The sequence below is a fragment of the Pseudoalteromonas sp. APC 3694 genome, from assembly GCF_030407565.1.
Taxonomy (GTDB): Bacteria; Pseudomonadota; Gammaproteobacteria; order Enterobacterales; family Alteromonadaceae; genus Pseudoalteromonas; species Pseudoalteromonas tetraodonis.
Genome location: NZ_JASDDE010000002.1, coordinates 115,343 through 172,204 on the forward strand (window position 1 = coordinate 115,343; position 56,862 = coordinate 172,204).

General features: G+C 40.6%; 46 protein-coding genes, 1 pseudogene and 1 other annotated feature. Of the genes and pseudogenes, 28 read left to right on the forward strand and 19 right to left on the reverse strand.

Annotated features, from left to right (window positions below):
• Positions 1–28 precede the first annotated feature (28 nt).
• The 3 genes from rluD to clpB all read left to right on the forward strand — a co-directional run bounded on the left by rluD (position 29) and on the right by clpB (position 4,413).
• Positions 29–1,006 carry a 23S rRNA pseudouridine(1911/1915/1917) synthase RluD gene (gene rluD, locus QMA00_RS01560; protein WP_013464485.1) on the forward strand — a complete coding sequence of 326 codons (978 nt, stop codon included), beginning with the start codon at positions 29–31 and terminating at the stop codon, positions 1,004–1,006.
• A gap of 2 nt (positions 1,007–1,008) precedes the next feature.
• A complete protein-coding gene (gene pgeF / locus QMA00_RS01565; protein WP_076921515.1) occupies positions 1,009–1,740 on the forward strand; it encodes a peptidoglycan editing factor PgeF in 732 nt (243 codons plus the stop codon).
• A gap of 96 nt (positions 1,741–1,836) precedes the next feature.
• Positions 1,837–4,413, forward strand: coding sequence for an ATP-dependent chaperone ClpB (gene clpB / locus QMA00_RS01570; RefSeq protein WP_076921517.1), 2,577 nt, complete (start codon positions 1,837–1,839; stop codon positions 4,411–4,413).
• 62 nt (positions 4,414–4,475) lie between these two features.
• Here clpB and QMA00_RS01575 read toward each other — a convergent pair whose 3' ends face one another.
• The gene (locus QMA00_RS01575) at positions 4,476–6,023 is read right to left on the reverse strand and encodes a PAS domain-containing methyl-accepting chemotaxis protein (RefSeq protein WP_076921519.1); all 1,548 of its coding nucleotides are present in this window, start codon (positions 6,021–6,023) and stop codon (positions 4,476–4,478) included.
• A gap of 427 nt (positions 6,024–6,450) precedes the next feature.
• Between QMA00_RS01575 and gshA the strand changes: the two genes are divergently transcribed.
• Positions 6,451–8,028, forward strand: a complete 1,578-nt coding sequence (gene gshA, locus QMA00_RS01580; protein WP_076921521.1) for a glutamate--cysteine ligase — start codon at positions 6,451–6,453, stop codon at positions 8,026–8,028.
• 435 nt (positions 8,029–8,463) lie between these two features.
• Positions 8,464–9,072: a transglycosylase SLT domain-containing protein gene (locus tag QMA00_RS01585; protein ID WP_076921523.1), complete on the forward strand. Its 609-nt coding sequence runs from the start codon at positions 8,464–8,466 to the stop codon at positions 9,070–9,072.
• Between the two features lie 41 nt (positions 9,073–9,113).
• Here QMA00_RS01585 and QMA00_RS01590 read toward each other — a convergent pair whose 3' ends face one another.
• Together QMA00_RS01590 and ccsA are read right to left on the reverse strand one after the other, a co-directional pair.
• A complete protein-coding gene (locus tag QMA00_RS01590) occupies positions 9,114–10,382 on the reverse strand; it encodes a CNNM domain-containing protein (protein WP_139336462.1) in 1,269 nt (422 codons plus the stop codon).
• 61 nt (positions 10,383–10,443) lie between these two features.
• Positions 10,444–11,250 carry a cytochrome c biogenesis protein CcsA gene (gene ccsA / locus QMA00_RS01595; protein WP_076921524.1) on the reverse strand — a complete coding sequence of 269 codons (807 nt, stop codon included), beginning with the start codon at positions 11,248–11,250 and terminating at the stop codon, positions 10,444–10,446.
• 223 nt (positions 11,251–11,473) lie between these two features.
• Between ccsA and ffh the strand changes: the two genes are divergently transcribed.
• The 7 genes from ffh (at position 11,474) to tyrA (ending at position 17,587) form a co-directional block, all read left to right on the forward strand.
• The gene (gene ffh, locus QMA00_RS01600; RefSeq protein WP_010391303.1) at positions 11,474–12,853 is read left to right on the forward strand and encodes a signal recognition particle protein; all 1,380 of its coding nucleotides are present in this window, start codon (positions 11,474–11,476) and stop codon (positions 12,851–12,853) included.
• A 261-nt stretch (positions 12,854–13,114) separates the two neighbouring features.
• Positions 13,115–13,363, forward strand: coding sequence for a 30S ribosomal protein S16 (rpsP, locus tag QMA00_RS01605; RefSeq protein WP_008114468.1), 249 nt, complete (start codon positions 13,115–13,117; stop codon positions 13,361–13,363).
• Between the two features lie 17 nt (positions 13,364–13,380).
• Positions 13,381–13,917: a ribosome maturation factor RimM gene (gene rimM / locus QMA00_RS01610; RefSeq protein ID WP_008114470.1), complete on the forward strand. Its 537-nt coding sequence runs from the start codon at positions 13,381–13,383 to the stop codon at positions 13,915–13,917.
• Positions 13,917–14,684 carry a tRNA (guanosine(37)-N1)-methyltransferase TrmD gene (gene trmD / locus QMA00_RS01615; RefSeq protein ID WP_075170595.1) on the forward strand — a complete coding sequence of 256 codons (768 nt, stop codon included), beginning with the start codon at positions 13,917–13,919 and terminating at the stop codon, positions 14,682–14,684. Before rimM ends, trmD begins: the two co-directional genes overlap by 1 nt.
• A gap of 33 nt (positions 14,685–14,717) precedes the next feature.
• Positions 14,718–15,077 (forward strand): 50S ribosomal protein L19, encoded by a 360-nt coding sequence (gene rplS / locus QMA00_RS01620; RefSeq protein WP_008114473.1) that lies wholly within the window; start codon positions 14,718–14,720, stop codon positions 15,075–15,077.
• Positions 15,078–15,268: 191 nt separating this feature from the next.
• Positions 15,269–16,138 (forward strand): MYG1 family protein, encoded by an 870-nt coding sequence (locus tag QMA00_RS01625; protein WP_076921526.1) that lies wholly within the window; start codon positions 15,269–15,271, stop codon positions 16,136–16,138.
• 315 nt (positions 16,139–16,453) lie between these two features.
• Positions 16,454–17,587 carry a bifunctional chorismate mutase/prephenate dehydrogenase gene (tyrA, locus tag QMA00_RS01630; RefSeq protein ID WP_076921528.1) on the forward strand — a complete coding sequence of 378 codons (1,134 nt, stop codon included), beginning with the start codon at positions 16,454–16,456 and terminating at the stop codon, positions 17,585–17,587.
• A 54-nt stretch (positions 17,588–17,641) separates the two neighbouring features.
• Here tyrA and QMA00_RS01635 read toward each other — a convergent pair whose 3' ends face one another.
• Positions 17,642–18,799 (reverse strand): chorismate mutase, encoded by a 1,158-nt coding sequence (locus QMA00_RS01635; RefSeq protein WP_076921530.1) that lies wholly within the window; start codon positions 18,797–18,799, stop codon positions 17,642–17,644.
• A gap of 43 nt (positions 18,800–18,842) precedes the next feature.
• Positions 18,843–18,958: a sequence feature (Phe leader region), on the reverse strand.
• A 195-nt stretch (positions 18,959–19,153) separates the two neighbouring features.
• Here QMA00_RS01635 and QMA00_RS01640 point away from each other — a divergent pair.
• Positions 19,154–22,156: an EAL domain-containing protein gene (locus tag QMA00_RS01640; RefSeq protein WP_010391318.1), complete on the forward strand. Its 3,003-nt coding sequence runs from the start codon at positions 19,154–19,156 to the stop codon at positions 22,154–22,156.
• Positions 22,157–22,170: 14 nt separating this feature from the next.
• On the opposite strand, the gene QMA00_RS01645 is transcribed toward QMA00_RS01640, so the two are convergent.
• Positions 22,171–22,500, reverse strand: coding sequence for a translation initiation factor (locus tag QMA00_RS01645; protein ID WP_008114484.1), 330 nt, complete (start codon positions 22,498–22,500; stop codon positions 22,171–22,173).
• A gap of 248 nt (positions 22,501–22,748) precedes the next feature.
• Here QMA00_RS01645 and QMA00_RS01650 point away from each other — a divergent pair, with 248 nt between their 5' ends.
• On the forward strand, positions 22,749–23,408 hold the full coding sequence (locus QMA00_RS01650) for a GAF domain-containing protein (RefSeq protein WP_076921532.1): 660 nt from the start codon (positions 22,749–22,751) through the stop codon (positions 23,406–23,408).
• Between the two features lie 78 nt (positions 23,409–23,486).
• Positions 23,487–24,677 carry an amino acid aminotransferase gene (locus QMA00_RS01655; RefSeq protein ID WP_036983216.1) on the forward strand — a complete coding sequence of 397 codons (1,191 nt, stop codon included), beginning with the start codon at positions 23,487–23,489 and terminating at the stop codon, positions 24,675–24,677.
• A gap of 151 nt (positions 24,678–24,828) precedes the next feature.
• On the opposite strand, the gene QMA00_RS01660 is transcribed toward QMA00_RS01655, so the two are convergent.
• The 8 genes from QMA00_RS01660 to QMA00_RS01695 are packed head-to-tail and all read right to left on the reverse strand — an operon-like array spanning position 24,829 to position 33,046.
• Positions 24,829–25,581: a DUF3379 family protein gene (locus QMA00_RS01660; protein ID WP_290155632.1), complete on the reverse strand. Its 753-nt coding sequence runs from the start codon at positions 25,579–25,581 to the stop codon at positions 24,829–24,831.
• A complete protein-coding gene (locus QMA00_RS01665) occupies positions 25,581–26,138 on the reverse strand; it encodes a sigma-70 family RNA polymerase sigma factor (protein WP_013464502.1) in 558 nt (185 codons plus the stop codon). The genes QMA00_RS01660 and QMA00_RS01665 overlap by 1 nt, the downstream gene beginning before the upstream one ends.
• 54 nt (positions 26,139–26,192) lie before the next feature.
• The gene (locus tag QMA00_RS01670) at positions 26,193–27,839 is read right to left on the reverse strand and encodes a BatD family protein (RefSeq protein WP_290155636.1); all 1,647 of its coding nucleotides are present in this window, start codon (positions 27,837–27,839) and stop codon (positions 26,193–26,195) included.
• Entirely contained in the window at positions 27,833–29,728 is a 1,896-nt protein-coding gene (locus QMA00_RS01675) for a VWA domain-containing protein (protein ID WP_290155638.1), read from the reverse strand. Before QMA00_RS01675 ends, QMA00_RS01670 begins: the two co-directional genes overlap by 7 nt.
• Positions 29,728–30,711 carry a VWA domain-containing protein gene (locus QMA00_RS01680; protein WP_028835374.1) on the reverse strand — a complete coding sequence of 328 codons (984 nt, stop codon included), beginning with the start codon at positions 30,709–30,711 and terminating at the stop codon, positions 29,728–29,730. Before QMA00_RS01680 ends, QMA00_RS01675 begins: the two co-directional genes overlap by 1 nt.
• Positions 30,704–31,138, reverse strand: coding sequence for a DUF4381 domain-containing protein (locus QMA00_RS01685; RefSeq protein WP_013464506.1), 435 nt, complete (start codon positions 31,136–31,138; stop codon positions 30,704–30,706). The genes QMA00_RS01680 and QMA00_RS01685 overlap by 8 nt, the downstream gene beginning before the upstream one ends.
• Positions 31,139–31,141: 3 nt before the next feature.
• On the reverse strand, positions 31,142–32,086 hold the full coding sequence (locus tag QMA00_RS01690; protein WP_290155643.1) for a DUF58 domain-containing protein: 945 nt from the start codon (positions 32,084–32,086) through the stop codon (positions 31,142–31,144).
• A gap of 3 nt (positions 32,087–32,089) precedes the next feature.
• Complete coding sequence (locus QMA00_RS01695; RefSeq protein WP_248474299.1) at positions 32,090–33,046, reverse strand: MoxR family ATPase; 957 nt, start codon at positions 33,044–33,046, stop codon at positions 32,090–32,092.
• A 330-nt stretch (positions 33,047–33,376) separates the two neighbouring features.
• Between QMA00_RS01695 and fadI the strand changes: the two genes are divergently transcribed.
• Together fadI and fadJ are read left to right on the forward strand one after the other, a co-directional pair.
• On the forward strand, positions 33,377–34,687 hold the full coding sequence (gene fadI / locus QMA00_RS01700; RefSeq protein ID WP_013464510.1) for an acetyl-CoA C-acyltransferase FadI: 1,311 nt from the start codon (positions 33,377–33,379) through the stop codon (positions 34,685–34,687).
• Complete coding sequence (gene fadJ, locus QMA00_RS01705) at positions 34,687–36,879, forward strand: fatty acid oxidation complex subunit alpha FadJ (RefSeq protein ID WP_248474300.1); 2,193 nt, start codon at positions 34,687–34,689, stop codon at positions 36,877–36,879. Before fadI ends, fadJ begins: the two co-directional genes overlap by 1 nt.
• A 110-nt stretch (positions 36,880–36,989) precedes the next feature.
• Here the strand turns inward: fadJ and QMA00_RS01710 are convergent, their stop codons facing one another.
• Complete coding sequence (locus QMA00_RS01710; protein ID WP_013464512.1) at positions 36,990–37,376, reverse strand: MmcQ/YjbR family DNA-binding protein; 387 nt, start codon at positions 37,374–37,376, stop codon at positions 36,990–36,992.
• A 193-nt stretch (positions 37,377–37,569) separates the two neighbouring features.
• Between QMA00_RS01710 and yeiP the strand changes: the two genes are divergently transcribed.
• Both yeiP and QMA00_RS01720 read left to right on the forward strand, forming a co-directional pair.
• Positions 37,570–38,142 carry an elongation factor P-like protein YeiP gene (gene yeiP, locus QMA00_RS01715; protein WP_024602810.1) on the forward strand — a complete coding sequence of 191 codons (573 nt, stop codon included), beginning with the start codon at positions 37,570–37,572 and terminating at the stop codon, positions 38,140–38,142.
• Between the two features lie 174 nt (positions 38,143–38,316).
• A complete protein-coding gene (locus QMA00_RS01720) occupies positions 38,317–38,511 on the forward strand; it encodes a hypothetical protein (RefSeq protein ID WP_024602809.1) in 195 nt (64 codons plus the stop codon).
• On the opposite strand, the gene QMA00_RS01725 is transcribed toward QMA00_RS01720, so the two are convergent.
• Both QMA00_RS01725 and QMA00_RS01730 read right to left on the reverse strand, forming a co-directional pair.
• Complete coding sequence (locus QMA00_RS01725; protein ID WP_036956874.1) at positions 38,508–40,748, reverse strand: EAL domain-containing protein; 2,241 nt, start codon at positions 40,746–40,748, stop codon at positions 38,508–38,510. The two genes, QMA00_RS01720 and QMA00_RS01725, sit on opposite strands and share 4 nt — an antisense overlap.
• A gap of 51 nt (positions 40,749–40,799) precedes the next feature.
• The gene (locus QMA00_RS01730) at positions 40,800–43,523 is read right to left on the reverse strand and encodes an insulinase family protein (protein ID WP_290155652.1); all 2,724 of its coding nucleotides are present in this window, start codon (positions 43,521–43,523) and stop codon (positions 40,800–40,802) included.
• A 184-nt stretch (positions 43,524–43,707) separates the two neighbouring features.
• On the opposite strand from QMA00_RS01730, the gene sixA reads away from it, so the two are divergent.
• The gene (gene sixA, locus QMA00_RS01735) at positions 43,708–44,184 is read left to right on the forward strand and encodes a phosphohistidine phosphatase SixA (RefSeq protein ID WP_171034749.1); all 477 of its coding nucleotides are present in this window, start codon (positions 43,708–43,710) and stop codon (positions 44,182–44,184) included.
• A gap of 66 nt (positions 44,185–44,250) precedes the next feature.
• Here the strand turns inward: sixA and QMA00_RS01740 are convergent, their stop codons facing one another.
• Positions 44,251–45,174: an AEC family transporter gene (locus QMA00_RS01740; protein ID WP_076921552.1), complete on the reverse strand. Its 924-nt coding sequence runs from the start codon at positions 45,172–45,174 to the stop codon at positions 44,251–44,253.
• A 17-nt stretch (positions 45,175–45,191) separates the two neighbouring features.
• Positions 45,192–45,749: an endonuclease SmrB gene (smrB, locus tag QMA00_RS01745; RefSeq protein WP_076921554.1), complete on the reverse strand. Its 558-nt coding sequence runs from the start codon at positions 45,747–45,749 to the stop codon at positions 45,192–45,194.
• 297 nt (positions 45,750–46,046) lie between these two features.
• Here smrB and prmB point away from each other — a divergent pair, with 297 nt between their 5' ends.
• From prmB to QMA00_RS01760, 3 genes are all read left to right on the forward strand, one after another.
• Entirely contained in the window at positions 46,047–46,982 is a 936-nt protein-coding gene (gene prmB / locus QMA00_RS01750) for a 50S ribosomal protein L3 N(5)-glutamine methyltransferase (protein ID WP_008466678.1), read from the forward strand.
• A 91-nt stretch (positions 46,983–47,073) separates the two neighbouring features.
• Positions 47,074–48,171: a chorismate synthase gene (aroC, locus tag QMA00_RS01755; RefSeq protein ID WP_076921556.1), complete on the forward strand. Its 1,098-nt coding sequence runs from the start codon at positions 47,074–47,076 to the stop codon at positions 48,169–48,171.
• Positions 48,172–48,297: 126 nt separating this feature from the next.
• On the forward strand, positions 48,298–48,684 hold the full coding sequence (locus QMA00_RS01760) for a DUF4112 domain-containing protein (protein WP_010391373.1): 387 nt from the start codon (positions 48,298–48,300) through the stop codon (positions 48,682–48,684).
• 46 nt (positions 48,685–48,730) lie between these two features.
• Here the strand turns inward: QMA00_RS01760 and QMA00_RS01765 are convergent, their stop codons facing one another.
• Positions 48,731–49,429, reverse strand: coding sequence for a 2'-5' RNA ligase family protein (locus QMA00_RS01765; RefSeq protein ID WP_076921558.1), 699 nt, complete (start codon positions 49,427–49,429; stop codon positions 48,731–48,733).
• A gap of 196 nt (positions 49,430–49,625) precedes the next feature.
• On the opposite strand from QMA00_RS01765, the gene QMA00_RS01770 reads away from it, so the two are divergent.
• The 5 genes and pseudogenes from QMA00_RS01770 (at position 49,626) to QMA00_RS01790 (ending at position 56,652) form a co-directional block, all read left to right on the forward strand.
• Complete coding sequence (locus QMA00_RS01770) at positions 49,626–52,814, forward strand: HD domain-containing phosphohydrolase (RefSeq protein WP_076921560.1); 3,189 nt, start codon at positions 49,626–49,628, stop codon at positions 52,812–52,814.
• Positions 52,815–52,979: 165 nt separating this feature from the next.
• The gene (locus tag QMA00_RS01775; protein ID WP_076921562.1) at positions 52,980–53,534 is read left to right on the forward strand and encodes an elongation factor P hydroxylase; all 555 of its coding nucleotides are present in this window, start codon (positions 52,980–52,982) and stop codon (positions 53,532–53,534) included.
• Positions 53,524–54,666 (forward strand): ATP-NAD kinase family protein, encoded by a 1,143-nt coding sequence (locus QMA00_RS01780; RefSeq protein ID WP_076921564.1) that lies wholly within the window; start codon positions 53,524–53,526, stop codon positions 54,664–54,666. Before QMA00_RS01775 ends, QMA00_RS01780 begins: the two co-directional genes overlap by 11 nt.
• Before the next feature lie 3 nt (positions 54,667–54,669).
• A complete protein-coding gene (locus QMA00_RS01785) occupies positions 54,670–54,945 on the forward strand; it encodes a YfcL family protein (protein ID WP_010391380.1) in 276 nt (91 codons plus the stop codon).
• A 166-nt stretch (positions 54,946–55,111) separates the two neighbouring features.
• Positions 55,112–56,652 (forward strand): annotated as a pseudogene (locus QMA00_RS01790) (AbgT family transporter).
• Positions 56,653–56,862: the final 210 nt, after the last annotated feature.

Genomic DNA, 56,862 nt, shown 5'->3' on the forward strand with positions numbered 1-56,862 from the left:
TGCACTGGTAAATTGGGTAAAGTTACTAATGTCAGAGCAAATATCTCTCCAAGCCGAGGTCCCAACAGACTTAGGTGGTAAACGTCTAGACCAAGTATTAGCACAATTGTTCCCTGATTATTCACGATCACGGATAAAAACGTGGATTTTAGATGATAAAATCACCGTTGATGGTGAAATTTTCAACACCCCGCGTGAAAAACTACTCGGTGGTGAAGTTGTAGCTGTTGAAACAACAATAGAAGCACCTCGTGAATACGAAGCACAAGATATCAAATTAAACATCGTTTATGAAGACGATGATATTTTAGTGATCAACAAACCAATGGGATTAGTGGTTCATCCTGGCGCAGGTAACCCTGACGGTACGGTGTTAAATGCTTTATTACACTACTACCCAGAAATTATTAATGTGCCACGAGCGGGTATTGTGCATCGTTTAGACAAAGATACAACAGGTTTAATGGTTGTCGCTAAAACGATTCAGGCACAAACACATTTAGTTAAAGCACTGCAAAAGCGCGAAAACTTCACACGTGAATATGAAGCGTTATGTAATGGCACTATGACAGCCGGTGGTATGGTTGAAAAACCAATTGGTCGTCATGCTACACAACGTACGCATATGGCAGTTCATGAAATGGGTAAACCAGCTATTACGCATTACCGTGTTGCCGAAAAATTCCGCGCCCATACACGTTTGCGTTTACGTCTTGAAACAGGGCGTACACACCAAATTCGTGTGCATATGGCGTACTTAAACCATCCATTAATTGGCGATCAATCTTATGGCGGTCGTCCTCGTCCACCAAAAGGGGCAACGCCTGAGTTATTTGAGTTACTGCGTAGCTTTAAACGCCAAGCGCTTCATGCCGTTAAATTAAGTATTGCGCATCCAATCACCGGTGAAATGATGACCTGGCAAGCGCCTATCCCTGATGATATGGTCCAAATGACTCAAGCATTGCGCGAAGACACAAAAGCAAACCCTGATATAGCGAGTTAACAATGTTTGGCTTATCAGCTACATGGCAATCTCTTCATGGTGTAGATACATTGAGTACTACACGTGAAGGGGGCGTATCTCAGCCTCCATTCGGTAGTTTGAATTTAGGGTTGCATGTAGGTGATAACAGCCAAGATGTATTAAATAACAGAGCACGTGTAAATGCTCATTTGCCTAAACCGGCAATTTGGTTAAATCAGGTTCATAGCGCTGATGTAGTTACAGTGGACGAGCGATTTGACCCCAATCAAATACTCACAGGCGATGCGTTATATACGCAATTACGCAATCAACCTTTAGCCATAATGACCGCTGATTGTTTACCTATTTTACTCTCATCGAGTGACGGGCAAGAAGTAGCCGCAATTCATGCCGGTTGGCGAGGGTTAGAGCAAGGGGTGATAAACAATGCGCTGGCATGTTTTAAAAATGCCTCGGCGAATATACATGCTTGGTTAGGTCCTGCAATAGGGGCTAATCAATTTCATGTCGGTCAAGAGGTAGTCGAGTTATTTACAGCAAATAACCCCCTAATGCACAGCGCGTTCAAAGCTCAAAATAATGAAAAGTATTTAGCTGATATTTATCTAATAGCAACTATTTTACTTAATCAACAGGGCGTTATAAACATTAGCGGGGGTGAGCATTGCACGGTTTCTCAAGCGAACTTGTTTTTTTCTTATCGGCGCGATGGCCAAACCGGTCGTATGGCAAGTTTGATCTGGCGCAAGTAAATAATCATTAGGTGATTATTTTTCCCTTAATACCTTGATCAAACCCGCTAATATACCCATCTATTAAGTAATTCTTTTTTTTATAGGTAAACCCCCATGCGTTTAGATAGATTTACAAGTAAATTTCAGTCTGCGCTTTCAGATGCGCAATCATTAGCCCTAGGTCGCGATCATCAATTTATTGAACCTGTGCATCTAATGTACGCTTTGTTAAAACAAAGCGGCTCAAGTGTGCGTGCACTATTTGCACAAATGAGCATCAGCGTTGATGAACTCAACACTAAGTTATCACAAGAGATAGAAAAGTTATTTAAAGTGGAAGGTGTTGGTGGCGATGTACAGTTGTCAAATAACATGGTTTCACTGATAAACTTATGTGATAAGTACGCCCAAAAACGTAAAGATAAATACATTTCAAGTGAGTTGTTTGTATTAGTTGCGTGTGAAGATAAAGGCCCGCTTGGCAGTGTTTTTAAAGCACTTAACATTACTGCGAGTAAGGTTGAAACGGCAATTGAAGCGATTCGTGGTGGTCAAAAAGTTGACGATCCTAATGCGGAAGAAACACGTCAAGCACTTGAAAAGTACACCATCGATTTAACTGAGCGTGCAGAGCAAGGTAAGCTTGACCCTGTAATCGGTCGTGATGATGAAATTCGCCGCACTATACAAGTATTACAACGCCGTTCCAAAAATAACCCTGTGTTAATTGGTGAGCCAGGGGTGGGTAAAACAGCCATAGCTGAAGGGCTTGCACAGCGTATTATTAATGGTGAAGTGCCTGAGGGCTTAAAAAACAAGCGCGTATTATCACTTGATTTAGGCGCATTAGTTGCTGGTGCAAAATACCGAGGTGAATTTGAAGAGCGTTTAAAATCAGTACTTAATGAGTTGGCTAAAGAAGAAGGCCAAGTTATTTTATTTATTGATGAAATTCATACCATTGTTGGTGCTGGTAAAAGTGATGGCGCTATGGATGCGGGTAACATGTTAAAACCTGCTTTAGCACGCGGTGAACTTCATTGCGTAGGCGCAACCACTTTAGATGAATACCGTAAATACATTGAAAAAGATGCTGCGCTTGAGCGCCGGTTCCAAAAGGTATTAATAGAAGAACCTTCAGTAGAAGACACCATTGCTATTCTGCGTGGCTTGAAAGAGCGTTACGAGTTACACCATTCAGTGGAGATCACCGACCCTGCAATCGTTGCCGCAGCGCAGTTATCGCATCGTTATATTAGTGATCGCCAATTACCCGATAAAGCAATCGATTTAATTGACGAAGCGGGCTCTTCTATTCGCTTGCAAATTGATTCAAAGCCAGAAGCTTTAGATAAATTAGAGCGTCGCATTATCCAATTAAAAATTGAAGATAACGCATTGGCCAAAGAGAAAGATGAAGCAAGTCAAAAGCGCCGTACAGAAATGCTCGAGCTGATCACTGAGCTTGAAGGGCAATACCGTGAACTAGATGAAGTATGGAATGCAGAAAAAGCGTCTTTACAAGGCACGCAGGTTATTAAAGCTGAGCTAGAGCAGGCACGACTTGATTTAGAAGTGGCTCGCAGAGCAAGTGACTTGCAGCGTATGTCTGAACTGCAATATGGACGTATACCTGAGCTTGAGCGCAAACTCGATTTAGCATCACAAGCAGAAATGCAAGAAATGAGCTTGCTTAAAAATCAGGTGGGCGAAGATGAAATTGCAGAAATTTTATCACGTTGGACCGGGATCCCAGTGGCGCGTATGCTCCAAGGTGAACGTGAAAAACTATTACAAATGGAAGAGCAGTTACATAACAAAGTCATTGGTCAAGATGAGGCCGTCGTTGCGGTGGCTAATGCCATTCGTCGTTCGCGTGCAGGGCTTGCTGATCCCAATCGTCCAATTGGCTCGTTCTTATTTTTAGGGCCTACAGGGGTTGGTAAAACAGAACTTACCAAGGCACTAGCAGGCTATATGTTTGATACCGAAAGTGCCATGGTGCGTATAGATATGTCTGAGTTTATGGAAAAACACTCAGTCGCACGTCTAGTCGGTGCGCCTCCAGGGTACGTCGGTTACGAAGAAGGAGGTTATTTAACCGAAGCTGTTCGTCGTAAACCTTATTCGGTTATTTTGCTTGATGAAATAGAAAAAGCGCATCCAGATGTGTTTAATATTTTATTACAAGTCCTTGATGACGGTCGTTTAACGGATGGCCAAGGGCGTACGGTTGATTTTAAAAACACGGTTATCATTATGACCTCCAACTTGGGCTCAGATATCATTCAAGAGCAAGCGGGAAGTAATGATTATGACGAGCTTAAAGCAAAAGTTATGGGTGTTTTACATAATGAATTTAGACCCGAGTTCATTAACCGTATTGATGAAACTGTGGTATTTCACCCACTTTCACATAGTCATATTAAAGAAATTGCAGATATTCAGTTAAGCAAATTACGTCAACGATTGACAGAGATGGGGTATTTACTTGAGTTGACAGATGCTGCTCTTGAGCGAATTGCTGCCAGTGGCTTTGATCCTGTCTATGGCGCTCGTCCACTTAAACGGGCAATACAGCAAACCATTGAAAATCCATTAGCACAACAACTGCTTAATAATGAATTTCAACCAGGTTGTATCATTGTCATTGATGCTAACGAAGACGGCTTAGTGTTTACGAGTCGATAATCTGAGCACAGCAAAAAGCCGCTGTTCACAGCGGCTTTTTTGTTTCTATTTTAGGGCGTTTGTTAAACTTTAAAAGTCAGTAATAAATCATTCACTTTTCTTGAGCCTTCCACTAGTTCAGCCGCACCACGTGCTACGCTAAAACTCAATTGTAAATTGTCATCCCCTAAGCCTTTAATCTTTTCAACATTGCTACCAATGTCTTTACTTACAACCTGTTGCTGTTCTGCTGCGGCTGAAATATCCGTGGCGAGCTGTGAAATTTCACTAATTTGAATAAAAATACTATCAAGCTCTTGTTGTGTTTGTCCTGTTGTATTAACACAGTCATCGGCTTGTTGTTTTGTGCTCTGCATGATTTTAGACCAGCTAAACAAGGTATCTTGAATTTCTTTAATTGAGCTATGAATTTGTGCCGTGGCGTTTTGAGTTCGTGACGACAGCGCTCTTACTTCATCGGCAACGACTGCAAAACCTCGCCCATGCTCACCGGCGCGTGCCGCTTCAATAGCCGCATTGAGTGCCAATAAGTTAGTTTGTTCAGCAATCCCTTCTATTTCACTCATGACTTGGCCAATTTTATCCGCTTCAGAGGCAAGCCCCGTTGCTGTGGCGGCCGCTTGCTCAACTTGTACAGCTAAGTCAGACACCATTTTACTGTTATCTGCAATATGATTCTTGATATCAGAGCAGCTTTGATAAGTAATGCCCACTTTATCAGCCGTGTTATTGGTATTATTAGAGATTTCACCAATCGTGGTACTCATTTGTGACATGGCTGAAGCAATTTGTTCTAGCTGAGTGCCTTGAGAAGAAATACCTTGCTCGGTCAACGTCGATTGTTGATCTAACCCTTGGGCAATCGTATTAAAACTCATGGTTGAATCTTTTACCCGCCCTAGTACCGTTCTTAATTTAGCACTGAGCATCTGCTCTCTATAATCACTAATGCTGTGTGGGTGCGAGCCACTATACACATAACGAGATACAGAGTCTGCTTGGTTTTTTTGTTGTTTGAGGGTTGCAGGTGTGATTACCAGCTCATCATAATTTAAAACTAAAATAACAATACATACTAATAAGTTAATCGCGGCAAGCGAAAGAGAGCCCCACATTGCGACACTGGCTAACCAAATTAAAATACCCGCAATGCTCAAACCTTGTCTTAATGATGTGCGTTCGCGCCAGCTGAATAATGATTTATTAGCGTTAATTTTGGCATAGAGCTTTTGCGCTCTGCGTTTTGCGCGTTGCTCTAATTTTATTCGTACAGACTGATAACCAATAAGTTGGCCATGCTCAAAAATAGGCGTTACAAATGCATCAACCCAATAATAGCGGCCGTCCTTACATAAGTTTTTTACCGCGCCACGCCACGAATGGCCTTGTTTTAAAGTGTCCCACATTTCTTTAAATGCAGCTTTTGGCATATCAGGGTGGCGAACGATATTGTGATTTTTATTTATCAGTTCATCCATCTCGTAGCCTGCGATACTACAAAACTCATGATTGGCATAAGTAATAACACCGCGTAAGTCAGTGGTTGAAACCAACTCTTGGTGTTCTTCGAAGTTAACTTCTTCATCTATTAAGCTTTGATTACGACGCATAGTGACTCTTTATCATTCTTTATTATGGCGGCTATTGTAATTACTAAAACTAATGTACGTTAGTGATATGTGTAAAATAGCAGGAATAAGACATTTTTTTTGATATTTATATGATCTTTATCAATATTAAGCTTAATTGAATTTTTCAGTTATGACAAATTTTTAGGGTTTAACTCTATCTTATCAAAGTGTTTTAAAACGCCATGTTGTCAGCGGGGGGGTATGGCAAATAATATGTAAAAGAAATTGTATATTCGTGGTGGCAATGGCAAGATTGTCTTTTCTAGCGTGAAACAAAGCGTGTTTAAAATCCAGCAAAAACTATATCTAATAAATTCATATAGTTTTTTCATTGTTTAATCTTGAGTAAAGGTAAAAAGACCCCATAACCTCATGATTAAGCCACTTGGCTCGAGGAAACTTTTTTTTGACAACTTATAATTTAAAGAACACGCTCAACGCGCTATCTAATGCAGATAATCAACAGGCTATTAAAGGCATTATGCGCGGAATTGAGAGAGAATCATTAAGAATTAATCACGATGGTTCCATTTCAAAACAGGCTCATCCTCAAGGTGTGGGCTGTGCGCTCACCAATGGGCATATTACCACTGATTTTTCTGAGTCTTTACTTGAGTTCATTACACCGGTTAGCGAGTCATCAACGCAAACCTTACAGCAGCTAAAAGATTTACAAAAGTTCACCCTAGAACATATGGGCGATGAATTGTTGTGGCCAATTAGTATGCCGTGCTTTATAAATCATCAAGACGATATTGTATTGGCACAATTTGGCGACTCTAATGTCGGTAAAATGAAAACCCTATATCGCGAAGGCTTGAAGAATCGTTACGGCAGTATGATGCAAGCGATTGCAGGCGTGCATTTCAATATTTCTTTTCCACAAACGCTATGGCAGTCACTGCACTCATTAAAGCAAAGTAATGCGAAACTTGAAGATTTTATATCGGATAGTTATTTGGCGTTAATTCGTAACTTTAAACGCGAACTGTGGTTAATTAGCTACATGTTTGGCGCATCACCGGCATTATGTAGCTCTTTTTTACAAGGGCGTAAAAGCGACTTACCGTTTAAAAAACTCGGTAAAGGCACTTTATATTTGGAAGTGGGTACCGCATTGCGTTTAGGCAACTTAGGCTATACCAATAGCGCACAATCGTCGTTACGGGTAATGTATAACTCATTAGATGAATATGTTGCAGGACTTAAAAAAGCCATAAATACACCTTCAGATATTTACGGCAGTATTGACGATTACACCAGTGCTACGCCAAAGCAATTAAATAAAAACATTTTGCAAATAGAGAACGAGTTTTACTCGCCAATTCGTCCTAAACGTAATGCAAAAAATGGTGAAACGCCCACCGATGCATTGCTAAGAGCGGGTATAGAATATATTGAAATTCGTGCATTGGATGTTAACCCGTTTAGTGAAGTTGGCATTGACTTAGAGCAAATACACTTTTTAGATGTGTTTTTAACTTATTGTTTATTAAAAGATTCAGCGCCTATGGATTGGCAAGAGCAAACTCGTAGCACTGAAAATCTTGATACGGTGGTTAACCAAGGTAGAGAACAAGGCTTGATGCTTAATTTTAATAATGAGCAGCGCAGCCTAGAATCTTGGGGTGATGAAATATTTAGTCAGTTGAGTGATGTTGCTCAGTGGATGGATATTGCTTACGATGTTGACTACTACTCAAACACCATTAAGCGCATGGCGACTTGGATTCATGATCCGGCATTAACGTATTCTGGTCGTTATGTTGAGCAGTTAAAAGCATCAGGGTTAGATAATGGCCACTTTGCACTGTCACTTGCTCAGAAGTACAAACAAAGCCATGAAACAGCAAGTTATACTGAATTTTCAAAATCGTGGCTAGAGCAACAAGCTGCAGAGTCGTACCAAGCCCAAAAGGCAATTGAACAAGCTGATAAACAATCATTTACCGCGTTCTTAGATACGTATTTCAGGGTCTGTTGACCTTTGCGGATTACAATTTGTTCAAACTAGGAGCGGTTTAATCGCGGCGCGAGGTTTGTAACCTAGTGGGCTAAGTAAAAACCGAGCAAAGCTTCCGCGTCCTGCTCACGCTCCTTACCTACATCCATGTAGGCAACAAAGAGTAAATCGCTCCTAGGCAGAACTCGAAGGGCAGCACCTGTTTGGCATTGATGCTGCGTTATCGCCTATTTATGGGGAAAAACCACACCACATAGGCTTTGCCTTGCCTAAATACCAAACAAACTGCTGCAAATGCAACCTTGAAAGGTCAACAGACCCAAGTAAGTAGCAGGCAAAAAAAACGCAGCTCATAGTAGCTGCGTAAATATTCTTTAGGGATGAAACAATGCTGTACTGCTGCATTCATAGATTCAGACCCACACTTTTTTAAAAAGTTCAGTGAGATCTTAAAAAATGAAAAAAAATATTATTACCTTATCTTTGCTGCTCACTATAGCTGGGTGTGCAACAGCTCCCCCAAAGCAACCAGAAGATATTTGTAAAATTTTCGAAGAGAAATCTGACTGGTATTTTGATGCCAAAGACGCGCAGGAAAAGTGGGGCTCCCCAAAACATGTGTTAATGAGCATGATGTATCAAGAAAGTTCTTTTCGCCACGATGCAGCACCGCCTATGGAATACTTCTTATGGATAATCCCTACTGGTCGTGCAAGCGATGCCTATGGCTATTCTCAAGCTAAAACGCCTACTTGGTCTGATTATATTCGTGAAACAGGTAACAGTGGCGCCGACAGAGACGAATTTGAAGATGCGATTGATTTTATGGCGTGGTTTGTTTATAAAACCCATAAAGTTAATGGTGTGTCTAAGTGGGACGCTTACGCACAGTATTTAAATTATCATGAGGGATGGGGCGGTTATAAACGAGGCACCTATCGTAAGAAAAAATGGCTAATGAGCGTTGCCAATAAAGTAAAATATCGGGCAAGCCGTTATGGCGCACAGCTAAGACGCTGCGAAGATGATTTAGATAAAGGTTGGTTAGAGCGATTGTTCTTTTAGATTAGATTAAAAAGGAGCCAGCAGGCTCCTTTTTTATTGGTTTATTTTTTACGTTTTTTTGGTTGAATTTTAACTTGTTTAATCATGTTTTCTTTTATTTCAAGCACTTCAACTGGGTAACCCGCAATACGAATACTTAAGTTAGCATCAGGAATATCTTCCAAATATTCAACAATCAGGCCACTTAAAGTTTTAGGGCCATCTAATGGGAATTCCCAGCCCATCTCTTTATTTAAGTCGCGAACGTTAGCACCACCATCAACAATGTAAGAGCCATCGTTCTGTGTGGTTACTTCTTCACTTGGTGTGCGGGTTTGAGTAGTAGTGAAATCGCCCACAACCTCTTCAAGAATATCTTCTAGGGTAACTAAGCCTTGGATATCGCCATATTCATCAACAACAATACCAATTCGTTCTTTTGATAACTGAAACTTCAGTAGTTGGGTATTAAGCGACGTTCCCTCAGGAATAAAGTAAATTTCACGTACAGCGCGCAGTAGCGAAGGTTTATCGAATTGCTCTTTAGTAAGAAGACGCAATGCATCACGAGAGTGAATAAAGCCTACTGCATCATCTATATTGTCGCGGTATAAAAGCACGCGAGTATGTTGAGCATGAGTAAGCTGCTTACTAATTATTTTCCAGTCATCGTTGATATCAATCGCCACAATTTCATTGCGGGGTATCATAATATCTTCAACGGTAACCTGTTCTAAATCTAAAATTGAGGTCAGCATACTTTGGTGGCGCGCGGGGATCAGCGCTCCAGATTCGTTAAGCACGGTTTTTAATTCTTCCTTACTCATGCTGTGCTCATCTATTTGTGCAGCGCTAATACCAAATAAGCGCAATATACCATTGGTCATCCAGTTAACAACGACAACAAATGGGAAGAGAATTTTTAGTAACCCTTTGAGTATCACCGAACTTGGAAAAGCGACTCGCTCAGGATAGAGGGCGGCCAGTGTTTTTGGCGTTACTTCAGCGAAAATCAGCACCACAAGTGTTAATGCACCTGTTGCTATAGCAATACCTAAATCACCATACAAACGAATACCAATAATGGTGGCAACTTGGGCAGCCGCAATATTGACAAGGTTATTACCAATAAGGATAAGACCTATCAACCTGTCTGGTCGACTGAGTAATTTACTAACGCGTTTCGCAGCACGATGATTCTCTTTAGCGAGGTGTCGTAAACGAATACGGTTGATTGACATGATTCCGGTTTCTGACCCGGAGAAGTAAGCAGAAAAAAGTACCAATAAACCTAAAATGATAAACAGCGTACTTGTCGATATGTCGTCCAACGATGGATCCTTTTTTTATAAACCAATGTGTATTAAGCTAGAGTGAGCTTTCAGAGTCAAGTTAAAACTTATTTAGAACCACTTCTTGTATAAAACGGCTGCCAAAATAAGCGAGTGTGAGTGTAAATGCGGCAATCATAATACTCACTACCACCATTTTCCCCCGCCAACCTCGTTTAACATGGCCAACGGCAATCGTAGCAAAAATAGCCCAAGCAACTAAAGATAAGATTGTTTTATGAATAAACTCTTTGGCAAACATGCCATCAAGAAATACAAACCCTGTAATCAGCGCCACGCTTAATAATACTGTGCCTAAATTTAATAGTTGATAAAGTTGACGCTCTACCACCATTAGTGGCGGTAAATGGCTATGTACTATTGCTAAATCTTTACGTTTCAAACGTTTATCAATAAAGTAAAATTGCACGCCGTAAAGGGTGGCAATAATTAAGATACAGTAGGCTAATAACGACAGTGAAATATGCGCAACTAACGCAAGCTCTACATTAATGCTATGAAGTAAAACGTGATGAGGGATAAATAAGCTAGAAATGGTTAAAAGCGCAGCAAAGCCATAAACAACAGGTAGTAACAAGGTTGCGGGAAACTTCAAAGAAACAGTGGTGACACACAGCACGATAATCCAGCATGTCAGTAATGCCACATTAACAATACTTAAATCTTGCCCATCAGCCCTAAATACCGAATTTACTAAAAGCAGCATGTGCGCCAAAATAGCGACAGTACTGAGTATAATAGTAACTTTTTGGCTCGGCCCCTGACGGTGAAACAATCGCGAAAGCACGTGAGACGTTGCTAACACATAAAATAAACTGGCAATAATAGTTAAACTAATAATCAGCATTTTGCTTTGGCCACTTAATTGAAGTCAAATAATTCGTGTTCGTTATGTGGCCATTGTATTTTATAGCAAAGCAAATGCATAGACCCTGTAAAAAGAAACTCAATAAGCAGCATTTCAGCACTGTATTGTATGCCACCATTTACGGTATACTATTTTCAATTGAATTTTAATAACATCGACCTTATTAATAGAGTTGATATAAACGTCTTTTCGGAACCGTTACATGTTTGAGAACCTCCAAGAACGATTAGGTAAAACCCTAAAAAATATTAGTGGCCGTGGCCGCCTAACTGAAGACAACATTAAAGATACACTTCGTGAAGTGCGAATGGCATTTTTAGAAGCCGATGTGGCGTTGCCTGTTGTTCGCGAGTTTGTAAAACAAGTTAAAGAACGCGCAGTTGGTATTGAAGTTACTAAAAGCTTAAGTCCTGGCCAAGTATTTATAAAAATTGTTCGTGAAGAACTTGAAAAGGCCATGGGTGAAGCTAATGAAGAGCTAAGCCTTAACGCGCAACCTCCGGCTGTTGTGATGATGGCGGGCCTTCAAGGTGCTGGTAAAACAACCAGTGTGGGTAAACTGGCTAAGTTTTTAAAAGAGCGCAAGAAGAAGTCTGTGCTGGTAGTGAGTGCCGATGTTTACCGTCCTGCGGCAATTAAGCAGTTAGAAACATTAGCGACAGAAGTAGATGTAGAATTTTTCCCAAGTGACATTTCACAAAAGCCAGTTGATATAGCACAAGCTGCTATTTCTCACGCGAAAAAGAAATTTATTGATGTGGTATTAGTTGATACTGCAGGTCGCTTGCATGTTGATAATGACATGATGGATGAAATCAAAGCGCTTCATGGTGCAATTAATCCAATCGAGACTTTATTCGTTGTTGATGCAATGACAGGTCAAGATGCTGCAAACACCGCGAAGGCGTTTGACGAAGCATTGCCTTTAACCGGTGTGATTTTAACTAAAACAGACGGTGATGCCCGTGGTGGTGCTGCGTTATCTATTCGTCATATTACCGGGAAACCTATTAAGTTTATGGGTGTTGGTGAGCGTACTGACGCACTTGAACCTTTCCACCCTGATCGTATCGCCTCACGTATCTTAGGCATGGGTGATGTACTTTCATTAATCGAAGAAGTCGAGATGAAAGTAGATAAAGAGCAGGCAGAAAAAGTAGCGAAAAAAGTATTTAAAGGTGATGGTTTTACACTGGATGATTTTGCTGATCAATTAAAGCAAATGAAAAATATGGGCGGCATGATGTCGATGCTTGATAAACTGCCAGGCATGCAAAACATTCCAGATGCAGTAAAAGGCCAAATGGGCGATAAAACCTTTATTCAAATGGAAGCAATTATTAGCTCTATGACTAAAAAAGAGCGTGCACGCCCAGAGATCATTAAAGGTTCGCGTAAAAAGCGCATTGCAGCGGGGTCGGGTACTCAAGTACAAGAGATCAATAAGCTGCTTAAGCAGTTTACCCAAATGCAAAAAATGATGAAAAAAATGAAAGGCAAAGGTGGCATGCAAAAAATGATGCGTGGCATGAAAGGGATGTTACCACCGGGAATGATGGGCGGCGGTGGCCCGAAATTTTAATAATTTAACCTTTAATATCTCCGATACGAGATAAAAAGCAATCAATAAAGAGGCAAATTGCCTCTTTATTGTTGAATAAACTATGCACAGAATAGCTTGTTCACATGCTTTTTCTTCTTGGATCACGGTTTAATCTACTAAACTGCCTTTTTGCATCACTTCTTACTTGCATTGTTGCTAAAAACTCGTACAATTCACCGGCTCCCCATACTGGGGAGTAAATCTTATTAATGAAAACAGTCAATCTATTTAGAGGACGGTATGGTAACTATTCGTTTGCAACGTGGTGGCGCTAAAAAACGCCCTTTCTATCAAATTGTGGTTGCGGATAGCCGTTTCTCGCGTGACGGTCGCTTCATCGAGAAAGTAGGTTTCTTTAACCCAATCGCTTCAGGTCAAGAAGAAAAACTTCGTTTAGATTTACCACGTGTTGAGCACTGGTTAGGTCAAGGCGCAGGTCTTTCAGATCGTGTAGCTAAATTAGTTAAAGACGCTCGTAAAGCGGCTTAATAGGCGTAAGTGTAACCATGAGTCAAGAGAACACCTCATCAATAATTGTCGTAGGAAAGCTCGGCGCCCCATATGGTATAAAGGGCTGGCTTAAGGTGCATTCATTTACTGATGATCCCCAAGGGATCTTCGATTTCAGCCCGTGGTTGATAGGGCAGCAAGGTAAATGGCAATCCTTAGAAGTGGTCGACTGGCGTCGCCACAACAAAGGCTTTATCGCTAAGTTTGCGCAAGTAAACGACAGAGACCAAGCAATGGCTTATACCAATGTTGAAATTTCTGTGGATTCAGCGCAGCTACCAGAATTACCGCAAGGTGAATTCTATTGGCGAGATCTCATTGGCATGTCGGTTGTAACTGATAAAGGTTATAACTTAGGCATTGTTGATGACCTTATGGAGACAGGCTCAAATGACGTACTGGTTGTGAAAGCAAACAGTAAAGATGCATTTGGCCAAGCAGAACGTTTAATTCCTTTTTTAACTGATTCAGTTATTCAAGAGGTTAAATATGATGCGAAAGAAATTACTGTAGATTGGGATCCAAGCTTTTAATGAGTCAAACAAGTTCGTTGTGGGTAGGGGTTATCAGCCTTTTCCCGGATATGTTTGATGCAATTACAACGCAAGGTGTAACCGGTCGCGCTGTTAAAAAGGGTTTAATCGACTTTAACTGCTGGAATCCACGAGACTATGCAACTGATAAGCATAGAACCGTAGATGATCGTCCTTACGGGGGCGGACCAGGCATGTTAATGATGGTTGAACCACTTAAACAAGCCATTCTTGAAGCCAAACAGGCTGCAGGTGATGGTGCAAAAGTAATTTATATGTCGCCACAAGGGCGCAAATTAGATCAGCAAGGGGCAAGCGAACTCGCAAACTCTGAAAAACTGATTTTAATTGCCGGTCGCTATGAAGGTATAGACGAGAGAATAATAGAATCGTACGTTGACGAAGAATGGTCAATTGGTGATTTTATTTTGAGTGGGGGTGAACTACCTGCCATGACATTAATTGACGCAGTAGCGCGATTAGTGCCAGGGGTTTTAGGACACAACCAGTCAGCAGAGCAAGATTCATTTTCGGATGGCTTGCTAGATTGTCCTCACTATACACGGCCAGAAACATTGGACGACAAACAGGTGCCTGCTGTATTACTCAGCGGAAACCACCAAGAGATAGCAAAATGGCGGCTTATGCAGTCATTAGGTAGAACTTGGCTTCGCCGTCCTGACTTGTTGCATAACCTAGCTCTGACTGAGGAGCAAGCGGTATTACTCGCGAAATTTCAGCAAGAGTACCAAAAAGCTTGTGGCTAGAAGACAGTTACACCTAGGAAAGTGAGAAACATAATGGCAAAAGTAAACCAAAATATTATTAAAGCGCTTGAAGAAGAGCAGCTTAAAACAGACGTACCTGCATTCGGCGCTGGTGATACAGTAGTTGTACAGGTAAAAGTAAAAGAAGGTGCTAAAGAGCGTCTACAGGCCTTTGAAGGTGTTGTAATCGCTAAGCGTAATCGTGGTCTTCACTCAGCATTCACAGTTCGTAAAATCTCGAACGGTGAAGGTGTTGAGCGTGTATTCCAAACGCACAGCCCTCTTATTGATAGCGTAACAGTTAAGCGTCGCGGTGCGGTTCGTCGTGCTAAGCTTTACTATCTACGTGAGCGTTCTGGTAAATCTGCACGTATTAGAGAAAAACTTAACTAATACGCGCTGTTTATCAACGCAAAAAAACGGGTTGCAACCTTTGGGTTGCAACCCGTTTTGGTTTTAATGCTATTGCGGTTTTTATATCGCTATATTCAAAAACCAATACACACCTTAACCTGCATGCGTTAAAGTGTGGTTCACTTCAAATCACAATATCTTCTCACTTCTTGCAAAAATGATGTACAAAAATGAATGATAAAACGATAGTTACACACAACGGCAATTTTCACGCAGATGATGTTTTTAGTATCGCTGCACTTAAAATTATTTTCCCTTCTTTTACCCTGATCCGCACACGCGATAATGCGATTATTAATGACGCCGATGTGGTTATTGATGTTGGTGGTCAATATGACCCAGAAACTAACCGGTTTGATCATCATCAGCGTGGCGGTGCTGGCGCTCGTGAAAATGGTATTCCTTTTTCGTCATTTGGCTTGGTGTGGAAAAAATATGGCTTAACAATATGTGATGATAACCAAGATGTGGCGAATGCGGTGGATGCAGGGCTTGTATCAACTATTGATGCCATTGATTGTGGTCATGTTGAAGGGGTTGCTACAGGCATTAGCTTAAGCCAAACAATTTCTATGTTTAACCCAACATGGGAAGAGGAAAGTGATTTTGATGCTGCTTTTGATCAAGCGGTTGAATTTGCACACACTTTACTGATTCGTTTTGTAGCTTCTGCCCGAGGTGGTTTAAATGCTAAAAAGATTGTTGCTCAAGCAATAAAACAAGCTGATGATCCTCGATTAATCGTATTAGAGCGCTATACTCCGTGGAAAAAAACCGTACATAGTTTATCTGATGAGGCATTATTTGTCGTTTACCCATCTCATTCTGGCAAGTGGATAGTGCAAACGGTGCCTGCAGAATTAGGCTCTTTTGAAGACAGAAAGTCATTACCTGCACCATGGGCAGGATTATCAGACGATGAATTTCAAGCGGTAACTGGTATCGATGATGCTATGTTTTGTCACAATGGCTTATTTATCGCTGGCGCAGAATCATTCGACAGTATTATGTCGCTTGCGGCTATGGCATTAGAATACTAATAGTTCTCCTTAACCGCTCGCCGGTTACTTAATAAAAGTGGCTTTAGCCACTTTTTAAGATTCTCTACTTAACCTGAACCTACGTAAATTCAATGTAGTTAGCGCTGAAATAGCTGCTTGAGATAGATTTATTATCTAGCGTTTAGGTTACTTACTACCGTTTCCACCTTGGTTTTAGTTGAACAACTGATAGTGATCTTTTCAATAATTTGCCTTTTAACCCCTAACGTATCCTGTTAGTATTTATCGTATTGATTAGTTTACTTTTTTGTAAGTTTTAATTTACGATTTTGCTTTTTTGGATGGAATGAGAACGTGGCAGAGATAAGTGATTTAGCGCAGCTAAGAACAAGTATAGATGAATGCGACGCGCAACTGGTTGCCTTACTTGCAAAACGCAATGGTATTACCCAACAAATAGGCGCAATAAAACAACAAACTGGCGCGCCATTACATGCACCCGATCGAGAAGCAGATTTATTAGCTGCACGACGTCAAGAGGCTATTAATCAAGGTGTAAATCCTGATTTAGTCGAAGACATTCTCAGACGCATGATGCGTGAAGCTTATCAAAATCAACAAGCCAAATTAGCCTGTGCCGACCCACAATTATCGCCAATTGTTATTGTTGGTGGTGAAGGGGCAATGGGTCAGTTATTTGCAAAACAATTTCAGCGTTCGGGTTACGAAGTCAAAATTTTAGATAAAGCGCAGCAATCACAGGCAGCGGATATTCTAAAAGGTGCAAAACTGGTGATGATCAGTGTACCAATAAATGCTCTTGAAACAGTTGTTAACGCGCTTCCAAAGCTTGATGATGATTGTTTGCTGGTTGATATTACATCAGTTAAACAAGCACCATTAGCTGTGCTTAAAAAAGTACATAGTGGGCCAGTTGTTGGTTTACATCCAATGTTTGGACCTGATATTTCCCATTGGGTGAAACAAACCGTGGTGGTGTGTGAAGGGCGTAGTCATGAGGTGGCACAAGGGTTATTAAAACAGCTACAAATATGGGGTTGTCAGTTGGTTGAACTTGAGGCCAAAAAGCATGACGAAGCAATGCAAATTATTCAGGTTATGCGTCATTTAACCACCTTTGTGTACGGTCAGTTTTTAGCAAAACAGGGACACACACTCGCCGAGCTAAGAAGTTGTTCATCACCTATATATCAGTTAGAGCTAATGATGGTTGGCCGTTTATTTGCACAATCGCCAGAGCTATACACCGATATTATGTTAGCGCAGTTTGACAATGTCGAAAGCTTATTGGCGCAGTATCAGTCTTTGTTTTCGCAAACGCTTGAAAAGCTAAAAGCAGGGGATAAGCTTGCATTAATTGATGCTTTTGCTGATGCAAAATCTTATTTCTCAGATTCAACGGCGCACTTTTTAACCCAAAGCCGTAGTTTATTAAATAAAGCGAATGATGCGAAAGTACTTGATTAAAAAGAATAGCTCCGTGAAAAGAAAAGGGCCGCTAGGCCCTTTTTTAATATTTTGTTAGCTTTCTACGCTCACAGCTTGTAAAGACTCGCTTTGGTAACAACCAAGTACACGAACATATTGAGTGTGCTGTTTGAGCTCCTCCAATGCATGCTTCACTTGGTTATCGATTAAGTTAGCCTCCAAGTCCACATAAAATACTTCTTCCCATGGGTTACCAGGAGTAGGTCGAGATTCTAGTTTCACTAAATTAATATTATGCTGTTTAAAAATCATTAACGCATCGGCAAGCGAACCGGCCTGCTGCTTGGTTGACATAATTAAGCTAGTTTTAGTAGGGATTTGAGTTGATACTTGCAGTGGTTTTCGGGCAACCACAATGAAGCGGCTGTGATTTTCTTTTTGATTGGCAAGATTCGCCTTGATCACTTCAAGGCCTACATTTTTCCCTGCTTGCGCAGAGCCGATTGCTGCGCTGTTCGGTGTTTCAAGAGCTGATTTTAATGCACTTGATGTTGAATCGCAGGTTTCATGCTGAAGTTCGCCAAGGCCCTGTAAAAAGCGGCTACACTGGGCAAAGGGTTGCGGATGTGCAAAGACTTTAGTTAATTGGTTCAGCTCAGTTCCTGGGGCTGCTAATAAGCAATGCTCAACGCTATGAGTAACTTCACCGACAATAGAGACCTGTGCATGCTGCAGCAAATCAAATACTTCATTAATACTACCTGAGCTAGTGTTTTCGATAGGCAGTAAGCCAAAGTCGGCTTGACCTTTTTCTACTTTACCAGTGATTTCTTCAAATGAGGTACAACCAATTTCAACTAATTTACCCGGGCGACGGCTAAAATATTTATGACATGCAAGCTGACTATAAGAGCCTTGACCGCCTAAATACGTTACGCGATGGGTTTCGCTCAGTGCATCGGGGTTTAAATTCTTTTGAAGCATGGCTTGTTGATGCAATACTGAGTCTTCTAATATCGTTTGAAACACGTTGTTAACGTAGTAAGCGTCAAGTCCTAACGATTTGCCATAGCCTATAAGTTTTTCGAGCAAAGCCAGTTCACGGGCCTCATCACGAATGGGTTTATTATTTGCAATTTTATATTCAACTACGCCATGACTAATGCGGCGTCGCTTTGCTAGTAAAACAAGTAAATCGGAGTCGATTTCATTTATATCGTGCCTGAGAGTATCAAGTACATCGTTGCTCATTTGGTTTTCCTCATTCCAAAAATATCACTGATTTTGCAGTGAAAATAAAAAAGCCTCCCAGTTGGGAGGCTTTACTATTCGATTGATTTTATCTCACAAACAGGGAAGCCTCTTCTATATAAAGAAGCTAAAAAAAGAAAAAAAGGCGTGTGAGTAATTTATATTCATACCCTTAATGTATGAAGTGTCACTCCCAATGTCAACAAGCACTTACCTGACGCGGCTTTTTTACCTAATATGTGTACAAAAGGTGTTGTTTTTTAAAAGTTTATAAATAATTTATAATTCTGATTTAAGTTCTGGTATATTTCTATTACTTGAAAAAATAATAATTATAAATAAGGTTGGCTTTTTGTGTATCGACGCCCTCCATCTCGATTTGGCATAAACTCACTTAGTGTAAAGTTATCATTGTTGATCTCTGGTATCTGTTTAGTGGCTGGCATTTGTGCGGCTGCATTAATGCTCAAGTCAGAAGAAAAACAGCTTGTTTTTGAAGAGCATGAGGTATTAAAGCAATCAAATGAATTATTAATAAACCAGTTTAATAACCTGATAGCGACCAAAGTTAAAATAGCAGAGCAAGCTAATATTGTTGTTAGCGAGCAGTTATTTGAGGGACAGCTGTCATTTAAAAATAATACTGCACCGACAATGCAGCTCACCAATGATGGCTCAGTGCGTAGTGCATCACCGGATGGGCTATCAGCCGCGTTTATCCCTCAAACTGCATATTCTCCTTTTTATAAACAGCTAATTGCTGATTCTGAATCCCTTTGGAAAGTTATTTCTCCTACGTTAATTCAAGATTTCTATAATTTTTATCTTATAACTGAAGATAACTTTATTCGTGTCGCACCGCCAAACTGGGCGCTTAATGTGCCTGGAAATTATACATTCAACCAAAGTGATAGCTTCAATTATGCGAAGTCTTTAACTAACCCACAACGAGAGCCTCAATGGTCAAAAGTTTACTATGATGAAGTTTGGAATAAATGGGTAGTCAGTTTAATTGTTCCCATTTATCAAGATGATGAGTTTTTAGGGGTTACCGGTAGCGATATTTCACTAAACTCACTCATATCGCAATTACCCGTCGGTGGAAAGGAAAAACACTTAGTAGTGTTTGATAAACAAGGACAGCTATTAGCACATCCGAACTTAACCTCTGAAAATTATAAAGAGTACGGAGAGGCAGGCAAAAAGCTACTACCTGATGACTTTATTTCTCCAGAACTAAAGCGCGTTATTGATAACGCAGGGCAAATACAATTACCAGAATATGCCGATTCATTTTCATTAAATGATGAAGACTACATTATAAATATCCATAAAGTTGAAGGTGTAAACTGGTATGTGGGTGTATATAAAAAGCGCTCCTCAACGTTATCGGCATTGAAAGACTTAAAGCTTAAGTTTTTTGGCCTATTTATTCTGTATGCCATTTTAGTCGCTTTATTATTACACCAAGCACTTTACCAATTGGTATTAAGACGCTTACATTCATTGGTTTATGCAGTTACTAACTTTGGTAAAGGCCAGTTAGAGATTGAGTTTCCAAAAGAAAATAAAGATGAAATTGGTACGCTTAATGGTTCATTCAAAGATATGACCATTGAAATTCGCAAACTCATTGACGGCTTAAACCAGCGCATAATAGAAAAAGAAATCGCAGAGAAAGCTGCAAATCGCTTGTCTAAAGCGGTTGCGTTCTCGGGTACAGGGGTGGTGATCACCGATGAAAATTTTGTCATTGAATACGTTAATCCAAAAATGTTAGAAATGACTGATTTTGTCGAAAATGATTTCTTGCGTCAGCCATTACTGACAATTATTGCCAATGAAATGACCATGTTGGTAGAGGATATTGACATTGATTTGCGTAATCGTAATTACTGGCGAGGAGATACGCTTATTGAAGCGCAAAATAAGTCGCCAATATGGGTATCGCTTAGTGTGTCACCTATTCGAGAAGACGGTGGTAAAATAACCAGTTACGTGGCATCAGCGCAAGATATTTCGTTTGTGAAAGAAAGCCAACGAAAAATGGAACAGCTCGCTTACTTTGACACACTAACCGGGCTTGCTAACCGTACATTCTTTAGAATGCAGCTCAGGAAGTCGATGGCGCTTGCTGAGAGAGGGCGTTACTCGTTTGCTTTATTTTATTTTGATCTGGATGAATTTAAGCGTATTAACGATACTTTAGGTCATGATGCGGGTGATCAGCTGTTAGTTGAAGTGGCAACACGCTTAAAACAGCGCTTACGAGCAGAAGATACCATAGCCCGTTTAGGTGGGGATGAATTTGCTGTTTTACTCAGTGGTATTGAACATCAAAAAGAAGCATCTGAAGTCGCTGACACCATACAAAAAACCTTAAACCAGCCGATAAAACTTGGCAGCAATGAAGTAATTGTCAGTGCAAGTATTGGCATCACCTTAGCACCATTTGATAGCCTAGAAGAAGATCAGTTACTAAAGCATGCCGACTTAGCCATGTATGAGGCCAAAGCCAAAGGGCGTAACACTTTCCATTTTTATAGCCAAGATCTAAATGCGGCAGCTAATGAACGATTATTCCTAGAAAATGAATTGCGTCATGCGATTAAAGAAAAGCAACTCACGCTACATTACCAGCCACAAGTTGATTGTCGCGATAATAGCGTGGTGGGATATGAAGCATTACTTCGTTGGTTCCATCCTACGCAAGGGTTTATTCCTCCGACTAAGTTTATTCCGATAGCTGAGGCAACGGGTTTAATTGTAGAGCTCGGTAAATGGGTGCTACAACAAGCGTGTGAGTTTACGAAGCGACTAGAACAACAAGGTAGAGCAAGTAATATGTCGATCAATCTGTCAGCAAGACAGTTTAAAGACGCAAGCTTAGTGCCTATGCTGAAAAAAATAATTATAGAGACGCAGATTAATGCTAAAAGTCTGCATCTTGAATTAACCGAAAGCATGCTGATGGGGAATGTTGAAGCAGCTATTGATCAGTTACATCAACTTAAAAAGTTGGGTATCTCAATTTCTATTGATGACTTTGGTACGGGTTATTCTTCACTGAGTTACCTTAAGCGTTTCCCTGTCGATATTCTTAAAATTGACCGTTCGTTTGTCAAAGATATACCTGAGGATGATAACGACATGGAGATCACTGCGGCCATTATTGCTATGGCACAAAAGCTGAAGCTTGATGTAGTTGCCGAAGGGGTCGAAACAATCGAGCAAGTTGAGTTTTTACAAAATAATAATTGTTTTATTGTTCAAGGCTATTATTTTAGTAAGCCAGTGGCTGAGGATGATATTCCCGCATTATTTGATCAATTAGCAGCGCTAAAAATTATTAAATAAGCAAGAATTGCGGGTTAACCACCCGCAATTTTTACTTTAAATTTTAATCCCTCTAAAATCGCTTTTAATTTGTCGCGATCATCACCTTGTACTTCAATAACACCTTCTTTTACTGCGCCCCCTTGGCCCATCTTACTTTTTATTGTTTTTGCTAACTTTTTCAAATCATGCTGTTGTGGATCAAGACCAACAACCAGCATTACACCTTTACCTTTTCGGCCTTTGGTTTGACGTTCTATGCGAATTGACCCGTCTTTAAATAGTTTTACATCCAGTTCTTTTTCTGGCTTTGGCTGATCAATTCGCCCTGTTGCTGTTGAATACACTAAGTGACTATCACTCATAATTAACCTACTTAAGATTGAATATAATAATGCGGCAAATAATAACAAATTTGTGAAGCAAAGGCGTAATTTTTGCACCTAAGCTGAACACCTTTTAATGCCCCCAAAGATAAAGCAACCAGTTTAAATACCGCAATTATATCTATGAATAAAAGTGTTTAAAGATTTTAAAAAAGCGCTTTAAATTGGCTAGCACTATAAAAACATCCATGCTACTATTTCGGCATTATAGATGTATGGACGTCCAAATGGTTAATTCTTACTTAGAGTATGCTCAACTTAATGTTGAGCCACAGTTAATTCACGCTGAGCTAGAAAAGCTTGAGCAATACCTAAATAAAAATGCTGCACCAGCCGTGCGTTGGGAATACCAAATTCCTGAGCTAGGTGAAGGTGGGGCATGTAGTTTATTTGGTTACCTACAGGATGAGCCGTTTAAACTAAGCGATTATGTCAGCCAAAGTACGCAAACAACTGAAAAATTAGCACAACTTCAGTTGATTGTTGACTATGTAATCGGAAACACCCAGTTAGATTGGTATGGCATCTATCAAAATACGGCCACCCCTGAAGGCGAGCAGTTATTAAAGCTCGCTTATTTTGGTGCACCGAGTCGCCCTTTATTTCCGCTCACTGCTGAATTTGCAACCGGCAGTAATAATGTGCAAGTGGCACTCAGTGGTAAAGGACGTGTCATTAATAATGTTGAGCAATATTTAGCCGCGGGTGGTGAGTATTACACCTGCGATCCGAAAGTAAAAGCAGAGGCCTGTTTACCACTATTTAATGCGCAAAAGCAGTGCATTGGCATTGTCGATGGCGAAGCCTTTAGCACGGATTTTTTTGATAATGCGACACTCGCGTTATTAATTGCATGCTGTATTAAAATTCCTCACTTTTTAGTGTAAATAACACTGGTCAATCGAGTGAGTTTTTATGTTAAGCTTAGCGCAACAGCTAACCCCTAAATAACGAAGAGATAGTCAATGTTCTCAGTATTAAAACCATTACCTACAGACCCTATTCTTGGCCTTATGGCGGCCTATAAGCAAGATACTAACCCAAATAAGATTGACTTAGGGGTTGGTGTATATAAAGACGAGCAGGGGAATACCCCGGTATTAAAGTCAGTAAAAAAAGCAGAAGCGTTTCGTTTAGAAAATGAAATGAGCAAATCTTACATTGGTCTTGCTGGTAACTTAGATTACTGTCAACAAATGGAAAATCTTCTTCTTGGTGAGCACCCGGCATTATTAGCTAATCGCGTACGCACAGCACAAGCACCTGGTGGTACAGGCGCACTTCGTGTTGCAGCAGAATTTATTGTACGTTGTAACCCAAACGCTACTGTATGGGTTACTAACCCAACGTGGGCTAACCACATTAGCTTATTTGAAGCTGCAGGCTTAACGGTTAAAGAATACCCATACTACGACTACGAAAACAAAGATTTATTGTTTGATGAAATGGTTGAAACATTAACACAGGTGCCTAAGGGCGATGTTGTGTTATTACATGCATGTTGTCACAACCCAAGTGGTATGGATTTAAACGAAACACAATGGAATACCATTGCTGAACTTGCAAAAGATGTGGGCTTTACGCCATTAATTGATATTGCATACCAAGGTTTTGGTTCTTCTTTAGAAGAAGATGCGAATGGTTTACGTATTTTAGCCAATGCGGTTGAAGAGTTGATAATTTGTTCATCATGTTCTAAAAACTTTGGCTTATACCGTGAGCGTATTGGTGCGTGTTCAATTATTGCAAAAGACAGTGCAACCGCTGATATTTCAAACTCGGTATTATTAAGTGTGGTACGTAGCATTTATTCTATGCCGCCAGCGCACGGTGCAGACATTGTAAACACTATTTTAAGCAGCACAGAGTTAACGCAGTTATGGCACAGTGAACTTGATGAAATGCGTAACCGTATTAATGGTTTACGTAGTTTAATTAAAGACAGCCTTGCAGCCAAAGACATTGCTCAAGACTTCTCATTTATAGACCGCCAACATGGTATGTTCTCTTTCTTAGGTATTAATAAAGAGCAAATCGAGCGTCTACAAAAAGACTACGGTATTTATATTGTAGGCTCTAGCCGTGTAAACGTAGCGGGAATTAGTCAAGCAAACATCGATTACTTTGCTAACGCTGTTGCTGATGTATGTAAGTAACCAATAATAAGTTTTAGCTTATTAGCAATAAAAAAACCGCACACTCGTTGCGGTTTTTTATTGTTTGTAATACCCATCCCCTTATATATATCTGCTTAGATATAAGGGAGTTTAATTCGTTAAATTGTTCAAATATTTATACAAGTTGGTATTACAGCCAGCGAATAGCGCCTGCAATACGTTCATAATACATATTAACCGGTGAGCCTAGGCTTGCTATTAGTACAGTATCAGCTTGTTTTCCTCGGCTTATATGGCCTACGTAGCGAGAGTCACTAAAGTCACCCGAGCCAATTTCAAAGACTTTGTTATCACTAGGGACAATAAACACGGTCATAGGGCCAAAGTCCGATTCAAACACTAAATGGATGCCTTTCTCGCCTTGAAAATCGCAAAAGTTAACATAAGTAACTTTCCCAGGTAAATCATTAAGTTGACCGCCAAGTAAAGCCAGCTTTTCATTGACTGTTTGTAAGCTGATAGGTTGAGTTTTATTTAACGCGTTAAGTTCATGATAAACATGCGCCAATGCATGCTCGCCAGCCGCATGATTCAAGTTTTGCTCTGTGCTAAACATAAACGCACTTACCGCAATCACAAATGAAGCAGCGAACGCCAAATATACACGGTCAAACTTAAAGCGTGAGCGTGAATCAATAACGTTGTCTTTTTGTTCAAGCTCATCTTTTCTGGCTTTTTCTTTTAACGAGGTGTTTAAAATAATCCGTTCAGCAAGGTTGTCAGGCACAGGAATATCAAGCGCATCATTAAGTTGCTTATCAAATGTTTTGTTTTCATTTAAAAATTGTTGTCTATCGGGACTGCTGTTTGCAAATTCCAGTAGTTCTTTGTCTAGCTCGTTTGGCTGTGCAATCGTGCGGCGACGAAACTCAAGTTCATCCATTATTTTGATGCCCCTTTAAGTTGTTCATCATCACGGCTTAGTGCCTCTTTAAGTTGATTTTTTGCTCGAAATAAACGTGTCATAACCGTATTTTTGTTTAAATCGAGTATGTCTGCAATTTCATCCCCAGAGCAGCCCATAACCACTTGTAATAGTAGCGGCTCTTTGTATTCATCGGCCAACAACGAAATTTGCCGTTGAATAACGGTTTGCTCCATTTCATCATCTAAAGAATGACTGGTTTGATCCACTAGCGTGTCGTTATCTACATCACTGTAATCAAATTGCTTGCGCTCAAAGCGCCTCGCATTTTCGCGTCTTAAAATTGTTAGCAACCATGGCTTAGCTGCTTTTTGATCGAGTAACGAGTCAAGCGATCGCCAAGCACGTAAAAAGGTTTCTTGCACTAAGTCATCTGCAATATTCGGATCGTTACATAACCAGTAAGCGAAGCGATAGAGTTCCTTATGATAAACGTGAACCAGGGCTTCGTAGCGTTGTTGTTTTTCAGCCATATTTAGTAAGACCCGATCATTCGATTTTTTATTTCCAAACATAAGCACTTTTTAGTTAAAATTATTATAGGTCAAAAAAGCAAAATACAATTGAGATCAAGAATACAGCTCTTTTAACGCAGGTGATGAAGGCTTAGCTGTTTGCGATTGATGTGCCTTTAACATGCTAACTATAGCGTCTAAGTTGGCGCTAGCCGTTTGCTTACTGTACAACTGTGCTTGTAAATTGTTTACCTGCGCGGTGAACTGCGAGTTGTTTATCATAGCGCATAAATGGGATAGCGCCCCTACCTTTTTACCTGTAAGGGTTAGCGCATACTGATTAAGCGCATCGTAAAATGCTTTTTCGTCATGGCTTTTAGCTAATACCAGCAGGGCTTTTAAAGATGGTTGTTGATTTGTTTTATTAGTTGTTTGAGCCGCTTGTTGCACTTCTTTAGTTGGGCGTTTAATAAAGTAAAAAATCAGCGTCGCAATCCATAAAACATAACCAAGTGCGGCCACAATAATTAGCCACAGTGGTGTGGCAGTTTGCTGTTGCACTGTAACTGCTTGCTCCGTTGACTCTGCCATAGTATTACTTAGATTGTTTTCAGCTGGCGGATTAAGCGTTTGCACTGGCGCTGTTGTACTGGGTGTTACTGTAATAGTGCGCTCAGGTAAGGTCGCGTAACTAATTCGATTCATTTTGGTGTTATACCAAGGCAGGCTAATTTCAGGCAATGTGTAAGTGCCAGGTGTTTGTGGCAGTAGCGCATACGAGGCCGTTTGCTGTGATACCACTCGGCCATCGCGTACCGCATTATTGGTTTCTTTTTCATCAGGGTAGCTGCGAATACCATTAATAGTAGGCATATCAATTTCGGGTAACTGCTCTTTAGTCACCCCTAGCGCGGTGAGCATAATTGTACGTGTTATTGGCGTACCGGCTTCAACGGTATTATCCTCTGGCTGCCATTGCTCGGTTAAGCTCACCAGTTCACTGGGTAACCAGTCTCCTTGATAGTTTTCAGGGATAGGTTTAATTTCAATTTGCTGCTCATCGCCAAGCGCTGACACTTCCAATTGACGATAGTTTTGCTGAATACGCCCCTGAAAAACGGGAGCTGCAATAGTGTATGCGCCACTTTTTTGGGGCTGAATTAAATAATTACGGGTGATCACTAAATAACGTTTACCGTTAACCAGTTCATAATCTTCGCTTTGTTTACCGAGTTGGGTAAGTTGGGCATCTTCCATACTTGGCGCACTTAAGCTGCCATCAAGAAGCTCTTTGGCTAAGTAAAGCTTAATGGTGTAAACGCCAGCCTCTTGCACAAATAAGCTGTTGTTTGAGAGTGAGGTTTTTAAAAATATATCGTTATTTTTATCTGCGTCGCTGCTGCGCTCTTTAACCGATAAACTAATTGGTTGCGAGTTTAGCCCTGCAACACTAAAACTGGGAATGGTGTATTCACCCGCCTTGCGGGTCATTAGTTTAACAGACCAAGAGGTTTGTTTTTTTATACTGCCATTAATAATGTTAGTGCGGCTACTTAAGCTCATAGGGCCGACTACAAAATCTTTTAATAATGCTGAGGTGTCGGGTTGTTGCCCTTTTATTGAATCATCAATGCTAATATTAAGCATAAAAAATTCACCCGCTAATACTGGGTTTTTATCAACGCTTGCCTCCAAAGTGGTGGCGGCCATTAATGGCATGGCAGTTAATAGCAATAAACAGCAAAATAATCGCATTACCATGATTTTTCTACTCCTGTTGGACGACGTTGATATTGTCTTTTTTGGGCTTCTAATTGCATTTTGTTTCTTAATAAAATAGCGGGATCGTCGGGCACTTTTCTTAATAACTGATTTAGTTGCTGTGCTTTTTCTTTTTCTTCATTAGTGAGCTCAGCGGCTTGTGCTTGCATGGCTTGTTGCTGTGCCTGCTGTTTTTGCTCATCAGAGGGCGGTTGCTCACTCATTTCATTAGGTTGATTTTGAGGCTCATCTTGCTGCGGTTTATTCTGGTCTTTATTTTCATTTTGTTGGCTTTGTGACTGAGCTTGCATATCAGGCTCATTCTGTTTGTCTGATTGCTCACCAGATTGGCCTTGTTCATCTTTTGATTGTTCCGAGGACTGATCTGATTGCTGTTGCTCACTATTTTGGCTGCCCTCTTCACTTTTATCTGCGTTGTTTTTCTCGCCATTTTTTTGCTGATCTTGTTTTGATTTATCTGCATCATCTTGACTTTGCTCATCTTGATTTTGCGAATCATTGCCTTGCTGATTTTTTTGGTCTTGCTGTTGACTCAGTAACTGCTCAACAAGCGCTTGATTCTCAGCGGCTTCACTAAAGTTATCTTGCTTTACTTGCGCTTGTTTATACGCGTCAATGGCAGCCTCTAATTGTCCTGCTTTAGCCAAGGCGTTGCCATAGTTATAATAACCGGTTGCTGACTTATCTTGGCTAAACTCATTCAAGGCAGCATCAAATTGCCCTTGCTGATAAAGTGCAGCCCCTTTGAGAGCGCTTGAGCGAGCCTGAGCTGCTTGTTGATACTCTTTGTTGTTGTATGCCTCTAATGCCCGTTGATCCGTATTTTTAAACAGGGTTGGCAGCTCTGCGGCATGCGCATTTTGTTGAGGTAAAAAGCTAAGTAATAGTACTGCGCTAACTAATGCAGAACGTCTAAATAAATACAAAGCTAAAGGCAGTAAAATAAGCAAACCATAAATACCGGCGTCAATTCGCCATAAGGCTAAATTTGGTTTTTCACTTTTTAATACTTCACTGTTTGCTTGCGGTGAAAAAACGGCAATATCGCTATTGCTTGGCTGATAATCGGCAAACTGCCCACCACTATTTTTTGCAAGTCCTTCAAGTAATGATGCATTGAGGGTTGGCACCACAATTTGACCATAATTATCTTTTAAAAACCCGCCTTCAGGTAACTTTATAGGAGCTCCTTGCGCTGTGCCTACGCCGTAAATATTAAGTCGATATTGGCTACTGTTGGTAAAACGGCTTACATCGCTTTGCTGTTGTTGTTCAATACCATCGGTGATCAAAATAATATCGCCATCGAGGTAGCCGGCTTGGCTTAGTAGCTCTTGTGCCATATCTAAGCCAGCGAGTACGTTTGAGCCTTTATCTGGCATAATTTCAGGGCTTAAACTAGGAATAAGGTTGGCAAGAGTCTTAGCGTCGTTGGTCAGTGGTGAAATGGTATAGGCAGTGCCTGCGTAAGCCACTAACGCGGTATCGCCTTCTTTAAATAGCTCAACCATATCGAGGGCTTTAAAACGTGATTGCATTAATCGATTGGGAGCAATGTCGGTGCTATACATAGAGTAGGACATATCCATGACAATAACGCGGGCACTTTTACTTTGAAACACGGGTACTTGTTTCTCTTCAAAGCTTGGCCCTGCACTAAATATAATCGCTAAATTGCAAAATAACGCAACCAGCCACAGCGGCTGGCGAGCTTTATTGTTTGATTCACTCATTACAAATGGTGCCAAATGCGGCGCAATAAGCGGCGCTGACTGGGTTTTTTTATGTTTTAGTAAGGCGATAAAAAATAACCCTGAGGCAGGGAGTAACAGCCATAAAATAGCAGGACGAATAAATTCAAAATCCATTAGTTTGGCTCCTTCATTGCGCGCACCGTTTTTATCAATGCCATTGCACTTATGAGTAAAATGGCCAGTAATAACGGATAATAGAACAAGGCTGTTTGTGGGCGAAAGGTTTGCTCATCGGCACTAATTGGTTCAAGCTTATCAAGCTCAGCGTAAATCTGTTGCAGGCCAGCGACATCTTTTGCTCTAAAATACAGACCGCCTGTTTGCTCAGCAATTTTTTTCAATAAACCCTCATCTAGGTTACTGCCCCCAGAGCCCATATTAAATAAACTAAAGCCGCGCGGGTTATCTGAACCGACTCCGATGGTGTACACTTTTATACCTTCTTCACGGGCAAGTAACAGTGCATCTTCTGGGTTTAAATTTCCCGCGGTGTTTTGTCCATCTGTAAGCAACACCACAATACGGTTACTTTCTTTTTTACTGGCAAAGCGTTTTACCGATAAACCTAAAGCGTCACCAATCGCCGTGGCGCGTCCTACTAAACCAATTTGCGCCTCAGAGAGCATTTTACTGACGGTTTTCACATCACGCGTCAATGGGGTTTGTAAAAAAGCGGTATCACCAAACAATATAAGGCCGAGTCTGTCGCCTTGGCGCTGCTCTATAAAGTCACTTAGCACTGCTTTAACCATGGTTAAACGGTCAACATATTGGCCATTGTAAGCCATGTCTTGTTCGGTCATTGACCCTGACAAATCCACAGCGAGCATTATATCGCGGCCTTCGTTGGGTAGCGATATGGGCTCATCTAACCACGTTGGATTTGCTGATGCGGTCACTAATAATAACCACAGCAACCACTCGATAATATTCAATTTACGCGCACTTGGCTCTATGCTTTGATTGCTTAAATTATGTGATGCAAAACTTGGAATGCGCAGACGCGTGTTGGCATCATTGGCGGCGGGTTTTAATAGTAACAATATTAAAGGTAGCGGCAGTAATAAAAACAGCCATGGCCAGCTAAATTCAAACATGCAGCGGCTCCTTTAGTTTAAATTGTTTAATGGCTTGGCGAAATTTATCACTAAGTGCTGCCTGTGTTTGATTAGCGTTATATAGGCTTAAAATTTCTTCTTCTGTAAAGCCAATAGCTGAAAGTTGGTTTAATGTGTTGCACCAATGCGTTGTTGACTGCGCGGCCAAACGCGGATCGTAATAGGTGATCACTAAACGCTTTAAAATGACATGCAATTGCTGCGCTGACTGTTGTTGATTAGCTAATGCAATGGCATCACGTTTTGGCTTTTTAAAGCGATAATTTTTATAAATTATGACAATTAAGCTACACAATAAACACACAGCAATTGCAATAACAACCCACCAAGCAGGAGCGAGTGGCCACCAGTCGACTTGGGTGGGAGCAATAATATCGTGTAGACCATCAAGTGGAGAGGTTTGCATGATTTATTTTCTCACTAATTGCAGTTCCAGCGCAGTGGCTGCATCAAATGATAATAGGGTGAGTCCAGACTTTGTTAAGCGATTAATGCGTGCGCTAAATGCGTGCTCGGCATTTTTGGCAAATCGTTGTCTAAAGCTCTTGTCCATTAAGGGCAGGGCAAATTGCTGATTATTAGCACTGACGGTTACCGTTTGTTTAAAAGCAGGTAATTGATGTTCAAAGGGGTCGCTAATATGACACCCAATCAGTTCGCAATGACGCGCTAAAAGTTCAAGTTGCTTAAAGCTGGCGTCATCCAAGGCGTTAAAATCAGACACGATATAAACCAAACTACCGGGCTTAGCTAAGTGATTTAAACGTTTGAGGTTATCGCTAAAATTATTCGCGGCCGGCTTATCAATGTTCTCAAGAGCCAGCTGATGCGCATCGCATAAATTATGGCATAGTTTTAATACCGCTTTTTCACGAGCGCTGGGTTTTAGCTCTAAATGCGAGTGCTGATTAAACACAATACCGCCAATTCTGTCGCCACGCTGACACGCTGACCACGCAACTAAGGCGCTAATATGTGCCGCTTGCACCGATTTTAACAGTAATTGCGAGCCAAATAGCATTGAGTTTGAAAAGTCAGTAAACACAAATACCGGGCGCTCTTTTTCTTCTTGAAAAAGTTTAGTGTGGGTTTCGCCTGTGCGCGCGGTAACGCGCCAATCAATAGAGCGTATATCGTCACCGTTTTGATAATGACGCACTTCGGCAAATTCCATACCCCGGCCTTTGTGGGGCGCAAGGTATTGCCCCGCCAAGGTGTTTTTTATTCTAACTTTAGGTGCCAGCTCAAGCAGTTGCGCTTTTGCTTTATAATACATCAGCTCTTTAAGCGATAAATTAACACCATGGCTATGGCTTAATTTAAGCCATGCCTGAGAATCAAAGTGTGTTTGCATAACTTAAGGTACTGCGACTAGTTCAACAATACGGCTAATAACCTGATCTTTTGTAATACCATCGGCTTGTGCTTCGTAACTTAGAATAATGCGATGGCGCAATACATTATGTACCACAGCTTGTATATCGTCAGGTGATACAAAATCACGACCACTTAACCACGCATGAGCGCGGGCACATTTATCCAAAGCAATCGTGGCACGTGGGCTGGCGCCGTATTCAATCCAGCGGCCAAGTTGTTCATCTAAGTTTGCACCTTCTCGAGTGGCTATGATCAGTTGCACTAGGTACTGCTCTAATGGCTCGGCCAAATACAGACCTAAAATTGCTTTTCGCGCAGCAAACAAATCGGTTTGTGAAATTTGCTCAAGCACTGGGGCTTCATCATTAAGTGCTTCACCACGGGTTAAACGTAAAATATCAAGCTCATGCTCAGCACCTGGGTAATTAATACTTAAGTGCATTAAAAAGCGGTCTAATTGCGCTTCTGGTAGAGGGTAAGTACCTTCTTGCTCAAGCGGGTTTTGTGTTGCCATCACTAAAAACAGGTCACTGAGTGGATAGGTGTTTTTGCCTACCGTGACTTGGCGCTCGGCCATCGCTTCTAATAATGCCGATTGTACTTTTGCCGGTGCTCGGTTTATTTCGTCCGCTAAAATGAGGTTATGAAATAAAGGGCCTTTTTCAAATACAAACTCACTGGTTTGTTGGCGATAAATATCGGTGCCGGTCACATCGGCTGGTAATAAATCTGGGGTAAACTGAACACGCTGAAACGAGCCTTCAATACCTCTTGCTAAGGCATTAACTGCGCGTGTTTTTGCAAGCCCAGGTGGGCCTTCAACTAATAAATGGCCATCGGCTAGTATAGCAATTAATAGTGCTTGAGTGAGCGCAGGCTGGCCAATAATTTGGGTGTCTAAATACGTTTTTAATTGTGAAAATGCGTTAGCTGCCATAATAAGTGGACTGTCCTCGTCAGCTTAAATAATACCTAAATTGGTTAGGTAACAAATACTGAGCTAGTTATAAGGTTTATAAGTGGATAACTCAAGAGTTAGACTGATTTTTTAAAAATAGTTCGTTATTTTTTAACGATTTTTTAGCCTAACATAAAACTTTGTAAAACCAGCTAAAAAAGCCTATTGTATTACCCTCATACAATGTATGTAGTGATTTACAATGGCGCTTTTGTATTAATTTACCTTTATCTATTGGCTTTATCACACGGGTTGTTTAGAATCGGAGAAAACATACAGGTCTGACCTGTCAGCGGGAGAGAATAATAAATGTCTGAGCAAAACATACTTAAAACACCAAAAGGCGACCGTATTGCCATCGTAAGCGGCTTACGTACTCCTTTTGCTAAGCAAGCGACTGCGTTCCACCATGTACCAGCATTGGATATGGGTAAGCTAGTAGTTAATGAAATGCTTGAGCGATTAAATTTCGACAAGTCAGAAATCGATCAATTGGTTTTTGGGCAAGTAGTACAAATGCCAGAAGCGCCAAATATTGCGCGTGAAATTGTATTGGGTACTGGGATGCCAGTATCGGTTGATGCGTACTCTGTATCGCGTGCTTGTGCGACGAGTTTTCAAGCGATAGCAAACGTTGCCGAATCAATTATGGCAGGCTCTGTGAGCGTAGGTATTGCCGGTGGTGCCGATTCATCATCTGTATTGCCAATTGGTGTAAGTAAAAAATTAGCGGGTAGCTTAGTTGATTTAAACAAAGCACGTACGCTTGGTCAGCGTTTAAAAATATTCTCAAAACTACGTTTAAAAGATTTATTGCCAGTGCCGCCAGCGGTTGCTGAGTACTCAACGGGTTTATCAATGGGACAAACAGCTGAGCAAATGGCTAAAACCCATAATATTAGCCGTGAAGATCAAGATGCTTTAGCACATCGTTCTCACTCATTAGCAACTCAAGCTTGGGCAGATGGCAAGTTAAAAGATGAAGTAATGACGGCGCACTTACCGCCTTATAAAAGCTTTATTGAAGAAGATAACAATATTCGTAAAAACTCAACGGTTGAAGGTTATGCCAAGCTTAAACCCGTATTTGATCGTCAGCACGGCTCTGTGACTGCCGCTAATGCAACCCCATTAACCGATGGCGCAGCTGCAGTGTTAATGATGAGCGAAAGCAAAGCAAAAGCATTGGGTTACGAAATTTTAGGTTATGTGCGCAGTTTTGCGTTTTCAGCTATAGGCGTAGAAAAAGACATGCTAATGGGGCCTGCCCACTCAACGCCAATCGCGCTTGATAGAGCAGGTATTACGTTAGCTGATTTAGACCTTATAGAAATGCATGAAGCGTTTGCATCGCAAACCTTAGCGAATATGAAAATGTTTGCTTCAGATAAATTTGCACAAGAGCACTTAGGGCGTAATAAAGCCATAGGTGAAATTAACATGGATAAGTTTAACGTTAACGGCGGTTCACTCGCTTATGGTCACCCATTTGCGGCAACCGGCGCGCGTTTAATCACACAAAGCTTATACGAGCTTAAGCGTCGTGGCGGTGGTTTAGCGTTAACGACTGCCTGTGCTGCGGGTGGTTTAGGTGCAGCCTTTGTATTGGAGAGTGCGTAATGACAGATTCAGTATTTAATTTAACGGTTGATGATAACAAAATAGCCGTGGTAACCATTGATGTGCCGGGTGAAAAAATGAATACCCTGCGTGACAGCTTTGCTGACGATTTAAAAGCATTATTAGCACAGGCTAAAGAGCATGCTGTTAAGGGTATGGTATTTATTAGTGGCAAAAGTGATAACTTCATTGCCGGTGCTGATGTAAAAATGTTAGACGGTGTTGAAAAACGCGAAGATGCATTAGCTATCAGCGAATTATGCCATCAAGCATTTTTTGATATGAAAAAACTACCGTATACCACGGTTAGTGCTATACATGGCCCTGCTTTAGGTGGTGGTTTAGAGTTTGCTTTAGCCTGTGATTACCGCGTAGGTACAGATAGCGATTTAACTAAAATTGGTTTACCAGAAGTACAACTAGGTTTATTGCCTGGCGGTGGTGGTACACAACGCTTAACTAAAATCGTGGGTATTCAAAAAGCCCTTGAGTGGATGCTAACTGGTAAGCAAATTCGTCCAAAACAAGCTAAAAAAGCCGGTGTATTGGATGATTGTGTTCCACAAAGCGTACTGCTAAAAGTGGCCAAAGAGTTTGCGGCGAAGAAAAAGCCACAAGCTAAAGAGCCTAAACTTGATAAGGTCAGCAAGTTATTAGAATCAAACCCGTTTGGTCGTAACTTTATCTTTAAAAAAGCTAATGAAAACGTACTTAAAAAAACAGGTGGTCACTACCCAGCGCCGCTTGCGATTATTAAAGCGGTTCGTGCAAGCGTAGAGCTTGATGAAATGAAAGCGTATAAAACCGAAGCCGAAGGCTTTGCTACGTTAGTAATGAGTGATGAGTCTAAAGCACTTCGCGGTATTTTCTTTGCAACCACTGAAATGAAAAAAGAATGGCGCAACGATGATGCTCCCGCGATTAGTAAAACTGCCGTGTTAGGTGGTGGCTTAATGGGCGCAGGTATTGCCCATGTGAGTGCGGTCAAAGCTAAATTGCCGGTCCGTATTAAAGATGTGGCAGAGCAGGGCATAAGTAATGCCATGAACTACACTTACAAAATTTTAGATAAGCGTCTTAAACGCCGTATTATGTCTAAAGCCGATATGCAGTTAACGATGAACCGTATAACCGGCACTACCGATTACAGCGGTTTTAAACACATAGATTTAGTGATAGAAGCAGTATTTGAAGACTTAGAACTGAAGCAAGGTATGGTTGCTGATGTAGAGCAGCATTGCCAAGCAAACACCATTTTTGCCAGTAATACCTCATCATTACCTATTTCGCAAATTGCAGCTAAAGCAGCGCGTCCTGAAAATGTAATTGGTTTACATTATTTCTCACCAGTAGAGAAAATGCCACTGGTAGAAATTATTCCTCACGAAGGCACCTCAAAAGAAACGATTGCTCGTGTAGTTAACTTTGCGCGTAAGCAAGGTAAAACGCCAATTGTGGTAAAAGATATGGCTGGTTTTTATGTTAACCGTATTTTAGCGCCATACCTGAATGAGGCGGCAAACTTAATGCTTGCCGGTGAGCCAATTGAAAAAATTGACGCAGCCTTAGTTGAGTTTGGTTTTCCAGTAGGGCCGTTGGCACTGCTTGATGAAGTCGGTATTGATATTGGTTCTAAAATCGCGCCAATTCTTGAAAAAGAACTCGGTGAGCGTTTTAAAGGCCCAGATGCTTTCTCACGTATGATTGATTCAAAACGCTTAGGCCGTAAAACGGGTCGTGGTTTTTATGAATACGACAAGAAAGGCAAAAAGGTTGATGAGTCAGTCTACGAGCTACTGGGTGTAACCCCAGCTCCACGTTTAAATAAAAACGAAATTGCTAAGCGTTGTATCTCACAAATGCTTAATGAGGCCGTTCGCTGTTTAGATGACGGTATTATTGCCAGCCCGCGTGATGGTGATATTGGTGCTATTTTTGGTATTGGTTTCCCACCATTCCTAGGTGGCCCGTTTAGCTACATGGATAAATTAGGCGCAGGTAAAATAAGCTCTGATATGTCTACTCTGGCTAACAGCAACGCTATTTTTACACCTTGTGATACTTTACTTGCAATGGCTGACAAGGGCGATAAGTTTTACACTACAGCCGCTAAAAAAGCTGAAATTGAGATAGCGCAAGGTGATGATAAATCAACTGACACTCCAAATGAGACGACTGAACAGAAAGATTAATGTTTTAAGTTAACGTAAAAAAGCCGCAAATTATGCGGCTTTTTTGTGTTCGATAATCAACAATAATACTTAATCAATCGAATTGGTAAAAGTTGCGTCTGGACGCTTATTTACAGTAACGCTTCAATGGCCTTTTTATCTTTATCAGGCATGTTGTCGACCACCAAATTAAACGAGTTATCAATCATACGCTCAATTTCACCCTGTGGTACTGAGCCATCTAAAATCACGGTATTCCAAAGGCGTTTATTCATATGATAACCAGGAATAACGGCAGGGAAAATATCTCGTAATGATTGCGCCTCATCAGGATCGCACTTTAAGTTTAGCCACCAAATAGGCTCGCCATTTTCGTCGGTTTCACCCTCATTGCTAAGTGCAAGAGTGGCAAACATTTTATGATTTACTTTATACACATCAACATCTTTAGCAAAAGGCTGGGTTAGTTTAACTAACGGCTTGTTCATTAAATAGGTATGTACAGTTTGTTGGTTCATGAGCCATTCCTTGAGGTCATAATCGATAACTTAACCATAGCAGCTTTTTGCCACTAGATAACACGAGTTTAAGTCTAAATTACAGATTTATAAGTCAGTACGAAGTAAGAAGCTAATCATATCACTTTATTGTTGAACAAAATCAGTTTCGTGGTATGTTTCTCGCAATCAAAAAAACAATAGGAATTCACCCATGCCAAAGGCAAGTGATGTTAAAAAAGGGACGGCTATTGACTTTAATGGCCGTGTATTAGTAGTAAAAGATATCGTACGTTCTGTACCACAAGGTCGTGCCGGTGGTAGTTTATACCGTATGCGTTTATACGATGTGGTCACGGGTAGCAAAGTTGACGAAACATTTAAAGACAGCGACATGCTTAACCTTGCTGATTTAACCCGTCGTGAAGCCATGCTGTCGTACATTGATGGCGATGAGTATGTCTTTATGGATAATGAAGACTACACGCCTTACAACTTGGCTAAAGACGCCATAGCTGAAGAGATTCAGTTTGTTAACGAAGAGACCCAAGGCGTGCATGTTATTGTGATTGATGGTGCGCCAGTTGGGCTTGATCTTCCTTCAAGTGTTGAACTTGTAGTTGAGGAAACCGACCCTTCAATTAAGGGGGCTTCAGCCAGCGCGCGTTCAAAGCCTGCTCGTTTATCAACCGGCTTAACTATTCAAGTGCCAGAGCATATTTCTACGGGCGATCGCATCCGTATTAATACCGCAGAGCATAAGTTTATGGGCCGTGCTGACAAGTAAGCCGCTATAAATCTATGATGATTAGCCGAGTATTTAAGTTGCTCGGCTTTTTTGCGTCTGATTTGCCCCTCAAATTGATTAAGCATTATTGCTGATTAGCAGCATGCGTTGCTTCAAATTTAGCCAATTTAACGCTATTATACGCACCTTATTTTTGAGCAAGTTGAGGTAGTGGTGTTATTTATTTTGCTTAGCGGTGTATTTATAGCGCTTATGTATTTAGAAACCATTAAAAAGGGCATGCCTGTTAAACGCTGGTTATTTTTAGGTGGCGTGTTTGGTCCTGTTGCTTGGTGCTTGTTTAATATGCATTATCGACGTGCATTGATACGCAATATAGGTGTAAATGCGTGTCTATGGCGTGCTTAACTGGTCGCTCTAATTAAACTGAGTTTTGATTGGCTTTGTTGTTGTTTTAAAAACGCAGTAAATTCATCTTTTGAGAGTGGTTTAGAGTAGTAATAACCCTGCAGTGTTTCACAGTTTAGCTCTTCAAGTATGCTTATTTGTGACGCTTGCTCCACCCCTTCGGCAACTACATGCAAATCAAGGTTATGCGCAATAGTGACGATAGAGTCCACCATATTGCGGCCACGTTCAGTCTTCATATCATCGATAAAGGCTTTATCTACCTTAAGCGTATTGAGTGGAAACTGCTTTAAATACGCAAGTGATGAATAGCCGGTACCAAAGTCATCCATTGCTAAGTGAATACCACGGGCACTTAAAGAGCGCATAATCGCAATGGCTTCTTGTGGATCGTCCATTACGGTGCCTTCAGTTATCTCAAGCTCTAAAAAGTACGAGGGCAGTTCATTTTTTTGTAAAATCACATCTATGCGCGAGGTTAGATCGGGTAGGCTAAATTGTTTTGCTGATAAGTTAACAGCAACACGGGCATTAAATAAGCCTGCATCTAACCACTGTTTTACATCGCGACAAGCTTTGTTTAAAACTACTTCACCAATTTCAATAATTTGCCCTGTTTCTTCGGCAATTGGAATAAATACCCCTGGGCTAATAACCCCCTTTTTCGGGGTAATAAAACGTACCAACGCTTCCATTCCAGCAAGCTTACCAGTACGAATATTCATTTTAGGCTGGTAATACACCTCAAAATGATCTTCTTTTAAGCCAAAGCGCATTAGGTTTTCTATTTGCAGTCGTTTTACTGCTTGGCGGTTCATGGTGTCATTAAAGAACAGGTAGCTATTGCCTTTCTTTTTAGCATGATACATCGCAGTATCGGCGTTCTTTAATAGTATTTCGGGGGTGTTACCATCTTCGGGAAACAACACTATACCAACGCTTGAGGTGATAGCAAGTTCATGGCCTGCCATTTTAAATGGTGTAGCTATGGCCGCCAAAAACTGTTTAGCCATGCGAGTGATAGTGAGAATATCGTTGGTGTTTGACATTACTAGCGCAAATTCATCGCCGCCAAGGCGATAAAATACGTCATTTTCACGGGTGAGCTTATTTAAACGCATAGCAAGCTTTGCCAGTAAACTATCACCTAATTGATGGCCTAATGAGTCGTTTATCTTTTTAAAGTTATCTAAATCAAATACGAGTAATGCATGATGAGAATGCTGCTTTGCAAGTTTTTGTAAGTCAGAAAAAAACAAATTACGGTTGGGTAAGCTGGTGGTGCGATCTCTGTTTGATAAATTATTCAGTTCAGATTCGGTCTTTTTACGTTCGGTTAAATCTGAATACACCACCACATAATTGGTTATTTGATTTTGTGCGTTTTTAATTTCGTCTATTGAGATTTCAAATGGCAGCAGAGCATGATCGCTATTGCGAAGCTTTACTTCTTCTTGAATATGTTCGTGCTTTCTAACGGTATTTTTTATAGATTCTATATAGCTTTTGTCGTAACCGGCTAAATGAAACTCTTTCTTTAGGTATTGCTCGCGTACGCCGCCAAACAAAGTTAAAAAGCTTGGATTAATATCCACAAGCCTAAAGTCTTTATCATAAATGGCCAGCGCATCAGTGAGTGACTCAACACATTTTGCAAATAAGTTAAGTCGATCTTCCGTTGATTTTAACTGCGAGATATCTCTGACTGTGCCAGTCATTCGCAGTGGGCTTAGGTTAGCGTCTTTTTCAATGATTTTTCCGCGGTCGAGCACCCAGTGCCATTTACCAAAGCTGTCTTTAATACGATAAGTTGCTTCAAAAAAAGTACTTTCTTCGGCAAAGTGTTTTTTTAGTAGGTAATCAACATGGGTTAAATCGCGGGGGTGGATCAAGCTTTTATTCGGTGGAAATTCTACTAGGTTATTACTATTCATCACGTATTTGTCATTGATACGAATAACTTTACCGGTTTTGATATTCCAATCCCATAGAGTATCACCACTGCCTTCTACGGTACTTTTTAACCGTTTTTCAGAAAGCTGTAATTGAGAGTGTGAACGCTTGAGTGAGTGAACAACCGTTAACAAGTAAACCACAACTAACGACATTATTGCGCACACGCTAACGACTAGCGCATTTAAATTCAAGTTAAACGATGACTCGAATGCACTCGCAGAGTAGGCTGTGGCCAAAGTGGCCAACAATAGAATGTATTTTATTATTTTTATTTTTTTCATTGTCTTACTTCTTATTAACAAAAGACAATCTAAATCAAGCGCGAGCAAGAGTCAAAGAGAATGCGAATAAAGTGGTAGTTTCTCAGACAGATTGACAGATTTGGCACTTAAAAGCTCATATCTTGGGCGATCTGCATTAAAAATTTCAGCGGCGTAGGCTTTTAAATCTTCAAGCGTTAATGCGTTTAAAGAATCCAGCAGGCGTTGCTGCATATTAAACCGATGATCGCCATTACCTATAGCAAGCCATAAACGTTGTGAACGTAAACGCAAATTTTTGTCTTTTTCAGCAATATGGGTTGTTAATCCATGTTTTTGTTGCAGCCAGTCTTGTTCTGTTAGTTCATTAATTGTTGCTAAATACTGGCTAATAAATAAATTATGCCTGTGCAGTAACGTGGTGGGCTCAAATTTTGGTGATTGTATATAAAAGGCAATACCAGCACGGGTATTAAAAGGAGCGTATCCTGCCCCTACTAAATAACCGAGTTGTTGCGTGGTTCTGAGTTCATTAAAGTAATCTTGATTAATTAAATGATTCAGCGCCATCATTTTCACTTTTTCATTAACGTCATCGCTTTGTGCTTGGTAGTAAATCACCATGGCATTATCGCTGCAGGCAAGTTCAAGCTCGTAGCGGGTCACTTTAGTGATTTCATAAAGTGGGCGCTTTAAATCGTCGATAACGGCTGATTTTTTAAGGTGCTGGGCGACCTTCTTTTGAAACTCAAGCGCATCATTTTGCTGCCAATTACCATGTAAAAAAGACTCAACATGAAGGGCATTAAAAAACGCTTGTCTAAATTCATTAAACTGATGGAAACAGGTGTCTTTGAGTGCGTTTGCTAACTCGTCAGGCTGAGGATTCCACGGCATTATTTTAGCGCCTAAAATACTAAATAGCTCACTAACGGGTTTGTTTTGATTGCTATTACGCCAATGCCTTACCAGTTGCTTTTTATATTCTGCAAAGCGTTTGGCACAAATTTTTACGTTAAATAGTGCATCAATCAGCTGATCGACTAATTCGAGTTGGCTTGAAGAAAGCCCCGCAGTGTGAAGCGTTAAGCCACCTTGATGAGAGGTTAAGTGATAACTTAAGCCCGCAAGTTCCGCTGGGTAAAACTGTTCGCCAACACTGTCCATGAATAAATCTGAAAATAACCGCGTCAGTGCCATATGTTTCACATCTTTTACTGCAAAGTCAGAGTCCATGGCTAAATAAAAATGCCCTTTGGCGACTCTAAAGGTGGCGTCTTGTTTAAACCAAAAGTCAAAGCCTGCTTCTTTTACCAGTAATGTTGGATATCGTTGCTGTGATTCAACCGGATATAAAATGACATCTTTAGCTAAATAAGGATTAGCCGTGGGCAATAGCATTTCACTTTGTGGCTGGCTAATCTGTGCAAGTGCTTCGAGCCAATGTAGCGACAATTTTTCAATTTTATAGGGGGTGTTATACCAAGCAGCTGTGTGTTCAGGCTCTACACCCGGATGAATAAGCACTAAACGCATGTTGTGCGGAGTTAACCACTGCATAGCCATTTCATGCGTGCTGGCTTTAAAGCCCTCCATTAAATAGTCACCCTGTAAGTAATTAACTTCATCGTAGTGTTGCATGTTAATACTTAAATTACTGACCCAATCAATTAGGCGAGACTTTTCTTGGTTATCAAATGCGATTTGTAATAGTTTTTGCTTATCTTGATATAGGCGAGGTAGTTTGCTGGTGTTGTTATTAATTAAACAAATGTATTCAAACACCATTTCAATAATATCTTCGTAGTATTCAATGCCTTCATCGGTCAGCGCCATACTAATATTAAAGTCTTTAAAATTACTGCCATTAATTCCGCCACCTGCAGAGAGGGCATTGATCCAACCTTGCTCTTTAAGCACAGAATACAACGAGCCTTGCCCCTCATAACCTAGTAAGTGCGCAATAAAGCTGACCGTTTTATGACGATAAAAATCGTCAATGTTTGGCATAGCAAAGCTAATAATCAGCTTTTGTACATGCTTGTGTGGCTCAATATGGAGCAACTTACCCAAGTCTTGGCTGCGATAAAGCGGCGCTTCTATAGGTGGCTTTAACTTGCTGTTATTGCCTTTAATCTGCCAGAAATATTGAGTTGCCCATGCCTCAAGTGTATCTAATGACTCATTGGCACAAATCACTAACGTCATCCACTGAGCTTGGTAATGCTGATTAAAAAAGTCACGTAATTCATCACTAATACAGCGTTGTCTATCTGCTAATGTTTGTAAGTTTCCCACGGAAAATTTAGCAAATGGGTGTGCAGGGTTAACCGTTTCTTTATGCACTTGATAAATTCGACGGCCATCGTCTTTAATTTTTAATTTAAACTCAGCCTCAATCGCATTACGTTCTTTTTCTATTTCAGCGGGGTTTAGTGTAGGCGCTATAAAAAACCGGCTAAATTGCGCTAATGCTGTTTCAATATAATGGTTATTAATATCAAAGAAATAGCAGGTATGCTCTGTGCCAGTCCACGCGTTGGTATTGCCACCAGACTGCGAGACAAAATTATTAAAACTTCCTGATTCAGGATAAAGGTCAGTGCCTAAAAACAACATATGCTCTAAAAAGTGCGCTAAGCCTTGCCTATCAAGCGGATCGTCAAAGTGACCAGCGTTAACAGCCATGGATGCGGCAGCTTTTGCTGAGTCTTGATCGTGCACTAAAAGTACTTTTAGACCATTGTCCAGTGTTAGTGTGCGGTAAGCTCTGTTATCATTGGTGCTGATTTTCAAATGATGCTCCTGAAACTAAACGTATAATTGTTAACAACAGATGATAACTTCAGGAATGCAATGCTATTTACCTGAACATCATGAAAGAACTATTTTAAGAAAATAAATAGGTTTGAGTTATTAATATAGCGGAAATTCGAGCAAACTGGCTACTGTTTTATATTCTTTAATTGGTTGATTTTTTATGAAAACAATCTTGATAATGCGTCATGGTGAAGCAATACCGATGCACTCTGATGATGTCAGTAGAAATTTGACTCCTTTGGGCCATCAGCAGGTAGAAAAAATGGGGCTGTGGTTACAAAAAAAGCATGCTCCAACGGGGTTATTAGTGAGTCCTTATGTAAGAGCGCAGCAAACAGCTGAGGGTGTTAAAAAAAATAATACCTTTTTATTTGAAGAGACCTGCCAAGATATTATTCCTGAAGGTAACCCGCAGGTTGCTGCAGATTATTTAGAAACGTTAATCGCGCTTCATCCAGAATGCGATACCTGGCTTGTGGTTGCCCATATGCCTATGGTGAGCTATTTGGTTGATCAGTTGTGTGCTGGGCACATGCCTATTTTTAATACCGGCGCTGTTGCACAAATTAGTTATGATGAAACTCGCCACAAAAGTGATTATATCACCATCAATGCACCAGCGAATGTAGATACATAGCGTGTAAATTAGCATTTAGCTAAGCCACTTTCTGTTAGGTAAATGCTACTACTTTTAGGTATTTGTCTACAGTAGAATTGTTAACCACATACTAAAACTCACTACACTCAAAACTGTAGATAAAACAACCGCACTGGCTAACGTATCTTGATGTTGTTTTATTTGGCATGCAATTAAGTACGCATTAACTCCCAAGGGCGATGCGCTCAATAATACGAGTACTTTTAACAGCGACTCATTAATAGCAAATACATGTGAGCTTAACACTAATACTAAGGCGGGCAATATAACTAGCTTTAACAGGCTGGCAATAGCTGCCGCTTGCCAGTTATCGCTAATTTTATAAAAAGCTAAGTTTGCGCCTAAAACAAATAACGCACAGGCAATGGCAGGTTTAGCTAAAAGCGCTAAGCCATTAGTTAAATCAAAAAATAAAGTAATCCCTGCTAAATTTACCAATAAACCCATGCTAATACTCAATACGACAGGATTGAGTAACATATTTTTGGCAAATGTTGACCAAGAAAACACATGACTGGCACTGTTTGCACTAATTAAAAAGGTGAGGGTAAACAATAGCGCGCTATGAAAGGTAATGATCATAAAAATAATGCCCATCATTTGCTCGCCTAATGCGGCAATAATAATCGGCAAGCCCACCAATACAGTATTGGAATAGCTACTGCCAAGGGCAAACACACTGTGACGCTCGTATTGAGGGTGTTTAGAGAGAATATGGCGGTCAATAATTAGGGCAAAAAGGTAAATTAAAATAACTGGAATGTAAAAACTTAAAAAGCCATTTAAGCTGACACTGGTTTGTAAGTCTGCTTTGGCCATATTTAAAAATAAAAAGCTCGGCACACTAATATAAAAAGTAAACTTGCTTAACCCCGCGATGTGGGTTCGCTCTAAAAATCCACTGCGGCTAGCAATATAGCCACATAGCACAATAAATATCAGCGGGAATATAATCGAAAATATATGCACTAAAAGGCTCTTATTGATTAGCGTCTAAACTCATCACTTTGCGGTAAATTAATTAATATGAGTACCGCCCCTTTACCGCCATACTCAAGCGGAGCTTGGTGCATAGCAATTACATCGGGGTGTTGCACTAAATATTGCGGTACTTTATGCCTGAGGATATGGCCGCCAATTCCGTGTACAACACAGGCGCAGTAATAATGCTTTTTTTTACACTCATGAATAAGCCCTGCGAGCTCATCCTTGGCTACTTCTTTATTTAAGCCATGCAGGTCGAGGGTTAAATCAGGTATAAAATCCCCTCGGCGAAGTTGTTTCGCTAAAAAACGATCCTGACCCTGTTGTACATAATTAACGGTACCATGTGTGTCTATATCGGGCACATATTCATCAGAAAAGAAAAATTCTGATTGTTGTTGCTTTTTTTGCTGGGCAAATTGCTTCGCTTGTGACACTTTAGGTTTATTGCTAAAACGGTGAGTGTCTTGTTTAAATACACGCGCACCACTGATACTTTGACGAAACAAGTCAATGTCATCAGGGCTAATTAGATTGTTTGAGTGGGGATCTTTTTTCATAGCGGCAGTCTAAACAAAAAAGCGGTAAAAATCGAGTAAAAAGGTGTGATACCCAAGCAGCTTTGAGGTGCATAGTACAGCGCCATTAAGGTTAGTTTACAAGCGATTTATACTGCGTTATTGATTTGAACAATAGAGTGACTATTATTTGCAATCAAAGCCTTACCTAAATCGCTTTTAACACTAACTGCGCTCGCACCTAAAGGTGGCTTGGGTATACAATAGGGCAATCATGGGGCCAATGATGCGCCCCGATTGAGTTTATTTTTTTTTGAAAGTAGCAGGCAGATAATACTGATGAGTGAATTACTAATAGAAGAAGCAACCCTAGATGAAGCTGTTGCAGAACTTTCAACCTTACACGATTGGCTTCGTTGGACAACTAGTCAATTTGCAAGTAGCGGTATTTTCTTTGGTCATGGCACCGATAACGCATGGGATGAAGCGGTAAGTTTGTTATTACCGGCGCTTAGTTTGCCTATCGATGCACCCAAAGAGCTGATGCATGCCCGTTTAACCAGCACTGAAAAAAACCGTTTAGCAGGCTTAATTGCCGAGCGCATTAACGATTTTACCCCAGTTCCATACCTGACCAATATTGCATGGTTTGCCAATATGCCATTTTATGTGGATGAACGTGTATTAATTCCTCGCTCGCCTTTTGCTGAGCTTATTAATAATCGTTTTACACCTTGGCTAGAGCAGCCAGAGTCAGTTGGGCGTATTTTAGATTTATGTACGGGCTCAGGTTGTATCGCGATTGCATTGGCACAAGCGTTCGAGAATGCGCAAGTTGATGCGGTTGATATATCTTATGAAGCGCTTGAAGTGGCTGATATTAATATCACTGACTATCAACTAAGTGACCGTGTATTACCGATCCAGTCTGACGTATTCAGTGGTGTGCCTGGGCAAAAATACGACTTAATCGTAGCAAACCCACCGTATGTTGATGCTGAAGATATGGCTGATCTACCACGTGAGTTCCACCACGAGCCAGAGCTTGGGTTAGCATCGGGTCACGATGGCCTTGATGTAACACGTACTATTTTAGATCAAGCTAGTGAGCATCTAACAGATAACGGTTTGTTATTTGTCGAAGTAGGTAACTCTATGGTACATATGGATGCACTGTATCCAGGCGCACCATTTGAATGGATTGAGTTTGAACAAGGCGGATTAGGGGTGTTTGTTATTAGCAAGCAACAACTAGATGCCTACTTTGCACAGTAATAATTAATACTAGCCATTCATCCGAAATGGCTGGGCAAAACAATAGCCGAGTTAATTCTCGGCTATAAGTCATTAGGAATGAGGAAAGTTAATGGCAGGTAATAGCATAGGGCAGTTATTTAAAGTGTCCACCTTTGGCGAAAGCCACGGCGTTGCATTAGGCGGCGTAGTGGATGGCACGCCCGCAGGCCTTGAGATAACAGAGGCCGACATACAACACGATTTAGATCGTCGAAAGCCTGGACAAAGTCGCTATACCACGCAGCGCCGTGAGAGCGACCAAATCAAAATTTTAGCGGGCGTTTTTGAAGGTAAAACCACTGGTACCAGCATTGGTTTATTAATTGAAAATACCGATCAACGTTCACAAGATTATGGCAAAATTAAAGACGTATTTCGCCCAGGCCACGGTGACTATACCTACTGGCACAAATACGGCCTACGCGATTACCGTGGTGGTGGCCGCTCATCTGCGCGCGAAACCGCTATTCGGGTTGCGGCTGGCGCTATTGCTAAAAAGTATTTAAAGCAATTTCATGGTATTGAAGTACGTGCGTGTTTGAGCCAATTAGGGCCTATTAAAGCCGAAAATTACGATTGGGATGAGGTGGAAAATAACTTATTCTTTTTCCCAGACGCTAGCAAGCTTGAAGCACTCGATGAATATATGCGCGAGCTTAAAAAGCAAGGCGATTCAGTGGGTGCCAAAGTAAAAGTAGTGGCTAAAAATGTGCCAGTTGGTTTAGGTGAGCCGGTATTTGATAGGCTGGATGCCGAACTTGCCCATTCATTAATGAGTATTAACGCTGTAAAAGGCGTTGAAATTGGCGATGGCTTTGATGTGGTTGAGCAAAAAGGCTCAGAGCACCGTGATGAGTTAACCCCTGATGGTTTTACCTCAAATCATGCCGGTGGCGTATTGGCAGGTATTTCTACAGGGCAAGATATAATCGCATCGATTGCGCTTAAACCGACATCGAGTATTACTATTCCCGGTAATAGTATTAACACCGAAAATGAAGCGGTTGAAATGATCACCAAAGGTCGTCATGATCCTTGTGTAGGCATTCGTGCTATTCCGATTGCTGAGGCAATGATGGCTATTACTTTAATGGATCATTTACTTCGTCAACGCGGTCAAAACCCACATGTAAACCACGAACATGGGCCAATTAAAGGCGCTATTTAAGCGCCTTACGTTTAAAACTATACTAAACGGGCAATAGTGCGTTTAGTATATACAGGCTATACATCTTTATTGCCGCTCAATAATTTAAATGTGCTCAGCGCACCTAAAAATAAGAGAGCTGTTAGTATGCAAAAAAACAATCAAGCTTCCATCTCACAAACTGAATATAAAGCCACAATAAAACGACTCGAAGAGTTTAGCCGCTTTACCGATAGCAGCATTGGTATTCCGTTTACTAAATTTAAATTTGGTGTAGAGTCGTTGATTGGGCTTTTACCTGTGATAGGTGATTTAGCAGGGCTTATTTTATCTGGCTATGTACTAATTGAAGCGCAGCGCTTAGGTGTTAGCAAGCGAGTAAAAAGCCGTATTATTATAAATATGTTGATTGATTTTGTTGGCGGGCTCATTCCATTTTTTGGAGATATTTTTGATGCCATGTTTAAAGCAAATACGCGTAACACCCGCATACTTAAAAAACATTTAACAGATAAGCTAACCACAAACCCATAAACCATTTAAGTTAATAAATGTGTAATTAGCTCCCACTATTAACTATTTATTTGGCATCAAAAAAGTACTTAGCGAGTATTTCTTTTTGTTGACCAAACTGATCAGACACTCCAATTCCAATCCCAATTATTTCACCTTGTGCCTGCGGCGGCTCAGCGTGCAGCGCTTTTTGTACTAACGCTAATGCAGGATTTTTCTCATTTGCAAGTAGGGTTAAATGCGGCTGAAAATTTTGAAATACATTAGGGCTGCCATAACGTTCAAAAGCCACAAGTTTATTATGGTAATGCTTTACCCAACTAGGCACTGGTGCTTGATGATCGCGAAGCGGCTCAAGCTTAAGGGTAATCTCATCTGCCAATCGTTGTAATTGATATGATTTTTCTAAATTTATAAATGCCCAATTACTTGGTGACACACTAAATCCATTGGCTTTTATCTCAAACGACTGATGTTCTTTGGCAATACGCTCTACCATTTGCTTAATTTCGTTTTGTGCTTCAAGTGGGTAATCCGTTAAATACAAGGTGGCATGCACGGGTAACCCTTGTTGGTAAAACGTAGTAATTTGGTGCGTAGCTAATTTATCGCTGGTGTTAGCGACTAACTCAACAATAGGCTTAGAAGGAATCGCAAATACGTTAATACTTAAGCTTTTTGCATAACTGCTGGCAGAAGTAGCCAACAGAGTTAAAAATGTAATAGAGATAAATAGCCACGAAAAAGAGCGGTGTTGTTTAACCATAAGAGTGAGTCAATTTAGGTTTTTGGTTGGTGTATGGTAAGCGTAATTAAGTGATCAGTAAATAAGTGCATAAAGTTTTATATTTTTGATTTTGTGACTAATATTACTTTAGCTCCATACGGATTATGGATATTGTTTTTAGCAGTATTCAACTCTCTGTATTTATTGCTCTTAAAAGTGCTTCAAGGAAAGTTCAATGATATTTAAAGCGTTAAATAAGTTAAAAAGAACAACAGTGCGCTTTTCTATTCGTTTAACGGTTGTGGCGGTATTTGTATTGGCAACGTCTATTACCGCCATTATAGCCACTAGTTTACAGTATTACTTCAGCGAAAAAATGGCACTAGAGTCTAACCTGCTGCATTTCAATATGACCACGCAATCTGTTGCTGATTACCTATCACGCATCAATGAAAAATCTGAAAATACTTTAAATATGATGGTTAAAAATACTTCACTAGTAGGTAATAACTTTTCAGACAAAACAGAGCTGCGTAATGTATTGAGCGAAATAATGGAATTAAACCCTTTGTTTTACGCATTTTCTATGGGCTATAGCAACGGAGACTTTTATGAAATTATCAATCTTGAGAGTGGTAAAATAGTCAGAGAGCGTTTAAATACGGTTGATAATGACCGGTGGGTTGTGATCCATATTAAAACCGAAAAAGGGCAAAGGGTAGAACACAGGTACTACTTTGATGCTGATTTTAACTTAAGAAAACAAACCAATAAACCGACGTTTTTTGATCCTCGAGAGCAAACGTGGTTTAAACAAGCAAATTCAGAGCAGGTGAATAAAACTAAACCTTACTTATTCTCGCATTTACAAACTTCAGGCCAAACCTACTCGATTAAAACCAAAGGCAAAGACCATGTGTTAGCTCTTGGAGTTATGGTCGATAATATTTCTAATTATTTATTAACACAACAGCAGCAGTTAGGTATGCATAACTCTGCGCGGTTATTTATATATAATCGAGAAGGAGAGATTGTTGCTTCAAGTCAGAAAGATAAGGTTGATAAAAACAAAAGCTTGAAACAATTAACGCTAAGCGAGCAACAGCAAAAAGTAATTGCACAATACCCGGCTATTACAGTATCAAACGAAACAAATTGGGCCCCTATGGACTTTAGTGTTAGTGGTACGCCCAATGGCTACAATATTGAATATATCAATGCGATTGCGCAGCTACTGGGTATTAAGATAAATTATGTTAATGGACTTAGTTGGCAAGAATTACTTAATTTATTTAAAAATAATCAGATAGATGTACTTCATCCTGTAGTTAATACCACAACGAATAATACCTTAGGTATGCTTAGTACACCCATGGTAAATTTGCCTTTGAGTATTGTTAACCATCAGAGCAACCTACCAATCACCCACATACAGCAACTTGCTGGTAAGTCAGTTGCAGTGGGTGAGGGCTGGTCAATTGTAAAAACATTGCAAGCGCAATTTCCTGAAATTAACTTAGTAGAGGTTCCCAATACAAAAACGTTATTAACGCATGTAGCCAATGGTGATACCTATGCGGGAATAGACAGCAAGGCGGTATTACAATATATCCAACAACAATTTTTTATTGATGGGGTCCAGTATAATCAACTAGATGAAGAAAGTGCCGCGCTTTTTTCAAATGACTATCACTTATTATTTCATAACCAAGACGCTCAATTAAAAGCCTTGTTTGACTATGCAGCCACGCAACTGCCTATGCAATTTAAACAACAACTTAGTGATAAATGGCTTAATACTAATCCAGAGAAAAAATCAAAAGTTGTGGGCACTGTCCCCTATGAGCAATTAATTACTTTATTAGACGATGATAGTAATTTCTCTAATTTAAAGTTAGTGCATATTAATGGCAAAGAACAGTATGTATTTATTAAGCCTTTATCTGACTATTTATCGCTAGCCAGTACAGGTTACTTAGCCATTATGGTTTCTAAAGAAGATGTATTGAGTTCTACACGGAAAAAAATAAAGCTTTCTCTTATCATTACTGCTGTTTGCCTTATTTTGATATTACCTGTGTCATGGTTTTTTGCATCCCCCATTGTTGCACCAATTAAAACGCTGGTGGGTGAAAATAATAAAATTAAAAATCGTCAGTTTAAGCAAGTCTCAACCTTAAAAAGTCATATTAAAGAAATTAATACTTTAGCCAGCTCTATGGTCGAAATGAGCAAGTCGATACAACAACACGAAGAATGCCAAAAAGCACTCATGGCTTCGTTTGTTGAGCTTATAGCTCAAGCAATTGATGATAAGTCTCCCTACACTGCGGGACACTGCGAACGTGTCCCAGAGCTAGGTATTGAGCTTGCTAAAGCCGCTTCAGAATCAGAGTTACCTGCCTTTCAAACGTTCAAATTTAAAAGTGATGAGGAGATTGAAGAGTTTAGCTTAGCTGCTTGGTTACATGATTGCGGTAAAATAACTACTCCAGAGCACATTGTCGATAAAGGTACTAAGTTGGAAGTGATTTATAATCGTATTCATGAAGTAAGAACACGGTTTGAAGTCCTTTGGCGAGATGCCGAGCTTGATTACTACAAGTCATTGCAACAAACCCCAAAAAATCAGAGTGAGCTAGCTAAGCAGTTGGCAGCTAAACATCAACAATTACTGGACGATTTTGCCTTTATTGCACAGTGTAATATTGGCGGCGAAAAAATCACAGAAGCCTCGCTTGAGCGTTTAACCTTGCTAAGCAATGTTACTTGGGTGCGGCACTTTGACGATAAGCTAGGGCTTTCACCTGTCGAAATGTATCGCTATGCACAAACGAGTGACACGCTGCCTGCTACTGAAAAGCTACTCAGCGATAAGCCTTGGCATTTAATTCCTCATGATAAACCGATTGAATATGACGAGCGTTTAGGAATAAAAATTGCTCCGTGTAAATATAAATATAATCTAGGGGAGCTTTATAATTTAACAGTTTCAAGAGGCACTCTTACTAAAGAGGATAGGTTTAAAATTAATGAGCATATTATAAGTACCATACGTATGCTCGATACATTACCGTTCCCTAAAGAGTTGGAGCGTGTCCCGCGTTATGCCTCTACTCACCATGAAACATTAAAAGGAACTGGCTATCCGCGTAAACTAAGTGCCGATGATTTATCGATACCTGAGCGGGTGTTGGTACTTGCTGACATTTTTGAAGCATTAACAGCAGCCGACAGGCCCTATAAAAAGGCAAAAACACTCAGTGAGTCGATGAGTATATTAGCTAAAATGGTGGCCGATCAGCATGTTGATAAAGCCGTATTTGAATTATTTTTAAGTTCAGGTATTTATCTTGATTATGCTAAGCGTTATCTCAATGCTGAACAAATAGATGAAGTAGATATTTCTAAATATATAACTTAGGGCCAAAGCGTTAAAATTAAACCGCTTAGCGCTAACAATGTTTTTAATCGCTTGTTTTTTACTTTGTAGATAAAAGTACGTACAATTCGCCTCGTTTTTAGTGCGCTTTATATTAGTTTTATATGGCTATAAAGCATCGGGTTCAAACGAGTATACGAAGTATTTATGCACCAAGTAGCTGATCTGATTTCTATTTTCGAACACACTTTTTACCAAAGCTATAACACGCGTTTGGTAAAAGGTGAGCATGAGCCTATTTACATTCCCGCAAATGATACAACCCCGCATCATCAAATTGTGTTTGCCCATGGTTTTTATGCCAGCGCATTGCATGAAATAGCCCATTGGTTAGTGGCAGGTTCTCAGCGCCGCTTAGTTGAAGATTATGGATATTGGTATTGCCCTGATGGGCGCGATGCTTCACAGCAAGCGGAGTTTGAATTAGTAGAGGTAAAACCTCAAGCAATAGAGTGGGCATTGAGTGTGGCTGCCGGGTTTGATTTTAACGTATCGGTAGATAATTTAAATGGTGAGCAAACATGTCGATTTGCGTTTCAGTCTCGCGTTCATGCAAAGTTATTAGAGTTATTGCAAAACGGGTTTAACCCAAGAACAACCTTACTATTAAAAGCACTGTGTAAATTTTATAACACCACGTGGCCATTACATGCTGCGCAGTTTTCATGGCATTCTCCCGAGGAGTTAAAAGATGCAGTTTAAGTTAGGATTGATTGTAAATCCGGTCGCAGGGCTCGGTGGTAGTGTTGCGCTTAAGGGCAGTGACGGTGAAGACACCGCTGCTAAAGCCATTGCATTAGGTGCAGAGCCTAAGTCAAATAGCCGCACTAAAGCTGCACTTGAAGTGCTTGTACCTCATCAATCAAACATTACTATTTATACTGTTAATGATGAAATGGGGGAGCAAACAGCAAAAGCGTTGGGCTTTAATACGCAAGTGGTTTATCAAAGTAACTCACCCACAACCAGTGACGATACCGAAGCTGCAGCTCGTTTATTACAGCAACAAGGTGTAGATTTAATCTTATTTGCTGGTGGCGACGGAACGGCGCGCAATATTTGCCATGCTGTAGAAGACTCTGTACCCGTGTTGGGCATTCCTGCTGGGTGTAAAATTCATTCCGGCGTCTATGCCATAACGCCAAAAGCCGCAGGCCGTGTAGTTGAAATGCTGGTAAAAGGTGAATTGGTAACGCTAAGCGATGCCGATGTCATGGACATTGATGAAGTCGCCTTTCGCCAAGGAACAGTAAAAGCAAAACGTTATGGTGAAATGCAAGTGCCAAGTGAAGTACGCTATGTACAAGCGGTTAAAAATGGCGGTAAAGAAACCGATGAATTGGTACTTGCTGATATTGCCGCTTATGTGGTCAGTGAAATGGATGCCGATACCCTCTATGTAATGGGCAGTGGCTCTACCGTTGGCGCAGTGATGGAAGAGATGGGGCTTGAAAACACCTTACTCGGTGTTGATTTAGTTGAAGATCAAGCTTTAGTAGGGCAAGACCTAACAGCACAGCAACTTCTTGAACTTACCAAAGAACGTGAAACAAAGTTAGTGATCACCCTAATTGGCGGCCAAGGGCATATTTTTGGTCGAGGTAATCAACAACTCAGCCCTGCGTTAATTAAAGCGATAGGCCGCGATAATATTATTGTGGTGGCTACTAAAACAAAATTACAGGCTTTAAATGGCCGACCGCTGATTTGTGACACCGGCGATAGCAAATTAGATGATGAATTAAGCGGTTATATACGTGTAACCAGTGGGTTTAACGACCATATTATGTATGCAGTAGGTCATCAAGATGGGCTGCACCTTGAGGAGAAGTAACACATGAGTTTAGTAAATTACATAGATGCTGCGCAGCAATATTTTGATGACTTAGTGATAAAAGCAACCGATGACGAGTTATTTGCTGGCGGTTATTTACGCGGCCACTTTGATTTAGCGGTAGGGTATGCACAAGTTGAAGAGTTAAATCTAGAAATTGCAGAACTAAACGACACGGTTGAAAAAAGCTTAGTAAAAGCTTATCGCAATGGCGAACTTAATGAAGATGATAAAGCACTCGTAGTAAGAATATGGGATGAAGTAAAAGCACTCGCATAAGCTTTTTTATTCATTAAAAATAGCGCGGCTACTGAGCCGCGTTTTTTTGTGCCTAAAAAAGAACTTGTTTATTCAGTTAAAATTTACCTCATTCCTTAGATACGCTAAAGTAGTACAGTCTAAATTCTAGGGAACAAGTGAAATGAATAACAATAATGATGCGACAATGCCAACTGGCATAGTTGCGCGATTTTTAAATTTTGTTGAGCGGGTAGGTAATAAGCTTCCTGATCCAGCAATTATCTTTTTGTTTGCCATGTTATTAATCTGGTTTTTGTCTTGGTGGTTTTCAAGCGTCACATTTGATGCAATAGACCCTCGTACTGGCGAAGCCATTATTATTAATAACATGCTTGCCAGCGATTCGTTGGCCACTTTTTTATCTTCTATGGTAAAAACATTCACCGGTTTTGCGCCACTGGGTGTAGTACTGGTTGCTATGCTATGCTAGGTGTAGGCGTTGCAGAGCATTCGGGCTTTATTAATACCGGCCTTAAATTAATGCTCAAAGTAACGCCTAGAAAATTACTAACACCCTCAATTATTTTGGTAGCTATTGTGAGCCATACGGCTACCGATGCAGGGTATGTGCTGGTTATTCCACTTGCTGGGGTAATATTTTTTGCAGCAGGTCGTCATCCGCTTGCCGGTATTGCAGCGGCATTTGCAGGGGTTAGCGGTGGCTTTGGCGCTAACTTTATTCCATCTGGGATTGACCCGTTACTGCAAAGCTTTACGCAAAGTGCAGCACAAATTATTAATCCAACAATGAGCATTAACCCGCTTAATAACTGGGGCTTTGCTTCAGCATCAAGCTTATTTATTGTAATGTTAGGCTGGTACATCACCGATAAAATTATTGAACCACGTTTAAAAAATTCACCAGTTGATGGCGAAACTCAAGACCTACCAGCATTTGAAGATGCCCGTAGTGACGAAAAGCGCGCCTTTCTTATTGCTAGTTCCGTAATGATTGCAGGTATTGCGTTATTAGCGTATGTATCTGCACCCGCTGATTCAGCGATGCGCAGCAGCGATGGCTCTTTAACAAACTTTAGTTCACCTCTAATGCAGTCAATAGTGCCGCTAATCTTCTTACTGTTTTGGATCCCAGGCGCAGTATATGGTTTTACCGTAGGCACCTTTAAAAGCTCTAAAGACATGATAGATGCGATGAGCAAAGCCATGAATGGTATGGCGTATTACATTGTTATGGCATTCTTTTGTTCATTATTTATTGCTGCATTTAGTAAATCAAACCTAGGTGCTTTACTGGCAATTGAAGGGGCTCAAGTATTAAAAGCAATGGAGTTACCGAGCTCTGTAACGGTAGTAGGGATTATTTTCCTAACTGGTTTTGTAAACTTGTTTGTTGGTTCAAGCTCGGCTAAGTGGGCACTATTAGGTCCGGTATTTGTACCTATGCTAATGCAGCTCGGTATTTCGCCAGACTTAACGCAAGCAGCGTACCGTGTGGGAGATTCTAGCTCTAATATTATCACCCCGCTAATGCCATATTTCCCGCTGGTGGTGGTGTACTGTCAAAAATACGTTAAAGGCACAGGCATAGGTACGCTTATCGCGATGATGCTACCGTATTCAATCGCCTTTATGATCGGTTGGAGTATCTTCTTGCTAGGCTACTGGGCACTCGGTATCCCATTAGGACTTGATGCCAGCTACGTGTACCCAGCAGTAGCGCCTTAACAAATTTAATCGCTATAAAAAAGTAGAAGCCCCACCATGAACTGGTGGGGCTTTTTTGTGTTAAATGCATTATTCATAAAGAGGTTTGAGGTATCAAAGGCTAGTGGGGGCGGGTCACGAGGTTCGAGCTGTGGGGAGCGGGCTAAGTGAATTATTTAACCTGAACTCTGGTTAAGAGATTTACTAACGTATTGAATCAAAAATGATATT

Bases quoted from the DNA above. Each gene is read 5' to 3' on its own strand.
- rluD (WP_013464485.1), top strand. From the start codon at position 29: ATGTCAGAGCAAATATCTCTCCAAGCCGAGGTCCCAACAGACTTAGGT.
- pgeF (WP_076921515.1), top strand. From the start codon at position 1,009: ATGTTTGGCTTATCAGCTACATGGCAATCTCTTCATGGTGTAGATACA.
- clpB (WP_076921517.1), top strand. From the start codon at position 1,837: ATGCGTTTAGATAGATTTACAAGTAAATTTCAGTCTGCGCTTTCAGAT.
- QMA00_RS01575 (WP_076921519.1), bottom strand. From the start codon at position 6,023: ATGCGTCGTAATCAAAGCTTAATAGATGAAGAAGTTAACTTCGAAGAA.
- QMA00_RS01585 (WP_076921523.1), top strand. From the start codon at position 8,464: ATGAAAAAAAATATTATTACCTTATCTTTGCTGCTCACTATAGCTGGG.
- ccsA (WP_076921524.1), bottom strand. From the start codon at position 11,250: ATGCTGATTATTAGTTTAACTATTATTGCCAGTTTATTTTATGTGTTA.
- ffh (WP_010391303.1), top strand. From the start codon at position 11,474: ATGTTTGAGAACCTCCAAGAACGATTAGGTAAAACCCTAAAAAATATT.
- rpsP (WP_008114468.1), top strand. From the start codon at position 13,115: ATGGTAACTATTCGTTTGCAACGTGGTGGCGCTAAAAAACGCCCTTTC.
- rimM (WP_008114470.1), top strand. From the start codon at position 13,381: ATGAGTCAAGAGAACACCTCATCAATAATTGTCGTAGGAAAGCTCGGC.
- trmD (WP_075170595.1), top strand. From the start codon at position 13,917: ATGAGTCAAACAAGTTCGTTGTGGGTAGGGGTTATCAGCCTTTTCCCG.
- rplS (WP_008114473.1), top strand. From the start codon at position 14,718: ATGGCAAAAGTAAACCAAAATATTATTAAAGCGCTTGAAGAAGAGCAG.
- QMA00_RS01625 (WP_076921526.1), top strand. From the start codon at position 15,269: ATGAATGATAAAACGATAGTTACACACAACGGCAATTTTCACGCAGAT.
- QMA00_RS01635 (WP_076921530.1), bottom strand. From the start codon at position 18,799: ATGAGCAACGATGTACTTGATACTCTCAGGCACGATATAAATGAAATC.
- QMA00_RS01645 (WP_008114484.1), bottom strand. From the start codon at position 22,500: ATGAGTGATAGTCACTTAGTGTATTCAACAGCAACAGGGCGAATTGAT.
- QMA00_RS01650 (WP_076921532.1), top strand. From the start codon at position 22,749: ATGGTTAATTCTTACTTAGAGTATGCTCAACTTAATGTTGAGCCACAG.
- QMA00_RS01655 (WP_036983216.1), top strand. From the start codon at position 23,487: ATGTTCTCAGTATTAAAACCATTACCTACAGACCCTATTCTTGGCCTT.
- QMA00_RS01660 (WP_290155632.1), bottom strand. From the start codon at position 25,581: ATGGATGAACTTGAGTTTCGTCGCCGCACGATTGCACAGCCAAACGAG.
- QMA00_RS01665 (WP_013464502.1), bottom strand. From the start codon at position 26,138: ATGTTTGGAAATAAAAAATCGAATGATCGGGTCTTACTAAATATGGCT.
- QMA00_RS01670 (WP_290155636.1), bottom strand. From the start codon at position 27,839: ATGGTAATGCGATTATTTTGCTGTTTATTGCTATTAACTGCCATGCCA.
- QMA00_RS01675 (WP_290155638.1), bottom strand. From the start codon at position 29,728: ATGGATTTTGAATTTATTCGTCCTGCTATTTTATGGCTGTTACTCCCT.
- QMA00_RS01680 (WP_028835374.1), bottom strand. From the start codon at position 30,711: ATGTTTGAATTTAGCTGGCCATGGCTGTTTTTATTACTGCCGCTACCT.
- QMA00_RS01685 (WP_013464506.1), bottom strand. From the start codon at position 31,138: ATGCAAACCTCTCCACTTGATGGTCTACACGATATTATTGCTCCCACC.
- QMA00_RS01690 (WP_290155643.1), bottom strand. From the start codon at position 32,086: ATGCAAACACACTTTGATTCTCAGGCATGGCTTAAATTAAGCCATAGC.
- QMA00_RS01695 (WP_248474299.1), bottom strand. From the start codon at position 33,046: ATGGCAGCTAACGCATTTTCACAATTAAAAACGTATTTAGACACCCAA.
- fadI (WP_013464510.1), top strand. From the start codon at position 33,377: ATGTCTGAGCAAAACATACTTAAAACACCAAAAGGCGACCGTATTGCC.
- fadJ (WP_248474300.1), top strand. From the start codon at position 34,687: ATGACAGATTCAGTATTTAATTTAACGGTTGATGATAACAAAATAGCC.
- QMA00_RS01710 (WP_013464512.1), bottom strand. From the start codon at position 37,376: ATGAACCAACAAACTGTACATACCTATTTAATGAACAAGCCGTTAGTT.
- yeiP (WP_024602810.1), top strand. From the start codon at position 37,570: ATGCCAAAGGCAAGTGATGTTAAAAAAGGGACGGCTATTGACTTTAAT.
- QMA00_RS01725 (WP_036956874.1), bottom strand. From the start codon at position 40,748: ATGAAAAAAATAAAAATAATAAAATACATTCTATTGTTGGCCACTTTG.
- sixA (WP_171034749.1), top strand. From the start codon at position 43,708: ATGAAAACAATCTTGATAATGCGTCATGGTGAAGCAATACCGATGCAC.
- smrB (WP_076921554.1), bottom strand. From the start codon at position 45,749: ATGAAAAAAGATCCCCACTCAAACAATCTAATTAGCCCTGATGACATT.
- prmB (WP_008466678.1), top strand. From the start codon at position 46,047: ATGAGTGAATTACTAATAGAAGAAGCAACCCTAGATGAAGCTGTTGCA.
- aroC (WP_076921556.1), top strand. From the start codon at position 47,074: ATGGCAGGTAATAGCATAGGGCAGTTATTTAAAGTGTCCACCTTTGGC.
- QMA00_RS01760 (WP_010391373.1), top strand. From the start codon at position 48,298: ATGCAAAAAAACAATCAAGCTTCCATCTCACAAACTGAATATAAAGCC.
- QMA00_RS01765 (WP_076921558.1), bottom strand. From the start codon at position 49,429: ATGGTTAAACAACACCGCTCTTTTTCGTGGCTATTTATCTCTATTACA.
- QMA00_RS01770 (WP_076921560.1), top strand. From the start codon at position 49,626: ATGATATTTAAAGCGTTAAATAAGTTAAAAAGAACAACAGTGCGCTTT.
- QMA00_RS01775 (WP_076921562.1), top strand. From the start codon at position 52,980: ATGCACCAAGTAGCTGATCTGATTTCTATTTTCGAACACACTTTTTAC.
- QMA00_RS01780 (WP_076921564.1), top strand. From the start codon at position 53,524: ATGCAGTTTAAGTTAGGATTGATTGTAAATCCGGTCGCAGGGCTCGGT.
- QMA00_RS01785 (WP_010391380.1), top strand. From the start codon at position 54,670: ATGAGTTTAGTAAATTACATAGATGCTGCGCAGCAATATTTTGATGAC.